Here is a 55,930-nt window from a genome sequence, read left to right on the forward strand (position 1 = left end):
GGGGAAACGCCCGGTCCCATTCCGAACCCGGAAGCTAAGCCCTCCAGCGCCGATGGTACTGCACTCGACAGGGTGTGGGAGAGTAGGACACCGCCGAACACAACATTCCGTAATGCCCCCGACCTCACGGTCGGGGGCATTACGCATTTCGAAACTATTACCCCCACAACGTATTCGAGTGTGATGCCCCATCCGATTCCCCGGGCGTCGAACACCCATGTCTCACGATTTTGTGCGATGTCCGAAGACTGCATATCGGAGCGAACAGATCGAGACTCCGCCGGCTAACCCAGCGAAGTAGTTCGGCAAACGCGCTCGCGTTCGTCAGGCGCGAGCGGAATCGCCGACGAATCCGTGAGCGTCTGACAAACGCGAGTGCATTCGCCAGACGCGTGCAGGTTCGCCACACCGATGAACGCCAATCCCGCGCATCTGACAAACGCGCACGCATTTGCCATCAATCCCGCGAATCTGGCAAACGCGTACGCATTTGCCATACGCCCCGCGCAGATCGACTGGTCCTTCCCGGCCGTTCCGTGTACCGCTGCACGCACGACAGACACTGTCGAGTCCGGGGACATATGAGGTACGCACTACAGACACCGCCTCGGTCCACACCGCTGACGACCTAGGGCTTCCGCACCTCACGAACGCGCGCGCACCCGCCAGTCGCACCTCGACCGCTCACCAATCCCCGCGGACCTGACACACACACGCACACGCAGCTGCGACGACCTGCACACGTTGGATCCGACGGTTGTGCCTTCGGCAGTGTCGGAATCTCCACTGCTCAGATCGCACGTCGGCAGCGTCGATCGTAAGGCTGAGCGCGGACGGACCTGTATGCCCACTCGAAATCATCTATCGTGCAATGACATTCGAGACAACTGCCCAGTCCCCGCTACCGGATGAATTAATTCGGTGGAGTTCGCGGCTCAGGCCGTGCATGATCATTACACAGGCACATCGTAGAGACCGTGGAGGTGGACAATGGCAGCAGAATCGAAGTACGCAAGCCGACGAGTCGTCTGCACTCGGTTTGCGATTATTGCCAATTACGCTCTCTGAGTAGAGCTTCGGTCCGAAGGTGATGTGACACCCTTCGAATTCCTCGCCGCGCAGAACATCTCTGTGTTCGGCATCCATACTTGTTGTAGGAGAACAGATGTACCACTACGAACAAATCTTGAACGAACATCGACAACGGGTCGAGCGTGGTGTCCGGAACTACGAGCGGCGTCGGGTCGCGGCGGAAAGGGCATCGGAACCGACTGCTAGCGAAGGGAACTCACGAGAAGCTGGGGTTGTCGACGAAGGGGCATCCAATGACGGCGATGTTCCGACTTCCGAGTCCCACCTTCGCGTCGGGACGTTCTCGTCCATGAGCTGAGGCTCAATGTTCGACCAGATCGGAATATCGATCGCCCGCCGCCTCGATGAAGTCGCGGACGAACCAGCACGCAGGGACCACCCGGAGTCCCTGCGTGCTGGTGTCGTCGAGTGCGTGCTCGGTGAGTGTGGCTGCGAGTCCTCGACCGCGAAAGCGAGGGAGCGTGACGGTGTGATGGAACGTTCTGACGCCGTCGGATTCGAGGTACTCCGAGTAGCCGGCCAGCTGAGAGTCGACATGGATCTCGAACCGGTTGTCGGCAGTGTCGTGGGTGATCGTCACCTGCATGGTGGTACCTCCTGGCCGAATTCGCTCTGCTCACCGTAACCGGCACTCGTCCGACGGGGTGTTCGGCGGTTACTCGAGCGTGGGTAGAAGCAGTAGGGTGAGGGAAACCGAGTCGTGCAAGCGCCACCCGTCGCAACACCGCTCTTCATAAGTACGGGGCGCTCTCGAGGCTGAAGGTGGCAATCCGTGGAAGACACATCCGACCGGGGAATCAAGGCATTCATTCGAACCGTCGCTCAGCGCGGTGGACGTGCGGAGCGGCTGACCACGTCTCGCCGTAACCCCGTGCAGGTCTGGTCTATGGACGGGAAGTCCTCGTGCATCGTTCGAGTGCGATCGAAGGTGACCGGGGACTGGAAGGCTCGCAGGCAAGACGAGTCGCTCGAGAGCGACGACACCGGATCGTCGTATTGGGTGTTCGTCGACCTTGCGAACGAAGAGCCGCGCTTCTACATGGTGTCCTCGGAAGAGATGGCGACCGATATTCGCGGAGAAGTCGATCTGTGGGTTCAGGATTCGCCTCTTCGAACCAGAACTGGGCATCACGCGATCGCGGTGGACCGGGTGGCGCATGGCAGTGAGCGGTGGGACCTGTTGGGGCTGAGCTCCACGTTGGACACCACGCTCGATGTCGGTCCCGAGCAGACGTGGGTTCGTACCCCTCGGGTGAAGGCACCCCGCAAATCGGCGAAAGCCGCCGTGGAGGAAGAAGTCGTCGACAACCGTGTGCGAGTCGTCGCCGATTGCGAGGGCTATCGACTGAGCGGCCGCTACGACCCCGAGACCCAGCGACTGGAGATCACTGCCGGGCCGATGGAGGGTCGACGATTCGACAATCCGTCCGTCGCGGCCAGTGCCGTCGCCACCCATATCAGCGGAGATGTCGAAGAGCGCGACGGCTGGCAGTTCTGGCAGTTGGACACTCCGGATCGCGCTCCGCTGGGATCGTTTCAGTAGAGAACGGCAGGCCGGACGGGCTTCGTTGTGATTCCTCACCAAATTGTTCCATCGGCCATAAACGGGCCAAGGGTCGGATTAATCTAGCGCTGGTAGGACGAGCTCCCTGTTTTAGCCACTGGGTCGAATCGACGTTCGAGAGTTCGTTCGTACATCGAAATCGGAGTATCAGCGAGCTCAACGGTCGACAGTGCGAGGGGTGCTGTCGACCGTGGGGAGAGGTATTCACCATGGAGCATTCCTACCGGTCAGGCACAGCCCACGCGTCGCGTTTCCTGTTCCTCATCGCGCAGTTCGTGGATCGAAGAATCCCAGCCGAGTTCTTCTCGGCCCAGTTTCGCGAGCTGCAGAACACTCAGTCCGCGTACCTCGACGCCGACGTGTCGTCGGTCATCGGAATGTTGTCGGTGGACGTCGGAGCGTACCTGGGTGACGTCGAGATCCGCGGAGTCGACTACATCGACTCCGAACAACTGTGGATGGCCGCCGGGCAGGCGTTTCGTGATCTGATGACCGTCCAGTCCGAGCACATCGAGCGTGAGGCCGGCTGATGGTCCACGACGATGTCACTTGAACCGATCGCGCTGCCGCAGAAGATCTTCGAGCCTGAATCGTCGATGGGTTCCGCGCATCTCGTTAGGTAGATCGCCCGCATCGGCCAACCGTCTGACATAGGTATCGGAGACCCCGAGTACTGCCGCGGCCTGCGAGGTCGTGAGTAACTCGTCCACCGTTCCGATTGCCACTGCTCGGCCGGTGGCCAGCTGGGTGAGGAGTTCGAGGACAGCACCGCGTGCCGCGTCGTCGAGTGGCACCGCCGAATCTCCGATTCTGACGTCGACGTCCGTACCCGTTCGCTTGTGTACGACGGCCGCGAGTTGTGTGGCCGAGCGCGAGGCGAGAGCAGGCATGACGAATCGGAAGTCCATTCGACCAGGATAGAAGCGGACAGTACGCATAGGCTCGAGGCACCCGACTCACAAGGAGTGTTTCAGTGCCGCAGTTGTTGCATCTCGATTCGTCCGCCGACCTGGTTCGTTCGATCAGCCGTCAGGTGACGTCCCGCTTCTCGGACAGCTGGCATTCGATCGGCACCGACCACTCCGTGATCCATCGAGACCTGCATCTGAATCCGCTGCCCCACCTACCCACTTCGGCGCTGCACTGGGCACCACACCTCCGCGCAGCCGACGAACTTGTGGAGGCATCCGCCGAGGCGCTGCAGATCGAACTGATCGAAGAACTGATCTCGGCGGACGTTGTGCTCATCGGCGCACCGATGTACAACTGGTCGATCCCGTCGACCTTGAAGGCGTGGATCGACTACGTACACGTTCCCGGCATCACCGTCCCGTTCGACGGCGATACGGCACCCCTCGTCGGCAAACCTGCTGTTGTGGTGACCAGCCGCGGTAACGACTACACCCCCGGTACCGACGGCGCGTCGGCAGATCACACCACGGCCCAGTTGCGGCAGGTCCTCGGGGTCGCGCTCGGGATGGACGTCCACTTCGTCCCGATCGATCTGACGCTTGCTGCACGAGTGCCGGCGCTGGCACCCCGGATTCCGCAGGCGCAAGCCAGTCTCGAGGCTGCGTTTGTCGCCGTCGAGGGACTCGCTCTGCAATTGGGCGGGGCTTTGCCCAGGTAGGACCCGAGTAGCCTGGCGAGGTGCTACCGAACGGCCCAGGCAACGACACCACCCGCGGCAACCGCGGATCGGGTCGGCATCGTATCCACACAGCGTCGCGTCATCGTGGTCTCGCGCTTCGGATCGGACGGGTCGTCGTTGCCACTGCTGCGGTCGCCTCGGTTGCGGTGAGTGGCATCGGGTTCGCGGTCTACCGCGAGGCGACCACCGGACTGACCACCTCCGACGCTCTCGACGGTATCGCGAACAACGATCCGGGCGGGAACGGCCAGGACACCAACATCCTGTTGATCGGCCTCGACAGTCGCAAGGACATGGACGGAAACGACCTGCCCGCCGAGTTCGTCACCGATGAACTGCACGCGGGAGACAGCGATGTCGGCGGTTACAACACCAATACTCTTCTGCTGGTTCATCTTCCGGCCGATGGCGGACGTGCGACCGCGTTGTCGATACCTCGTGACGACTACGTCGACGTCCCCGGGTACGGCAAGCGAAAGATCAAGGAGGCGTACGGCCTCGCCAAGGCCGACGCCGATACGGAGTTGCTCGACGAGGGCGTCACCGATCCGGCCGAGCGTGAACGGCGAGCGAGAGAGGCAGGTCGGCGATCGACGTTGACTGCGGTCCGCAACCTGCTCGACGTGCCGATCGACCATTTTGCCGAAGTGAACCTCCTGGGTTTCTACGACGTGGCGACGGCCGTCGGCCCCATCCAGGTGTGCTTGAACAATCCAGTCGACGACAGCTATTCGGGGGCGAACTTTCCAGCCGGCGCACAAGAGCTGGGCGCCTCGCAGGCGCTGTCCTTCGTACGGCAACGTCACGGCCTCGACAACGGCGATCTCGATCGAACCAGACGGCAGCAGGCTTTTGTTGCCGGGGTGATGGCCAAGCTCAGCTCCTCCGGTGTTCTCGCGAACATCGGCGAACTACGAGCGCTGGTGGCGGGAACCAAGAACGACATCGTCATCGACGCGTCGTTGGATCCGATGACGCTCGCCGGGCAAGCCGGTGCGGTCATGCAGGGCGACATCGACTTCTACACGCTGCCGATCAAGGGGTACGACACGATCAACGGTCAGGACGTCAATCTCGTCGACGTCGACTCCATCAGGGCCGAGGCTGCGCGGTTGATCGGCAACGCGCCGGTGCCCACACCGTCGATCACCGAGGCACCGGCCCCGACGACGGGACCTCCGCCACTCGCGATCGCCCCACCGGATACGACCGAGGATCTGCCCGGGGCACCAGACGAGGGCGTGCACAGCGACGGCGGCATTCCCTGCGTCGACTGAGCCCTGCGTCGACTGAGCCCTGCGTCGACTGAACGCGCGCCGGGCAGGTCAGGGTGCGCTCAGCAGAACATCCATCAGCTGCTTCTCCACCGCAGCGAACTGAGGTGTCGTCACGATCTCCAGTCCGCGTGGGCGGGGCAGGGGCACCTCGACCTGCCGTCGTACATGGGCCGGCCTGGGGGAGAGGACGACGACCCGATCGGAGAGGTACACCGCCTCACGGATGTCGTGCGTGATCATCAGCACCGTCCATCGAAAGTCCGACCAGACCTGCTGCAACCAGGACTGCATGTCGCTGCGGGTCAACGAGTCCAGCGCACCGAACGGCTCGTCGAGCAACAGCACCGACCGGCCCTGCACCACCGTCCGTAGTAGCGCAGCTCGCTGGCGCATGCCGCCGGAGAGCTCGGCCGGCCTGGCCGACTCGTATCCGTCGAGGCCGAACACCGGGAACAGTTCCCGCGCCCGCGCCCGCGCTTCCTTCTTGGCGACACCCTGCACTTCGAGTCCGAGAGTCGTGTTGTCCAACACGGATCGCCAGGGAAACAGAAGGTCCTTCTGCGGCATGTAGGCGCATGGTGGCGCATTCACCGTGCCGGAATCGGGTCGGTCGAGCTGGGCCAGCATGTTGAAGACCGTGCTCTTGCCGGATCCGCTCGGCCCGATGATCGAGACGAACTCGCCGGGCTTCGCATCGAACGAGACGCCGTCCAGCACACGCTTGTCGCCGAACGATTTGGTCAGATCGCGAACAACGATGCAGTTGTCGGAGGCGGGCGGTTCAGACATGCAGTCCCGCCGAACCGTGGCGTGCCCACGGAGCAACCAATCGCTCCACCACGAACGTGGAGACGAAGAGCACCACACTGATCACGGCTGTGACGGCCACCGCGGCAAGAACCAGATCGGTTCGGAACGAGTTCTTCTGTTGGCTCATGTAGATGCCCAGCCCTGCACTCGCTCCGGCGTATTCGGCGAAGATCGCCCCGACGACCGCGTAGGTGATACCGATGCGTAGTGCGGTGAAGAACCGGGGGAGAGCAGACGGTAGGCGTACGTACCGAAACTGTTGCCAGCGTGAGGCTCCCATGCTCACGAGGAGAGACCGCGCATCGCGATCGGCCGCCGCGAAGCCCTCGATCAGCCCGATGGCCATGGGGAAGAACGTGGCCAGAGCGATCACCAGAACCTTGGGGAGCAAACCGAAACCGAACCAGATGATCAGCAAGGGTGCGATGGCAATGATCGGCAGCGTCTGCGACACGACGAAGAGTGGTACGAATGCGCGCCGGAGCCACGGCGAGAAATCCACCGCAACGGCCAGTAGCCAGGCGAGGGCCAGGGAGACCGCAAAACCGACGAGCGTCACCTGCAGGGTCGCAGCCGCGTTTTCGGCGATCGCGTCACGCTGCGCCCAACCCTGCACGACGACGCGACCGGGCGACGGCAGCACCTGCGGGCGGATGCCGCTGACCTGGACGTAGACCTGCCAGGCAGCTATCAGCGCGGCGACAACGGTGACTGCGGGCCACGCCCAGCGGATGGAGGCGCGGATTCCACTGAACGAGAACGTGTCTCGCTCAGCGGTGACCGGCTTACCGATCGCCGAGGTAGTCATTGGTGAAGTACGTCGACCAGTCCGGCTCCGTCGTGAGAGGGGTGCCGTTCTGATCGGCCAGTACACCGCTCTCGTACAGGAATTTCGAGTACGCCGTCCACTTGTCGAGGCTCTGTCTGCCGACCTCGCCGGAGGCATCCTTCATGTACTTCGCTGCGAGCATCTCCTGGCTCTCGAAAACGAGCGACTCGTCGGTGAAGGTTCCGGGGTTGGCGTCGATCAGATCCTGGGCAGCTCTGTCCGGATCGTCGGCAGCGAGTTGGTAACCGCGTTGCAGGGCCTGTACGAACTTCTTCGCCTCGTCCGGGTGGGCAGCGAGCCAGGGTTCGTTGCCACTGATGGTGAGAGCGTAGGCGTCGGGAAATCCGTAGTCGGTGTAATCGAAGTACTTCATCGGGGTTCCGCTGTGTTCGGCTTCGATGCCCTCCCACGCGAAGTAGGAGACGGTGAAGTCCGCGGTGCCCGAATACACCGCCTCGTACGCCGAGGTTCCCAGGACGACGGTCTCGTATTCGCCTGTGCCACCGTCGTTCTTGATGACCTGCTGGAGTCCGGCCTGCTCCCCGGATTCGCCGAAGCCGGCATAGACCTTGCCGTCGAGGGCCTTGGGGCTCGGGATGTCGTCTCGATCTGCGCGGACTCCGATGCCGGTCGCCCAATGCTGTAGCGGTGCGAGAACAGAGACGGTCTGCGCGCCCGCCGAGGTGGCGAACACCCCCGAACTCTGGGTGCTGATGCCGAACTCGGCGTTACCGGCATCGACGAGCGTGTCCGCTGCAGTGTTGTTGTAGGGCAGAACCTCTACGTTCAACCCGGCGTCGGCGAAGTAGCCTTCTTGCAGGGCAACGTACAGGCCGGTGTGATTGGTGTTCGGGGTCCAGTCGAGGGCGAATCGAATGGTGTCGGAATCGGTCGATTCCGAGCAACCTGCCAGCCCGGTGGTTGCCACGACCGCCGCTGCAAGCGTGGCGAGGATTCGTGTGGTTCTCATGCGTACACCGCGCTCTCGGCCAGGGGCCACGCAGTGGGATGTAAAGCGCTGTCCCAGAACATTAATTCGTATCGCGACGCGACGACGAAGGCGTCGATCATCTGCTTGCGCTGATCGAGCGTCGCAGCCGCAGCGGCGTCGTCCACGAAATTCTTCGCAGCGTCGACGATGGCATGAAATTCGGGTGCGTCGTAGGCAGCCACCCATTGCGCATAGGGGTGTTGGGGATCGCGATCGAGAACCGTCTTCGCTGCCGCGGCGAGTGAGCGGCCGACCTCGGCGTAGATCCAGAAACACGGCAGCACCGCGGCGGCGGCCACGGCATACGGCTCGGTTGCTGCAGTGGCGATCAGGTAGGACGTGTAGCCCAGGCACTCCGGTGAAGCCTCTGGAGTCGACGTCGACGAGGGGAGCGACCCCCCGTTCAGCATGGCCTCGTGCGACGACGCCTCGTCCATGGCGCTCGCAGCGGCGCTCGCCCAGAACGCCCCGGCGAGCGGGTTCGGTGCATGTGCGGCCAGCAACGACAACGACTTCACGTACCCGCTCAGATAGAGCGAGTCCTGCTCGAGGTACCGACGGAACGCATCGAGCGGAAGTGTCCCGGCTCCGAGCAGTCGGAGGAATTCCAGGTCGTCGATCGCGTGCCGGATGTGCGCGGAGGCATCCCACAGGAGATCGGTGAAGCGGACCGGGTCCGCAGATACAACAGGCGTCATCGCCTTCGACATCCCTTCGTCAGCATTACCTGAATCAGGTTCGGCGGGTTTGATCTCAGCATCCGCATCGGCGGACACACCCCGTGTCAGAACGAAAGCGACAGTAACACCGGTCACCCGGTGTCGGTGCCGCCGCCCCTGTATCTGCGGCCCGGGCTCACCCCAGCATGTCTTCGAGTTCCATACCCTTGGTCTCGGTGATCTTGGCCTTGACGAACAAGAACGACAAGGCAGCGAACAGTGCGAAGCCGGCGTAGATGGCCCACAGGCCGACGGACGACGTGAGCGGCGGGAAGGCAAGCGTCACAGCGAAGTTGGCAATCCAGTTGGCTGCCGTGCCGATGCCGAGGGCCATGGCTCGCATGCGGTTGGGGAACATTTCGCCGAGCATGACCCACATGATCGGACCCCAGGTCGACGCGAAGAAGATGACGAACAGGTTGGCACCGATCAACGCAATGGCACCCCACGGAGCGGGGAGCGTGATGTCGTCGCCGCTACCGATCGACTGCGAGAAAGCTACCGATGCCATGACGAGTCCGACGAACATGCCGAGCGAACCCGCCAACAACAGCTTGCGCCGACCGATGCGGTCGACGAACAGGATCGCCACGAACGTCATGACCACGTTGATCACCGCGGTGATGACCGACGTGGTGAACGACTGGTCTTCGGTGAAGCCGACCGAGCGCCACAGCGTCGTCGAGTAGTAGAAGATCGCGTTGATGCCCACGAGCTGCTGCAGCACGGCCATCGTGATGCCCACCCACACGATCGGTTGCAGACCGAACTTCGGCCCGCGGATGTCGGCGAACGACGAACGTGATTCCTTGCGCAGCGTCAGCCTGATTTCGTGAACGCGCTCGTCGGGATGCAGTTCGCCGGTGATCTCGGCGAGCACTCGCGCTGCTTCTTCGTCGAGATGCTGACCCACCAGGTACCGCGGGGATTCTGGAATCAGCGTTGCCAGCAGTCCGTACACCAGTGCCGGCACGACGCCCACGAGGAACATCCAGCGCCATGCTTCGACGCCGAACCACAGGTCGTTCGACGCCCCGTCTGCAGCACCTGCGAGAAGTGCGTCGGACAGAAGGGCGGCGAAGATACCGATGGTGATGGCCAGCTGCTGAAGCGAGGCCAGGGAGCCGCGCCATTTGGCCGGTGCAATTTCGGCGATGTAGGCCGGTGCGATCACCGACGCGATGCCGATGCCGAGGCCGCCGAGCACTCGCCACAGCATGAGGTCGGGGACGCTGAACGCAAAGCCGGAGCCCACCGAGGAGATGATGAACAGCGCCGAGCCCAGCAGCATCACTCTCTTGCGTCCCCAGCGATCCGCGAGGCTACCAGCGAACCATGCGCCCACAGCGCAGCCGATCAGGGCGATCGCCACCACGAAGCCGGTGGTGAACGAGCCGAGGGAAAAGTGATCTTCGATCGAGTCGACGGCTCCGTTGATGACCGAGCTGTCGAAGCCGAACAGGAAGCCACCCACAGCTGCGGCGACGCTGACGCCGATGACCTTCGCTGTGTGGTGGTCCGAGGTCTGATTCATGAGTGACGCACCTTCTGGCCGCGCGCGGGGGCGTCGGCCGCTGGGGAGACCGTACGGCAGAGATTGTCGTACCGTACTCGGACATTACGCCTGGTCCTTTGCCGCGCAAACGACGCCGTCAGCGAAGGTCGAAATCCTCGGCCGAGACGGTGAAGCCATGGCCGACCTGGTCGGTGCAGGTGACGCCGGCTTGCTCGTCGACGCTGCATTGCAGGCCGTTGGTGGATCCGCTGCCGGGGACGGTGAGCACCTCGCCGTACGGCAGTGCCGCCGCGGGGCCGTCGAAACGATGGAACTTGGGATCGCCGAGGCTCTCGAACTTCGCCGGTGACCCAGCGATCAACTGCACGGCATTGGGTTCGACGACGGACTCCGAGGCTCCGCTTCCAGGAACCTTCGGTGCCGAATCGGGGAGCGAACCGTGGCAACCGGCGATCGAGGTGTTCAGCACGGCGATACCGCACTCGAATTTTCCACTGGGGCTCGAAAAGTAGTACCAGCCAGGTGCTTTGCCCGCGTAGTCCTTCGAATCGACCTGAGCCGCTGCCGAAGTCGTCGGCGTTGCCGTGGTGGTGGGTGGCGGCGTCGTGGACGCAGGTGAGGGTGAGAGCGTACTGCGGGGCGTGGTCGGAAGCGCGGTGATGGGGGTGGGGCGGTCGGTGATTACGGTGGCCATCGCCCCGTCGCCGCCACTGGAACCGCAGGCGGCCAGTAGCCCGACTGCCACGACTGCCGCTGCGGCACATCCGATTCTTCTCATCGTCGATTCCTTCGCTCGGGGGCGTCGACGCCGAAAGAAGCGTCGCCGAGCCCAGGGGTGATGTTGGTACGTTGGGCAGCGAACGAACAGGAGGCTCGATGGGCAACGCGTCCGACTCCACCGTGTGTGTGAGCACGCCGTACGGCGAAGTTCTCGGCTATCCGGTCGCCGTCGACGCATCGCCGATCGTGGCATGGAGGGGAATTCCCTACGCGGCGCCGCCGGTGGGGAAGCTCAGATTCCGATCGCCGCGTCCCCTGCAACCGTGGAACGGCGTGCTCGACGGTCTGCACTTCGGTGCGATGGCACCGCAGGGCCGCGACAGTCCGGTGCCGATCGATCCGTCGTTGTCCATCTCCGAGGATTGCCTGTCGCTCAACGTGTGGGCACCACGGCCCGACGGCGAACTGCGTCCGGTGCTGGTGTGGATCCACGGCGGCGCGTATTCGCTCGGTTCTTCTGCGCAACAGGTGTACGACGGGCGACATCTGAGCGAGAACGGCGACGTGGTCGTGGTCTCGATCAACTTCCGCCTCGGTGCCTTCGGGTTCCTCGACTTGTCGTCGTTCTCCACCGACGAGCACACGTTCGAGACCAATCTCGGACTGCGAGACCAGATCGCAGCCCTCGAATGGGTGCGCGAGTGCATCGCCGCGTTCGGTGGCGATCCCGATCGAGTCACCCTGTTCGGCGAATCCTCCGGGGGCGCATCGGTCACCACGTTGATGACGTCTCCGAAGGCCGAGGGCCTGTTTCAGCAAGCGATCGTGCAGAGTGCTCCTGCGACATCGGTGTACGGCCCCGATCGAGGTGCCGCGGTGGCGTCGAGATTTCTCGAATTGGTGGGTGTCGACCGGGACGACATCGGCGAATTGTTCGACATGCACTTCAGCAGGTTGGTCACCGCGGGGGACACGCTCTGCTACGAAGTTCCCACGAGAGTTCCTGGCACTTTGGGTCTTTCGCCGGTCGTGGACGGTGACATCGTTCCGCGTTACCCGGTGGCGGCGTTCCAGAAAGGGCTCTCGCACAAGATTCCACTGATCATCGGCACCAACCACGACGAGCCGTCGATCTTCCGATTCATGAAGTCCCCGTTGATGCCCATCACCTCCGACACCGTCTCGGAGATGTTCCGGGCCATTGCCCACGATCATGCCGATCTTCCCGCTCACCGCGTCGCCGAGATCATGGCGGCGTACCCGGACCGGAACAAACCGGCCGGCGCACAAGCCATGTCGCGTGACGCGGGATTCGTCATGCCGAGCATGTGGATCGCCGACGCGCACAGCAGGCACTCGCCGACCTGGATGTACCGATTCGATCACGCGACACCGATGCTCAAAGCGGCTCGTGTGGGTGCCGGACACGCAACCGAACTGCCGTACGTCTTCGGCAATTTCGGGACGTTGAACCGAGACCCGACGTTCTGGCTCGGTGGACGTAAACCGGCGATGGCGGTGGCGGCGCGGATCCAGAGGCGGTGGCTCGCTTTCGCGCGGTACGGCGTGCCCGCTGCGCTGGACGCGTCCAAGCACTGGGCTCCGTACACCGAGAAGACGCGATGGACGCTGGTGATCGACACATCCGACACCCTCGTCGAGGATCCCGACGGCGACATGCGCGCTGCCTGGGGCGACCGGGTTCTCGGATTCAGCTGACACGTCACCATGCGTCCTGTCGCATGGACGTTGCTGACATGAATCGAACGTAACAGCAAGAACACCGGTCGCTCGAGTCCCAGCGGTAACAATTGGATGTCAGCAGCCTGTCGGTAGGTGCAGTTATGTTCGTTGAGTGTTGATGTCCAGGATCGTCGAAGCCTCCCGTGCCGTGGCCGCGACGCGCTCGCGCAAGGTCAAGATCGAGCAGCTGAGCGCGGTGCTCGCCGAGGCGGAAGCCGGCGACATCGAATCCGCGGTGTCGTGGCTGTCGGGGGAATTGCGGCAGGGTCGAATAGGAGTCGGGTGGCGCACGCTGGCCGATCTCGACGTCACCTCCGCCGAGGTCTCGACGTTGACGGTCACCGAGGTCGACGATGCGATCTCCGCAGTCGCGTCGACGTCGGGTGCCGGGTCGGCTGCGCGGCGAGTAGCGCTGTTGACGGACCTCTTCTCGCGCTGCACCGCGGAGGAGCGGCAGTTTCTCATCAGGCTCGTCACCGGCGAACTCCGTCAGGGGGCGCTCGAGGGAATCATGGTCGACGCGGTCGCTGCCGCCACGAATCTTCCGCAGGCTCCGGTGCGTCGCGCGTTCATGCTCTCGGGCCGCCTGTCGGCCACTGCTGTTGCCGCGATCACCGGCGGCGTAGAGGCCCTGGACGCGTTCCGGCTCGAGGTGGGACGCCCGGTCCGCCCGATGTTGGCCTCGCCCGCAGAATCTCTGCACGCGGCGTGGGAGCAACTGGACGGCGACGTCACCGTCGAATACAAGCTCGACGGCGCTCGAATTCAGGTGCACCGCTTCGGAACCGACGTGAGCATCTACACGCGGACCTTGCGAGACATCACTGCGAGCGTGCCCGAGTTGGTGGAACTCGTACTCGCACTGCCGTGCGACTCGGTGGTCCTCGACGGGGAGACCCTTGCCCTCGACGACAGTGGGCGGCCCAGGCCGTTCCAGGAAACGATGAGCCGGTTCGGCGCGGAGAGCGCGCACGAACTTCTGCTGCAGCCCTACTTCTTCGATTGTCTGCACCTGGACGGCGACGATTTGCTCGATGTGCCCCTCGAAGAGCGGCTGGCTGCACTCGAACGAGTGGCACCGGGGCACCGAATTCCCAGTGCCGTTCGGCCCGATACGGACGGAGCAGCCGCCCATTTCGATGCTGCACTCGACGCCGGGCACGAGGGGGTCATGCTGAAGGCTCTCGGAGCGCCGTATGCCGCAGGCCGCCGCGGAAAGAGCTGGCAGAAGGTCAAACCCGAACACACCCTCGACCTCGTCGTCCTCGGAGCCGAGTGGGGATACGGACGTCGTACCGGTTACCTGTCCAATCTGCACCTCGGAGCTCGCGATCCCGATGGCGGTGACCCGATCATGGTCGGCAAGACGTTCAAAGGCCTGACCGACGTTCTGTTGCAATGGCAGACCGAGGAATTTCCCAAACACGAGAGAGAGCGCGACGAGCACACCGTGTATCTGCGTCCCGAACTGATCGTCGAGATCGAACTCGACGGCGTGCAGGTCAGCCCACGCTACCCGGGCGGCGTGGCGCTGCGATTCGCGCGAGTCCTGCGGTACCGACCCGACAAGAACCTCGCGACCGCCGACACCATCGACTCCGTGCGTGCACTGTTGCCGAAGTCCAACTGATCAGAATCCCACCTGTGCACACCGCGGACGATTAATACATACGAAACCGGACGAACGATCCCGTAACACGGCGCAAAATATTCTCGAGGGTGCAAGCCAGCGAGAGATGGAGTGCCAATGATGCCCACAGTTCGAGCTGCACTGGTCCAAAGCAAGTGGACCGGTGACAAAGAATCGATGATCGCGGCGCACGAGGGGTTTGCTCGGTCCGCCGCCGAGCAGGGCGCAAAAGTCGTTTGTTTCCAGGAACTTTTCTACGGTCCGTACTTCTGCCAATTGCAGGACGCAAAATTCTACGAATACGCCGAATCGGTACCCGGGCCCACCGTCGATCGTTTTGCCGCATTGGCGAAAGAGCTGGGCATCGTGATGATTCTGCCGGTGTACGAGCAGGAGCAGCCGGGCCTTCTCTACAACACCGCCGCCGTGGTCGACGCCGACGGCACCTATCTCGGCAAGTATCGAAAGCACCATATTCCCCATGTCAACGGATTCTGGGAGAAGTTCTACTTTCGACCCGGCAACCTGGGATGGCCGGTGTTCGACACCGCGGTCGGTCGAATCGGGGTGTACATCTGCTACGACCGGCACTTTCCCGAAGGTTGGCGTGCGTTGGGTCTTGCCGGCGCGGAGATCGTCTTCAACCCCTCGGCTACCTCGCGCGGCCTGTCGAACTACCTGTGGAAGCTCGAGCAACCCGCATCTGCCGTCGCGAACGAGTACTACGTGGGCGCGATCAACCGGGTCGGAATCGAATCCGAATACGGAGACGACGATTTCTACGGGACCAGCTACTTCGTGGACCCCGAGGGCAAATTCGTCGGCGAGGTGGCGTCGGATTCCGAGCCCGAGATCGTCGTTCGAGATCTGGACATGGACTTGATCAAGGTGGTCCGTGACCGATGGGCCTTCTATCGTGACCGCAGACCCGACGCCTACGGCCCGCTGGTGCAACCCTGATGGCCACCACCTTCGTGCACGGTGGAACCGTGGTATCCACCACCGGCGCACAGGAATTGGATGTGCTCATCGACGGTGAAACCATCGTCGCAGTATTAGCACCGGGCTCGGTGTCACTGGCCGCAGACTTGAAGACCTCGGCAGACGTCGTCATCGACGCCACCGGGAAGTACGTGATTCCGGGCGGCGTCGACGGACACACCCACATGGAGATGCCGTTCGGTGGCACTTTCGCCTCCGACACCTTCGAGACCGGAACGCGCGCGGCAGCCTGGGGCGGTACGACGACCATCGTGGACTTCGCGATTCAGACTCCCGGCCAGCGAGTACAGGACACATTGGCACAGTGGCACGAGAAAGCGGCAGGGAAGTGCGCCGTCGACTACGGGTTTCATCAGATCATCGGCGACGTCACCGACGATTCCCTGAAAGCCATGAGCGAGTTGGTCTCCGAGGGTGTCACCAGCTTCAAACTCTTCATGGCCTACCCGGGCGTCTTCTACTCCGACGACGGCAAGATTCTGCGCGCCATGCAGTCGGCGGCCGAAACAGGTGCGTTGCTGATGATGCACGCGGAGAACGGCATTGCCATCGACGTTCTCGTGGCGCAGTCGATCGCACGCGGAGACACGGCCCCGTACTTCCACGGGACGTCGCGTCCGTGGCAGCTCGAGGAGGAGGCGACGCACCGAGCCATCATGCTGGCCGACGTCACCGGCGCGCCGCTGTATGTGGTGCACGTATCCGCCAAGCAGGCGCTCGAGCAGATTGCGCAGGCTCGGGGCAACGGGCAGAACGTGTTTGCCGAAACGTGTCCGCAGTATCTCTATCTGTCGCTCGAAGAACAGCTCGGTGCGCCGGGTTTCGAGGGGGCCAAATGGGTGTGCTCGACGCCTCTGCGGTCGCGGGCCGAGGGGCATCAGGACGAACTGTGGCGTTACCTGCGCACCGGTGACGTCGCAACCGTCAGTACCGATCATTGCCCGTTCTGTATGAAGGACCAGAAGGAGATGGGTATCGGCGACTTCTCCAAGATTCCCAACGGAATCGGGTCGGTGGAGCATCGGATCGATTTGATGTTCCAAGGGGTGAAGAGCGGAAAGATCACCCTCGAGAAGTGGGTGGATGTCTGTTGCACCACCCCGGCCCGGATGTTCGGCATGTACCCGAAGAAGGGCGTCATCAGCCCCGGAGCCGATGCCGACATCGTGATCTACGATCCGAACGGGCACACCAGCATCGGAGTGGACAAGACCCATCACATGAACATGGACTACTCCGCGTACGAGGGTTTCGAGATCGACGGGCACGTCGACACCGTGATGTCTCGCGGGCGGGTGATCGTCGACGGCGGATCTTACTCCGGCACTGCAGGACACGGCAGCTTCGTCCGACGCGACCTGTCGCAGAATCTGATCTGAGCCATGGACATCGGGGTAGTGCTGCAGTGCAATCCGCCGGCGTCCCGTGTGATCGATCTGGCCAGACAGGCCGAGACACATGGCTTCTCGCACGTATGGACCTTCGATTCGCATCTGCTGTGGCAGGAGCCGTACGTCATCTACAGCCAGATTCTGGCCGCGACCAGGCGCGTGACGGTGGGTCCGATGGTCACCAATCCGGCTACCCGCGATTGGACGGTGACGGCATCGACATTCGCGACGCTCAACGACATGTTCGGCAATCGCACCGTCTGCGGCATCGGGCGTGGAGATTCCGCGGTCCGCGCTCTCGGTGGTAAGCCGACAACGCTTGCGGCGCTTCGTGAGTCGATCGAGGTGATCGGCAGTCTCGCGAACGGGCGTAGCGCCCGAGTCGGTGAGACGACAGTGCAGTTCCCGTGGGCAGAGCACTCGAAGCTCGAGGTGTGGGTCGCGGCGTACGGACCCAAAGCCCTCGAGCTCACCGGGCAGGTAGCGGACGGCTTCATCCTGCAGTTGGCCGATCCGGATATTGCTGCCTGGACGATCGGCCGAGTGCGTGCTGCGGCCGAGGAGGCGGGTCGCGATCCGGATTCGATCTCGATCTGTGTGGCCGCTCCCGCCTATGTCACCGACGGTACCGAGGCCGGCCTCGAACACGCACGGGACCAATGCCGTTGGTTCGGCGGGATGGTCGGCAACCACGTCGCAGATATCGTCGCGCGCTACGGCGGCGATGGCGGCGGGGTGCCGCAGGCACTCACCGACTACATCGCAACACGTACCGGGTACGACTACAACGAGCACGGCCGAGCAGGGAACTCGCACGCAGAATTCGTTCCGAACGAGGTGATCGACAGGTTCTGCATACTCGGCACACCGGCCGAGCACATCGCCAAACTGAAAGAGCTGGAGGCACTGGGCGTCGACCAGTTCTCTGTCTATCTCCAGCACGACGCCAAGGCCGCGACGCTGGAAGCGTACGGAGAGAGCATCATTCCGCAGATCCGCACGTCCGTCACGGCTACGTCGTGACCGGTGTTCTCGATCAGGCGGCGGTGGTAGCTCCTACTCCCGCCCGCTCGTCGCGAGGACTTCGTCGTCCGGTCATGGCGGTGGCTGCGGTCGTGTTGTTGCTGGTGTTGTGGGAGCTGGTGAAAGTGCTCGTCCCCGAAAACGGCGTGAGTGTCGGGAGTGTGCGGGTGTTGCCGCGCACCGACGACGGCGCTCTGCCGCATGTGTGGTCGGTGTTGGCTGCGTTGACCGAGCCGGAGGTGAACGTTGCCGGGGCACGCAGTGTCGGCGCGGCGATCGTCTCCAGTGGATTGTTCACGTTCGGGCTTGCGGTGCTCGGATTCGTTTTGGGCGCGTCGGTCGGACTGGTGCTGGCTGTCGCCATGCAACGATTCGTGTGGGTGGAGCGGTCGGTGTTGCCCTACGTGATCGTCTCGCAGACGGTGCCGCTCATTGCACTGGCACCGCTCATCGCCGGCTGGGGAGGAAAGATCGCCATCGCCGGGTACTCCTGGCAGCCGTGGATGAGCATCACCGTCATCGCGTCGTACCTCGCGTTCTTCCCGGTGGCAGTGGGGATGCTGCGCGGCCTACGTGCACCCGACCGGGCATCGCTGGATCTGATGCACAGCTACGCGGCCGGATGGTGGACCACACTTGTGCGGCTACGGCTCCCGGCCTCGGTGCCGCACCTGATCCCGTCGCTGCGGCTGGCTGCCGCAGCCGCTGTGATCGGTGCTGTCGTTGCCGAGATCTCGACCGGAACCACCGGCGGTATCGGTAGGCAGATCATCGTGTTCTCGCAACAGGCGACAGGCGACGCGTCTCGTCTGTACGCAGCCGTTCTCGGTGCCGCGGTACTCGGGCTCGTGGTGACCGGATTGGTGGCCCTGCTCGATATCGCTCTCGGCCGATATGCGGGCCGTACTCCTGCTCGAAGGGCGGATTCATGACCGTGCATGCTGTTCAGGTCGAGAGCGTCGGCAAGACGTTCGATGGGGGAGTGACCGCGCTGGACGATGTGTCGCTGTCGATCGCTCCCGGCGAATTCGTATCTCTGATCGGCCCTTCCGGCTGCGGCAAGTCGACGCTGCTTCGCATCATCGCAGATCTCGAGCAACCCACCTCCGGTGCGGTGTCGGTGTTCGGTCTGACGGCGCCGCAAGCTCGCGTCGAACAGAAGTACGGCATCGCATTTCAACAGGCAGGGCTACTCGATTGGCGAACGGTGCAGTCGAACGTTGCGTTGCCGCTCGAGCTGCACAAGGTGGCGAAACGAGAACGCGCGGAACGGGTACGTGAACTGCTCGAACTCGTGGGACTCACCGATTTTGCCGAGCGCTATCCCAGCCAGCTGTCCGGTGGTATGCAGCAACGAGTAGCGATCGCACGTGCTCTGGCCCGAACGCCGGGACTGTTGCTGATGGACGAACCGTTCGGCGCACTCGACGAGATGACGCGCGAAAAGATGCAGAACGACCTGTTGCGCATAGCCGAGGAGTCGAGCGCAGCAGTGGTCTTCGTGACCCACTCCATTCCCGAAGCGGTGTATCTGTCCGACCGAGTGGTCGTGATGTCGCCCCGGCCGGGGAGGATCGTGGACACGCTCACGATCGGCACGTTCGACTCCGTCGGGGACCCACGCGAGTCCACGGAATTCTTCTCCGCCATCACCTCGGTTCGGGATGCACTGCACGGGCGCGTCGTTCGCGGTGCGGATCTCCGATGAGAGTCTGGCTGCCGCCGGTGGTGTTCGGCATGGTCCTGCTCGGATTGTGGCAGCTGCTGACCGTCGTCGCCGGGGTACCGTCGTTCCTCCTTCCCTCACCGAGTGCGATTGCCGAACAGTTCGCTCGTAACGTCGGCAACATCGGATCGGCAAGTGTGGCAACCGGAACCAATGCATTGGTGGGGTTGATCGCGGGATCGGTCCTCGGTCTTCTCGCCGCGATGGTGGCCGTTCGCCTCAGGATCGTCGACGAGCTTCTCACCCCGCTGGCGGCGGGTGCCGCTGCGGTTCCCATCGTGGCCCTCGCTCCGGTGTTCAACTCGATGTTCTCCTCGACCACCGACCTACCGCGCCGCCTCGTCGTGACCATTGTCGTGTTCTTCCCGGTCTTCGTCAGTGCGGCAAAAGGACTCCGACAGGTGTCGCCGGTGCATCACGACCTGATGACCTCGTATGCGGTCGGCGGCTGGCAGTTCACGCGCATCGTTCGTCTTCCGTCCGCGGTGCCACACATCTTCACCGGGTTGCGGGTTGCGGCTCCGAATGCTGTCATTGCAGCCATCATCTGCGAGTACTTCGGTGGATTGCAGAACGGTTTGGGGTCGCGGATCACCTCCGCCGCGGCGAACACCGCCTACCCCCGGGCATGGGCCTACGTCGTGGGTGCCATCGCAGTCGGGTTGCTCTTCTTTCTGGTCGTTCTCTTGCTCGAGAAGCTCGTGTCCCGCCGTCGTACCTAGGAGAAGTCGAACGTGAAGATCACTCGAACCCCCCGACGCCTGCTGGCCGTCGTCATGGCACTGGCGGTAGTCGCCTCGGCCTGCAGCACCACCACGACCGAAACCGAGACCGGTGGCGACGGGAACACCCCGATCAAGTTGCAATTGCAGTGGTTCAAACAGGGCCAGTTCGCGGGCTATCTGGCGGCCGTCGACCAAGGCTTCTACACCGAGCAGGGACTGGACGTCGAAATATTGGACGGCGGAACGGATATCGTTCCGCAGACCGTGCTGGCGCAGGGACAGGCCGATTATGCCGTCGCGTGGGTGCCGAAAGCGCTCGCCTCCCGCGAGGCCGGGGCGGGCATCACCGACGTCGCTCAGATCTACCAGAAATCCGGAACATTGCAGGTCTCGTTCAAGGATCAGAACATTGCCTCACCCGCCGACCTTCGCGGCAAGACTGTCGGAAACTGGGGCTACGGCAACGAATTCGAGTTGTTCGCCGGCATGACTCGAGCAGGAGTGAGCCCATCCGACGTGACGTTGGTGCAGCAGCAGTTCGACATGAACGGGCTGCTGTCCGGCGATATCGCTGCCGCACAGGCCATGTCGTACAACGAGTACGCGCAGCTGCTCGAGACGGTGAACCCCGCGACCGGCGCCTTGTACACCGCGGACGACTTCAGCTCGCTGAACTGGAACGACGACGGTGTCGCCATGTTGCAGGACGCGATCTGGGCCAATACGGACAAGCTCTCCGACGAGGCGTACCAGGATCAGACCGTCAAATTCCTGGCGGCATCGCTGAAGGGCTGGATCTTCTGCCGAGACAACGTCGAGAAGTGCCGCGACATCACTGTCGCTGCCGGCTCCACACTCGGCGCGAGCCATCAGCTCTGGCAGGTCAACGAAGTCAACAAATTGATCTGGCCGTCGAGTGAGGGCATCGGGATGATCGACGAGGCCGCCTGGCAGCAAACCGTGGACATCGCGAAGACCACGAAGAACGCCGAGGGCTCGACCGTGCTCACCGCTGATCCCGATGCCGAGGCCTACACCAACGAGTATGTCGGCAAGGCATTGGATTTGTTGAAGGCCGACGGAGTGGACGTCACCGGAGAGTCGTACGCTCCGATGGAGGTCACACTGGAGGAAGGCGGCAAGTAGATGGATCACGTGTTCTACTCCTGGTCGGCGCAGGCCGAACTGAACCCGATCACCGTCGAGGGTGCCGAGGGGTCGTGGTTCTGGGACGACAAGGGCAACCGATACCTGGACTTCTCGTCACAGCTGGTCAACGTCAATCTCGGCCATCAACACCCCGACGTCGTGGCCGCCATCGTCGAGCAGGCGCAGGTGCTGACCACGATTTCCCCGACCGTGGCCAACAACAAGCGCAGTGAACTGGCCGCGTTGATCGCCGAGCGGGCCCCGGGTGATCTGAACCGAGTGTTCTTCACGACGGGTGGTGCCGAAGCCGTCGAGCATGCAGTGCGGCTGGCGCGTCAGCACACCGGACGCACGAAGATGCTGGCCGCGTACCGCTCGTACCACGGCGGAACCGGAGTTGCGATCGGTCTCACCGGCGAACCGAGGCGATGGGGCACCGAGCCGACCAACGTCGACGTCGTACGCTTCTTCGGGCCGTACCCTTACCGGTCACCCTGGGGCACAACGACTCCCGAGGACGAGACGGCCGCAGCACTGGCACATCTCGAACAGGTCATCGTGCTGGAAGGTGCGCAGAACATCGCCGGACTCATTCTCGAATCGGTCATCGGCACCAACGGTGTGCTGATCCCGCCGCCCGGATATCTGGCCGGCGTTCGGGCGCTGTGCGACAAGTACGGGATCGTCTACATCGCCGACGAAGTGATGGTCGGGTTCGGGCGAATCGGCGAATGGTTCGCATGCCAGGCCTGGGATGTGACACCGGATCTGATCACGTTCGCCAAGGGCGTCAACTCCGGATACGTACCCCTCGGCGGAGTCGTGATCTCGGAGAAGATCGCCTCGCAGTTCGACCACAAAGCCTATCCGGGCGGATTGACCTACTCCGGCCACGTCCTCGGGTGCGCCGCGGGCGTCGCGTCCATCGGGGTGTTCGAGCGCGACAAGATCCTTCCGCACGTGCGGCACGTCGGCGAGGACGTACTCGGAGCGGGCCTGTCCAAGCTGGCCGAATCGCATCCGAGTGTGGGCGAGGTGCGCGGCAAGGGATTCTTCTGGGCCGTCGAACTGGTCAAGGACGGCACGACCCGAGAGCCGCTGGTGCCCTTCGCCGCATCGGGCAAGGATGCGGCGGCAATGGGAACGGTGACCGCCGCAGCGAAGTCACGCGGACTGTGGCCCTTCGTCGCCGGAAATCGACTTCAGATCGCACCGCCGCTGACGACGTCCGAGGACGAGATTCGTCAGGGACTGGAAATCCTCGACGAGGTGCTGACGGTGGCGGACGGGTTCACCGTCGACGGATGATCACAACACAGCACCGGGGTTGAGGATGCCCGCCGGATCGAGAGCGGTCTTGATCCGTCGGGTCAGTTCCATGACGTCTTCTCCGACCTGATCGGGCAGCCAGGCCTTCTTGAGACGACCGACGCCGTGTTCTCCGGTGATGGTGCCGCCCAACGAGATTGCGAGATCCATGATCGCTCCGAACGCGACATTGGCTCGGCGGGTCATGTCGGCGTCCTCGGGGTCGAACACGATCAGCGGATGGGTGTTGCCGTCGCCGGCATGAGCGATGACGGCCACCAGAACGTCGTACTTCACGGACAGCTCGGCTATTCCGTCGACCAGTGCGGGGAGCGCGGGCAGTGGTACTCCGACGTCCTCGAGCAGCAGGCTGCCGAGTCGTTCGACCGCAGGAATCGCGAATCGCCGTGCGGCAGCAAATGCTTCGCCCTCGTCGGGGTCGTCGGTGGTGAAGACATCCGAGGCACCGGCCTCGGTGCACGCGGCCGCCATGATCTCGATCTCGCGCCCACGGTCGGCACCGGGGGAGTCGGACCGAGCAATGAGCATCGCTGCTGCCTCGCGGTCGAGTCCCATGTTCATGGCATCTTCGACGGCACCGATGGACGCGCGGTCCATGAACTCGAGCATCGACGGCCGCAAGGTTCGGGTGATGGCCAGAATCGCAGTCGTCGCATCGTGCACGGAGGCGAACGAGGCGACCACGGTGCTGGCCGGAGGTTGCGCAGGGATCAATCGAAGAGTGATCTCGGTGATGATGCCCAGCGTGCCCTCGGATCCGACGAAGAGCTTCGCAAGAGACAGTCCGGCAACATCTTTCAGACGTGGACCGCCGAGTCGGACGGCAGTCCCGTCGGCGAGGACGACCTCGAGCCCGAGAACGTAGTCGGTGGTGACGCCGTACTTCACGCAGCACAGTCCGCCGGCGTTGGTGGCCGCATTGCCGCCGATGGAACACATCTCGAACGACGAGGGATCCGGCGGGTACCACAGGCCGTGCTCGGCCACCGCCTTCTTGACCTCGACGTTGAGCAGTCCGGGTTGTACGACGGCGATACGGGTCACCGGATCGACGGTGATCTCGCGCATCAGTTCCGTGGTGAGCACGATTCCGCCGTCGACGGCAGTGGCACCGCCGGACAATCCCGACCCGGCGCCGCGGGGAACCACCGCCACGTTGTGTTCGGTGGCCCAGCGCATGACGGCACGAACGTCCTCGGTGGACTGTGCGCGAACCACCGCCAGCGGGGTGCCGGCGTCGGGATCCTTGGCCCAATCGCGTCGGTATCCCTCGGTGATGTCCGGGTCGGTGACCATGGCACCGGCAGGAAGTAGGGATTCGAGTTCGGTCAGGCGGGCATCTGCATCCGTCGTCACCGACATCCGGTTCTCCTCACGTCGAAATGTGACCGTCGCCACTCGAGTCTGCCACGACCGAGAGTGGGGCGCGGACGAGGGACGCCGTCGCGCCTGCCGAGTCACATAAGTAACACCAGCCTCAGGCGTTACCAGATCGATGCGTCGTCGACACGCAATCTTGTAGTTCGCCACGCTAGCGTCCACCACAGCGAATCTCGCGCCCCATGTGACGCGAGTCGACAAGGAGGCTGCACCATGATCGATCCCGGAAGTGACTCCTGGAACTACGTGGCGGCGATGTTCTCGTACGAATTCCTCGGTGGTGGTGTCGAATACGACACCATCGAGCGGATCCATCGAGGTGACATCGACGAGTGGGTGCAGGCCTTGGCGCACTCCGGGATGTTCGAGAAGGCCACCGTGTCGCACATCGCGGACTCGTGGCGAGCGGCACCGCGCCAGTTGTTCGACATGCTCGTCCTGGACGCGGACGAGATGACCGCTCGACGATGCTCACTGGCGTGGTCGTCGCTCGACCGGCTCGCTCCACTCGCCCGCCTGGGTTGATCGCCGTTCAACCACCCAGAATTCGAGGGCCCGAATCATCGACGACGATGGCCTGTTCGTCGGTCAAGCCGTGACAGCGAACGCCGTCACGGCGGAGGCGCTGCAGGGTAGCCCATCCCGAATCATTCTCGTCCAGAACGGAATTCAGGTGGGGCACGATCGAGAAGTCCACCAGATTCAGTCCGTCCCATACCGTCTCGATACCGGTAGTGGGTCGGACCTCGGCGGGATCGTCTGCATCCTCGACTCCGACCAACGACGGAGCCGCCACACACGCACCCGCGCTGTAACCGCCGTAGGCGATGGAGTTTCCTCGCACACGCTCGCTCAGAATTTCGTCGGCACCGGAGCGGGTGAGCTGGGCGCGCAGGACGAACGTGTTGCCGCCGCGAACCCATACAGCACCGAATCCGTCGAGGACTCGCTCGAACGCTGCCGGCTTACCGACGTAGTCGCGTAGATCCACCTCCGCCGGTCGATATCCGAGAGCGCGCAACGGACCGAACTCGCTGCGGAGCGAGGAATCGCGCGCCGCGGCGGGCCACGCGTCCGACGCGTTCGCGATGACGGCGAGATCGGAGGGCGGCCCGGTGAGTTGGACGAATTCGTCGGAGTGACCGCCGAATCGGTATGACGACAGGAAGAGTTTCACGTCGTCGGTTCTTCTCTCAGCCGAGTCAGCCCGACACGAACGGCGTCCGCGACACGATCGGGCTCACGTAGGCGACGAGCCACAAAACCGGCAGCGAACCGCAGCCGATCACGGTGCCATCGCGGTACGACGTGCAGATGCAGGTGAAATACCGTCTGAAAGGCAGCCTTGCCGTCGTTGATCACCAGATTGGCTCCGTCGGCGCGCAGGTCCGAGTGGCGCACCGCGCGCGCCAGGGTGTGTCCGACGCGAAACACCTCGGCGGCCGCATCTGGATGGCTCGAGTTCAGATCGGTGGTGTGCTCGCGCGGAACGACGAGGAGGTGTCCGCGACTGATCGGTCGAATGTCGAGAAAGGCGACGGTGTGGTCGTTCTCGAACACTCGGTGGGCGGGGGCGTCGCCGGCAACGATCGCACAGAAGATGCAAGATTCCACGGGTGTCACTGTAGGGTCCGATCATCAGCGATAGGCCTGTGTGGCGTGCAACACAAATGCGCGTCCCGTCGCCGGGAAATGTCGAACGGACTCGATTCAGAACGAATCGGACAGTGTTCCGGGTACCCGCGGTCTGTTTCCTCTGGCTACTATCAGGGACCTTGTGCCTTGTCGCATGGGTTCGTCCACTCGTCGCAAGTTCGGGGCCGTTGGCCGACATGTGGGCACCATTCAACGCAGGAAGACGGAGATTTGGATACATCGCAGAGCACGGAGAAGGGTTCGGGATCCACGACGGTCGTCGGTGTGGTTCGGGAATCGGGGGAGGGCGAGCGCCGTGTCGCTCTGGTGCCCAAGATCGTTGCGTCCCTGACGGGAAAGGGCGTCGAGATCGTCGTCGAATCGGGTGCCGGTCTCGGCGCTCTGATTCCGGACGAGCTGTACGTCGCCGCCGGTGCGACGATCGGTGATCCATGGTCGGCGGACGTCGTGGTCAAGGTCGCGCCGCCGTCCGATGCCGAGATCGCCAAGCTGACGTCGGGTTCGACGCTCATCGGATTCCTGGCACCGCGTAACGCGGAGAACAGCATCGGCGCATTGAAGGCTGCAGGAGTGCAGGCGTTCGCCGTCGAAGCTATTCCGCGTATCTCGCGCGCCCAGGTGATGGACGCACTGTCCTCGCAGGCCAACGTGGCCGGCTACAAGTCCGTGCTGCTGGCCGCCTCGGAATCGACCAGATTCTTCCCGATGTTGACCACCGCCGCGGGCACTGTGAAGCCCGCGACCGTGCTGGTTCTCGGAGTCGGGGTGGCGGGTCTGCAAGCGTTGGCCACCGCCAAGCGTCTCGGCGGTCGACCGACCGGATACGACGTGCGTCCCGAGGTTGCCGACCAGGTTCGATCCGTCGGCGCACAGTGGCTCGATCTGGGGATCGACGCAGCCGGTGAGGGTGGATACGCACGAGAGCTGACCGACGACGAGCGTGCTCAGCAACAGAAGGCCCTCGAAGAAGCCATCAAGGGCTTCGACGTGGTCATCACCACCGCACTGGTGCCCGGGCGCCCCGCGCCCCGGCTGGTCACCGCCGCGGCTGTCGAAGGGATGAAGCCCGGCAGTGTCGTGGTCGACCTTGCCGGCGAGACGGGCGGAAACTGTGAGCTCACCGAGCCCGGCCAGACCGTCGTCAAGCACGACGTCACCATCTGCTCCCCGTTGAACCTCCCGGCCTCGATGCCCGAGCACGCCAGCGAGCTGTACTCGAAGAACATCTCGGCATTGCTCGAACTCATGTTGGTCGACGGCACGCTCGCCCCCGATTTTTCGGACGAGGTCCTTGCCGGTGCCTGCGTGACACGTGAGAAGGAGAACTGATGTACACCCCGCTGCTCGCGAACATCGCGATCCTGGTGCTGTCCGGGTTCGTCGGCTTCGCGGTGATCTCCAAGGTGCCCAACACCTTGCACACCCCACTGATGTCGGGAACCAACGCCATCCACGGCATCGTCGTGCTCGGTGCGCTCGTCGTACTCGGAAAGGTCGAGGATCCCTCGATCGGCCTGCAGGTCATTCTGTTCGTCGCGCTGGTATTCGGAACGGTCAACGTCATCGGTGGCTTCGTGGTCACCGACCGCATGCTCGGCATGTTCAAGTCCAAGCCCGTCCCCGCCAAGATCGAGAAGGGGGCTGACTCCTGATGGATAATCTCGTCAACATTCTCTACATCGTCGCCTTCGGCATGTTCATCTACGGGTTGATGGGTCTGACCGGACCGAAGACAGCCGTGCGTGGCAACCAGATCGCCGCTGTCGGCATGTTCGTCGCCGTCGTGGCGACGCTGATCTCCATTCGTGACACCGAGAACTGGATCCTGATCATCGTCGGACTCGTCGTCGGCGTCGCGCTCGGAATCCCGCCGGCACGCAAGGTGAAGATGACCGCTATGCCGCAGCTGGTTGCGCTGTTCAACGGCGTCGGCGGCGGCACGGTCGCGTTGATCGCGTGGGCCGAATTCCTGGACACGTCCGGGTTCTCGAACTTCAACCACGGTGAGTCGCCGACCGTACATATCGTCATCGGTTCATTGTTCGCGGCGATCATCGGTTCGATCTCGTTCTGGGGCTCGCTCATCGCATTCCTCAAGCTGCAGGAGACTCTGCCCGGCTCGCCGATCACCATCGGCAAGTTGCAGCAGCCGCTCAATGCCCTGCTGCTCATCGGTGCCGTCGCCGCTGCGGTGGTCATCGGCATCAACGCGACCCCGGGCGGCGGAGTATCGCAGTGGTGGATCGTCGCAGTTCTGGTGCTGGCGGGCATCCTCGGTCTGACGGTGGTGCTGCCGATCGGCGGCGCAGACATGCCGGTGGTCATCTCGCTGCTCAACGCTCTGACGGGCTTGTCGGCAGCGGCCGCCGGTTTGGCGCTGAACAACACGGCGATGATCGTCGCGGGAATGATCGTCGGTGCGTCCGGCACGATCCTGACCAACCTCATGGCCAAGGCGATGAACCGTTCCATCCCGGCGATCGTCGCCGGTGGATTCGGCGGCGGCGATGCAGCTGCCGGGCCGGCCGGTGCCAGCGGCGGAACGGTCAAAGCAACGTCCGCGGCCGACGCGGCGATCCAGATGGCCTACGCCAACCAGGTCATCGTCGTGCCCGGATACGGTCTGGCTGTTGCGCAAGCGCAGCATGCGGTCAAGGACATGGCCAAGTTGCTCGAGTCGAAGGGCGTCGAGGTCAAGTACGCCATTCACCCCGTCGCCGGTCGTATGCCGGGGCACATGAACGTGTTGCTCGCCGAGGCCGACGTCGCGTACGACGCGATGAAGGAAATGGACGACATCAACGACGAGTTCTCGCGTACCGACGTCACGTTGGTCATCGGCGCGAACGACGTGACCAACCCTGCGGCGCGCAACGACCCGTCGAGCCCTATTCACGGGATGCCGATTTTGAACGTCGATCAGTCGAAGTCCGTCATTGTCCTCAAGCGATCGATGTCGTCGGGGTTCGCGGGCATCGAGAACCCTCTGTTCTTCGCCGAGGGCACGTCGATGTTGTTCGGTGACGCGAAGAAGTCGGTCTCCGAAGTGACCGAGGAGCTCAAGGCTCTCTAGTCACGACCTTCGCTCCCAGCGGGTGGGACGCTTCCGGCATCGATTCTCGATGTCAACGGAAGCGTCCCATTTTGCGTTGGACGGCCATGGCCGCCGTATCCAACGGGTTGCGCGCTTCGCGGGCAGCGGCATCGGGGGAGTAGAGCATGACGATCGAGCATGCGGGCCACCACATGAAGACGACCAGCAATGCGCTTGCGATCCCGACGATCGATGCGGAACCGGTGATCAGGGCTGCCGCTGCCACCGCAAGCGTCGCGGTGGTGCCCAGACCGAGGACCACGGGTCGCCACGCCGAGGACGCCACCATGGATGCGGCACCGAGCAATGCCGTCGTGGCGACGAGCTGGCCGTGAGGAAGCCCGGTAGGCGTTACGGACGATCCGGCGAATTCACGAGCGAGTTCGCCGGTCACCACCGACCCGATGGTGCAGGCGATCACCACCCCGATCCCGTACGGCAGTTTTCGTAGCACCGCTACCGCGGCGAGGACGGCGACGGCAATCAACACCGTCGTCACGTCGATGGCACCGAGCGCGGCGATGGCCAGTGCTGCGACGGGAGCGACGTCCGCAGACGCTGGGGATGCCATGTGCGGTGCAGAGATCAGCAGTGCCAGTAGCGCGCCTGCGGACAGGCCCGACACTGTCGCTCGCGTGACAATGGCTCGACGACGCCGATGTGCCGAAGTAACACCCCGTGCTGCGGTGCTTCCGGTTCGATGGGATCTGCGGATCGGTCCGCTCTTGAGGCTCGACGATGACATGACGGCCACAGTGCCCGATCAGCCTGAACGAAGCGTGTGAGGAACTCGAGAGCCCGCTGAATGGTGTCGGTAACGTTTCGGTCACAGTGACACGCTCCGACTTCCTTTCTGGGTCCCGGGCCAGCCGGAACCCGCCCGGTAGCAATGCAGATAGGTAAACGGGCCTCAATGCGGGTGGTGAGAATGTTTTATGGGGTTTCAGCAACCCTGGCGTCCGATACCGATTGTCATCACTTCGCTGGTCTTATGCCTGATTGTGGAAGGCCGCCGTCGGCAAAGGGTGTGGTCTCAGGCCGTCTACCTGGGAATTGTCGTGTTCGTTGTCCGCGATCACAGCATTTCGTAACGCGAACTATGACTTCGTTGCAAGACGTTGATCGGATGGGTCCGAGTATGTGACGATAGTCACATAGTCCGGCTCACCTGGAGCGAGACCGACCAAAAGGGCGTAGTTTCAGCCGCATCGGAAAACCGTGTTTCGTTGTTACACGCAAATCGGTAACGATCTGAACACGGTATCCGGTGCTAGTCGAAGGTGAACTTCGCCATGAATCGGACGCCGGAAACTCGAAGGAGAAGAACATGACCGCAATGTCTCAGGGACAGCTCGATATGGTCCGCGCGTTCTTTTGCAACGAGTTCCAAGCGGACTCTCTCGATCGGTCCGTCATGCCCGAGCCTACCGCCGAAGCCGTGACCGAGTGGATCCATGCGCTGGCCACCAGCGGACTCTTCGCCCCGGCCGAGGTGCACAACATTTCTTCGGTGTGGAATGCAGAGCCGGATGCGCTGGTTGCCTTGCTTGTCGGTGAAGTGGACGAGATTGCCGTCAAGCGTCACGGTGCGTCGGTGCCTGCGGCCGCGATTGCTACCCCGGCGCTGATCTCGGCCTTCGAACGCGCCAGCTGACTCCCTGCCCTCGAAGGGGCCTGCGCTTCGCTACGATCATCCGATTGGATGACAGCAGTCGACGATTCTTCGTCGCGCAGCGAAATGAGGGCACTGAATGGGCGCGGTGGGACTGGACGAAGATGCGGTGTCGACCTGGATCGAAGGATTGGGAATCGGCGCGACGTCCCCGCTGACCTACCGTCGAATCGGAAACGGGCAGTCCAATCTCACGTTCGAGGTCCGGGACGCAGCAGGATCCTCGTGGGTTCTTCGCCGACCCCCGCTCGGACACCTGCTGGCCTCCGCGCACGATGTGGTGCGTGAGCACCGAATTCTGTCGGCGTTGCAGAACACAGCGGTGCCGGTTCCGAAAATGATTGCAATGACCGAGGATTCGTCGATCTCCGATGTTCCTCTGGTGCTCATGAGTTTCGTGGACGGTGTTGTGGTCGATTCGGTTGCGGCGGCCGAGCAACTCGACATCGACCACCGTCGCCGAGTCGGGCTCGGTCTGACCGTAGCGCTCGCCGACATTCACCGCGTCGATCTCGAGTCGTCCGGCCTGAACGACCTGGCAAGCCACAAGCCCTACGCCGCTCGTCAGCTCGCCCGATGGACCAAGCAATGGGAGTCCTCGCGCACCAGGGACGTACCCGGGATCGATTCTCTCGCAGCCAGACTCGCGGCCGGCATTCCAGAGCAGTACGAAGTGGCCCTGGTACACGGAGATTTTCACCTCAGCAACGTCATCACCGCCCGCGACGACGGCCGAGTAGCTGCGGTCGTCGACTGGGAGCTGTGCACACTCGGGGATCCGCTGGCAGATCTCGGCGGACTGCTGGCCTACTGGCCACAAGCCGACGACGGGGTCGCGGGCCCGTTCATGGCGTCGACATTGCCCGGATTCCCCACCAGGTCCGAGCTCGTCGACTCGTACGCTCAGCACACGGGGCGCGATGTCTCCGACGTCGGATTCTGGCAGGTTTTGGCGTTGTGGAAGCTCGCGATCATCGCGGAAGGCGTCATGCGCCGCATGGAAGCGGACTCGAGAAACAGAGCGATCGCGGGCGGTCCCACCACGACGCTCATCGACGACATCGTCACCCGTGCGGTGAACACCGCCGACGACATCGGCCTGTAGACCGTCAGCTCGCCGAGGTTCCGATCACCAGAGTGCGTGCTGCGCTTTCGATCTCGGGAGGGATGGGGACAGGTCTGCGCGTGACGCCGTCGACGTAGACGTGCACGAAGCGACCCCGGGCTGCCAGTTCCAGCGCATCGTCGTCGGCTTCCCGGAACAGTGCGAGCGAGTACACGATGCTGCGGGTGCCCAACTTCTCGACGGCCAGGCCGACCTGAAGGCGATCCGGGAAACTCAACTCGGACAGGTAACGACACGAGGTTTCCGCCACCACGCCGATCGCCGGGAGTTGCCGGATGTCCACACCCGTCGTCTCCATCAACCAGCCGTTGACGGCAGTATCGAAATACGCGTAGTAGGTGACGTTGTTGACGTGGCCGTAGTGGTCGTTGTCGTCCCACCGGGTCGGCACGGGCCACAGAGCCGGGAAATCGGATGCATGCTCCAACTCGGCCGTGGCGTTCGCCTGATCCGTCATGAACGAGACACTAGCCAGTGTCCTCGGGGGTAGTGGGCACCGGGGACTGCCGACGTAGAACGGACCGCACCACGAGCCCGACGACCAATGCCCAGAACGCCGATCCGATACCGGCGAACGTCAGGCCGGACGCGGCGACGAGGAACGTCAGAACGGTCGCTTCCCTGTCCGACGGGTGTTCGAGTGCTCCGAACAACGACGCGGCGAGCGTTCCCAGCAAGGCCAGTCCGGCAACGGTTTCCACCACTCCGGCAGGTGCAGCGGCCACCAGAGTTGCCAGAGCCGTGGCCAACAGTGCGAGCACGAGATACGAGCAACCGGCGGAGAACGCCGCGATCCATCGCCGCTTCGGGTCCGGGTGTGCGCCGGGATTGGCCGACAGCGCGGCACTGATGGCGGCGAGGTTGATCGTGTGACCACCGGCGAATGCGCCCAGGACGGTACCGGTTCCGGTGACCGTCATCGATGCACGCCACGGGATTCGGAAACCGAACGATGCCATGACGGTTGCGCCAGGAATGTTCTGCGACGCCATCGTGACGATGTACAGCGGTACGGCGATCCCTATCGTGGCCTGCCATGTCCACTGCGGAACCGTCCAGTCGATTCCGGGAACGAGATCGGACGGCGCGATCGAGGTGTCGCTGCCGATCAAGTCTGCGGCGATGACCGCAGCCGCGGCAACGAACGCTGCCGGCACTGCCCATCGGCTGCTGAAACGGAGAACGACGAGCCACACGACTGCCACCGGCGCTATCAGCGCGGGGGAGTCGGCGAAGGCGGCCACCGGAGCCGAGCACAGGGGTAAGAGAACCCCCGCCAACATTGCCTGGGCAAGAGGGACCGGAATGCGCGAGACCAGCGCGCCCAGTCTGGGCCAGAGGCCGGTCAGGACGATCAGGACGCCGACCGTGACGAACGCTCCCACGGCGGCGGGCCACCCTCCGGCCACCACGCCGGTTCCGGCCAGCAGCGCCGCACCGGGCGTCGACCATGCCAAGGTGATGGGCTGTCGGTATCGGCGGGCCAGCCACATCATGCCCAGTGCCTGCGTCACGCACAGCGCCGACAATCCGGACGCCGCCTCTGCCGGGCTGGCACCGACCGCGCGCAACCCGGTCAGCACGACGGCGAACGAGCTCGTGAAACCTACCAACGCGGCGACGATTCCGGCGCTGATGGGAGTCGAGAGTGGAGTCGGTCCGTAGGCGGAATCGGCAGCGGTCACGAGTGTCGATCATGCACGGTCGGTCGCATCTTTCCCAGTGAACGAGTCCGCGATACTCCTCGGGTAGCGGAATACCGTCGAGGTGGTGCCGACGTCGCGTAGTCTTCGGTTGGACCGGACCAGTCCGTACCGCTGGTCCGGCGAGTGATCGAAAGGCCGGCGCAGTGGTGATGCCCGTACATCTGAGGGACAGTCAGGTCCCGAAACACGAACAGCTGCGCGCAATTCTGTTGCACCGCTGCACCAAGGAGCTCCAACCGGGCGATTTGATGCCGAGCGAGCGCAAGTTGATGGAAGACTACGGCGTCAGCCGTATCACCGTCAGGGAAGCGATCGGTCAACTGGTCAACGACGGGCATCTGGTGCGCGTCCGCGGCAAGGGCACGTTCGTGGCCAGCCGGACCGTGCAATCTCGTCTGCATCTGGCGTCGTTCTCGGAGGAAATGCGTGCACAAGGATTGACGCCGACGACCGTGGTGTTGTTCGCGCGGCTCGAAAAGCCATCCGCGGCAACGGTGCGCGCCCTCGGGCTGGCCGCCGGGGAGCAGACTTACCACATCAAGCGGCTGCGGCTTGCCGATGCCGAGCCGGTGAGCGTCGACGACGGTTGGTACCGGGCCGGACTGCTTCCGGACCTGATCGATCACGATCTGAGTCGATCGATCTACGAGGCTGTGCGCAATCACTACGGCCTGACGATCGACCGGGCCGAGCAGACCGTCAAAGCGACTGCAGCCGATAGTGATACGGCGACCCTGCTGGGGACCAAGCGCGGCGCACCGGTGTTGTACTTCGACCGCGTCTCCTTCAGCGGCGGCGAGCCGCTCGAGCACGCCGAGAGTTGGTATCGATGCGATCGATACCAACTGTCGATGGAGGTGGAAGGGCAGCGACGCACCACGCCGCGTCGGTGAGATCAGGGCAGCTCGAACAACGGATCACCCGTGGACACATCGGTGCCGACGTACGCGCTCGTGATCGAATCCGGTCTCGAATCCATCAGGACGACGGGCACGACATCGGAGTAACCCGCTGCTGCGATGGCGGCAGGGTCGTAGGTGACGACGAGATCGCCTGCCTGCACCGAATCGCCTTCGGCTGCAACGAGATCGAAGCCTGCACCCTTCATCTTCACGGTGTCTATACCGATGTGCACCAGTACACCCGCCTTGTCGTCGGTGAAGACCACGAACGCGTGCGGATGAAGCTTGAGAATTTTGCCTGCGACCGGAGAACGAACCTCGACGGGACCGTCGCTCGCGGCCGGTTGCAGTGCAACACCGGAACCCACCATCTGTGCGGAGAACACCGGATCGGGCACGTCGGCGAGCGAGATCACCTGGCCGGCAACGGGGCTGAGGACAAGGTTGGCGTCGTTCACAGAATGTCTTCGATGTCTTCTGCGAGCGTATCCGCTTCGGGGCCGACGATGACCTGAACGGCTGTGCCCTTGTGGAACACCCCGTGGGCGCCCGCCGCTTTGAGTGCAGCCTCGTCGACCAACGAGCCGTCTTTCACTTCGGTGCGAAGCCGAGTGATGCACGCTTCGATCTCGACGATGTTGTCGGCACCGCCGAGGCCCTTCACGATCGCGTCCGCCTTGGACATGGTGCGTTCCTACTTTCTTCTCGGCTGCGATCCTGTCGGTTGGATCACAAGTCTGGGTTGACACGAGCTTGCCACCTGGTCAAACTACAACTGGTAATGACCGGACAGTACCCCTGATGGCACTCGGTCACAACAGCGAAATCCACCCTCGAAGGATCAGCCTCGAAGAGAAGGTCGCCATGACCCCGAAGAACACGGACTCGGTCGATACCGAGCCGAAGAAGGACTCCCGATCGTTGGCCGGACTGCAGCGGTTCGGTCGCAGTCTCATGCTTCCCATTGCCGTTCTACCTGCTGCAGGAATCTTGCTCAGGCTCGGCCAAGACGACCTGCTGGGCAGATTCAGTGCGCTCGAGACCGCCGCCGCCGTCATCTCGGCCGCCGGTCAGGCTGTGTTCACCTGGCTTCCCCTGATCTTTGCCGTCGGTATTGCCATCGGCTGGGCCAAGAAGTCGGACGGCTCGACGGCGCTCGCTGCGGTCGTCGGATACATGGTGATGAACGGAGTCTTCACGGCGATGTCACCGGTGGTGCTCGACGGCAAGGTCGATGCCAACGGTGACCCGGCGGTGATCGACTACGGCGTTCTCGCGGGCATCGTCATCGGTCTGCTCTCGGCAATCCTCTGGCAGCGGTTCTACCGTCAGAAGTTGCCCGATTATCTCGGTTTCTTCAGCGGCCGCCGGCTGGTGCCGATCCTGACAGCGATCACCGGTCTCGTTGTCGCCGTCATCATGTCGTTCATCTACCCGCTCTTCTACAGTGCGCTCAACTGGGTCGGCAACACCGTCGCCGATCACAGCGTGGTGGGCAGCGGTATCTACGGATTCGCCAACCGCATGCTCATTCCGACCGGGCTGCACCACATTCTGAATTCTGTGGTCTGGTTCCTCGTCGGCGACTACCAGGATGCGAGCGGTCAGTTGGTGCGCGGCGACCTCAACCGGTTCTTCGCCGGCGACCCGTCCGCTGGAGTGTTCATGACCGGATTCTTCCCGATCATGATGTTCGCACTTCCCGCGGCAGCATTCGCGATCTACCGCAATGCCAAGCCTTCCCAGAAGAAGATCGTCGGTGGAATCATGTTGTCCACCGGCCTGACTGCTTTCGTCACCGGAATCACCGAGCCGCTCGAGTATTCGTTCATGTTCGTCGCCTGGCCGCTCTACATCATTCACGCGGTCCTGACCGGAACGTCGATGGCGCTGACCAATGCTCTCGGAATTCATGACGGATTCTTCTTCTCCGCGGGTGGCATCGATTACCTGCTCAACTACGGAATCGCCACCAAGGCATGGCTTCTGATCCCCATCGGTCTCGTGTTCGCGGCGATCTATTACGTGCTGTTCAGCTTCGTCATCAAGAAGTGGAACCTGCGTACCCCCGGTCGCGAGGACGACGTGGTGGCCGAACCGACCCAGGCATGACCGATTCGATCTCGACGACGCTACGAGGGCGTGTCGTCACCGGTGAGGAAGTCATCGAGGACGGCGTGCTTGCACTGACGGGAGATCGGATCTCGTGGGTGGGGCCTGCACAACTCTGGACGGGAGATGCAGTACCGCAGTCTGATTCGACAATCCTGCCGGGTTTGGTCGATGTGCACTGTCACGGCGGTGCGGGGGCATCGTTCCCCGATTCCGCAGCCGCCGATCTCATGACGGCGGTGCGGCATCACCGCTCCCGCGGCACCACGACGATGCTTGCCTCTCTGGTGTCGGCACCATCCGAACGGCTGATCGGGCAGACGTCGCTGTTGGCCGATCTGTACGAATCCGGTGATATCGCCGGGGTGCACGTCGAGGGTCCTTTTCTGTCGGTCATTCGCTGCGGCGCACAGGATCCGGGCTCGCTTCGCAGCGGTGACACCGGACTTCTGGCGGACATCATCGGCGCGGGCAGGGGAGCGGTGCGGTCGATGACTCTCGCACCGGAGGTCGACGGATTCGCCGCTGTTGCGCAGATGCTGAGAGAGAACGACATCGTGCCGAGCATCGGGCATACGGACGCCGACGCTCTGACCACCCGCCGCGGTATCGAGATGCTGGGGGGCGGCCCGATCACGGCGACGCACCTGTTCAACGGAATGCCGACCTGGCACCACCGAGCACCCGGGCCCGTGAGCGAATGTCTGGCCGCCGCGGCGCGCGAAGGCATGGTGCTCGAATTGATCGGAGACGGGGTACATCTCGCTGACGAGACGGTGCGCGCGGTATTCGATCTCGTCGGCGGTACGCAGATCGCGCTGGTGTCCGACGCGATGGCCGCCGCCGGTATGGTCGACGGCCGCTATCGACTCGGGCCTTTGGACGTGACCGTCCATCACTCGGTCGCACGACTCTCTCGTGACGCCGATCCGGAGACAGCACCGATCGCGGGTGGGACCGCGACGGTGATGGACCTGGTGCGCCGGGCGGTGCAGGACGCCGGTGTGCCGCTGGTCGAGGCAGTGCGGGCGGGGTCGTCGACACCGGCGACGACGATCGGTCTGGGTTCGGACATCGGTCGTCTACAGCAGGGAATGCGAGCCGACGTGCTGGTGGTCGACGGGACATTCGAGCCGGTGCAGGTCATCAGGGGCGGAATCGCGATAGAGGAGGACAGCTAGATGGAGATCGTGATCCTCGACGGGGTGGACGCGGTGGATCGAACAGCCGCCGACATCGTCGAGCGAACAGTCCGGACCACCCGCGAGCACACTCCTGTGCTGGGCCTGGCGACCGGATCCACGCCGGTGGGCACCTATCGCGAACTGGCGAGACGTCACCGAGACGAGGGGCTGTCTCTCTCGCACTGTCGAGCGTTTCTGCTCGACGAGTACATCGGTCTCGCGAGAAGTGCCGAGCAGTCGTACTTTTCGTTCATTCGGGAGAACTTCGTCGACCACGTCGATCTGGACGACGCCGCGGTGTTCTCACCCGACGGCGAAGCGCACGACATCGAGGCAGAGGCGCAGCGCTACGACGCGGCGATTGCGGAAGCGGGCGGCATCGATGTTCAGATCCTGGGAATCGGCACCGACGGACACATCGGCTTCAACGAGCCCGGATCGTCGCTGCGATCCAGGACCCGAGTGAAGACGCTTACCGAACAGACCCGTACCGACAATGCCCGCTTCTTCGACTCGCCCGATGCTGTTCCGCATCACGTACTGACGCAGGGCCTGGGCACCATCGACGAGGCGCGTCACCTGGTCTTGATTGCGACCGGCGAGTCGAAGGCAGAAGCGGTGGCTGCCGCTGTCGAGGGCCCACTGTCGGCTCACTGCCCGGCGTCGGTGATTCAGTGGCACCCGCACGTGAGCGTGCTGTTGGACAACGCTGCGGCGTCGTCGCTGGCTCTCGCCGACTACTACCGATACGCCTACGCCAACAAGCCTCGGTGGCAACACTTGTGAATCAGCTGCGGGCAAACTCCGATGCGCGGGTGATCTGTTCGTCCGACGGCCGGACGCCGGTGTAGAGGACGAATTGCTCGGCCGCTTGCAGGGCGATGACCTCGGCACCGGTGATCACAGGTTTGCTCGCCGCTCGGGCCGCTACGATCAGCGGTGTTTCCGATGGCATGGCGACCACGTCGAACACAGCCTGCGCCGCACCGATCTGTCCGTCGGTGAACGGCATGGAATCGGCTCCGGGACCTCCGGCCATGCCGAGCGGGGTGACGTTCACCAACAGGTCTGCGGACACTGCCTCGGCAGACCATTCGTAGCCGTAGGTCTCGGCCAGGGCGGGACCGGTGCGCGCGTTACGGGCGACGACGGTGCCGCGGGTGAAACCCGAATCTCGCAGTGCTGCAACAACAGCCTTCGCCATGCCGCCGCTGCCGGTGACGGCCACCGAGAAATCGGATGAGACGGAGTGCGTAGCCAGCAGATTCGCTACGGCCTGGTAGTCCGTGTTGTAGGCGTGCAGAACGCCGGCCTCGTTGACGATTGTGTTGACGGATTCGATGGCGCTCGCCGACTCGTGCATCACGTCGACCAGTTCGATGACGTCTTCCTTGAACGGCATGGAGACGGCGCAGCCTCGAATGCCCAGCGCGCGTACGCCTCCTACGGCGGCGGCAAGATCGGTGGTGGTGAATGCCTTGTAGACGAAGTTCAGGCCCAACTCGTCGTACAGGTAGTTGTGGAAGCGTGTTCCGAAGTTGCTCGGTCGGCCGGACAGAGACATGCAGAGCTGGGTCTCACGATTGAGGAAACTGCGCGACGGTGCCGTTGACATTGGGATCACCTTACGCCGCGCACGTTGTTGCAACCGATTGGAGAACGCCACGATCGGCCTCGGTGATCGGTAGTTCGTACTGCGCGGCCACCGTGAGGTACTTGCCCGCGTAGAAGCAGTGGTAGGCCGGGTTCGGTGGCAGCCAATCCGACGGTGTCTTATCGCTTTTCGATTGATTGTCGGGCCCGTTGACGGCCAGCAACTCGAACGAGACATCATTCGCGAACAGAACGCGTTTGTCCGGCGGCCACGCGTGCGCACCCATGTCCCATGCTGCGGCGAGCGGGTAAACATGATCGATCTGAACCGCGCTTCCGTCGGACTTGGTGAACTGCAACCGCTCACCGGAGTACGGGTCTGCGAGCGAACCCGACAGGACCACACAGTCTCGGGTGCCTGCCCGGAACTCGATCTCCGTCATCGACAGAGCCAGTACGTTGTCGCGAGTTCCGCACCCGTCGTGGCCGCCCGGCCCGTCGTAATCGTCCGTCCAGGCGGGTCCGAACACGCAGGCTTCGCCGCTCTTGCATCCACGCTCGTACCCGAGGGCGTCGGGCCGAGCGGCGACCACGCGAACCTGGTCCAGCAACTGCTCGATCTGTACCCGGGTGGGGCTGCCAGGTGCAGGCGCGGCAGGGGTGAAACCAGGGATGACGGATCGGTCGCACGATCCGAACGCCGCCATCACCACCGCAGCGATCACCAGCGCCGCCGCTACCCACAGTTTTCTCACACGCATCCCATCATCGATCGTCCGCCGTCGGCCCCCGCGGCAGCAGTATGTCGGTCCGTACCGACACGCTGCGGAATCCGGTTCTCAGGCGGGATTCAGCGAACTTCGACGACGACCTTGCCGAGGAGGTGCCCGTTCTCGACGAGGGCGAGGGCCTCACCTGCGCGGTCGAGCGGGAACACGTTGTCGATGCGCGGGTTCAGCACGCCCGACGCGGTCAGCTCTGCCAACCGTGCGAAGGCGGCGGTCGTGCGATCGCGAGCGACTCCTGAACCACCCCACTCGGATGCCAGCACCGGATCTGCGACGCTCACGATCGGTGTCCCGGACCGTGCGGCAGTCGCTGCCCCACGCAACGTCTCTCCGCCGACGAGATCGACGATGGCGTCCACCGGCTGGGTGACCGCGGCGGAGATATCACTGCCGGAGACGAAAAATCGGGCCCCGAGGCTCTCGATCCACTCCCGTTTGCCCGCGCTCGCCACTGCTACGACGCCGATACCGTCCGCCCGTGCGAGTTGCAGCACGGCCGAGCCGACACCGCCGCCCGCGCCGAGCACGAGAACGGTATCGCCCGAACTTCTGGCCAACTGGCGCAGCGCGTCGTACGCGGTTCCCGCCGCGACCGGCAAGGTGGCCGCCGCGGCCCAGGAGACCGTCTCGGGCTTGTGCGCGGTACTCGATGCGTTGAACACGGTGTACTGCGCGTAACTGCCGTGTCCCGACGCGGTTGCCCCGAATACGTGGTCGCCCACCGAAAAGTCGGTCACACCGGTGCCGATATCGACTACGGTGCCCGATGCTTCCCGCCCGAGCACGGCAGGCAGAGTGATCTGCACCGTGTCTTTGCGGGTGCCTTTCCGCACCTTCCAATCTGCGGGATTCACACCGGCCGCGTGTACCGCGACGAGAATCTGGCCCGGTCCGGGCTCGGCAACGGGGAACTCGAGAAGGGACTCGGTTTCGGGTCCGCCGTATTCGCTGAAGCCGTACGCGATCATGAGACCACTGTGCCTTATTTTCGAACCGATCGGCACCGTGCGGAGTGGCTTCGTCCGGCTGCCTCACCGAGGTGATGTCGGTGCGTCCTGGTTGGATGGACCGATGTTGCACGGTCTGTGGTCTCCCGGTGCCGGGCTGATGCTGTGGGACGACGAGATCACCACCGGTGACGAGCCCGACCTGCCCTCGGCTCATGCGCAGGTGCTCACAAGAACGTTTCGGCATCGTGCTGCGGTGTCGTTTCCGGCAGCCGGACCTGGTGCGACCGCCCAGGCCCCGGTGCAGATTCCGGCCATCGCGCTCGCGCCGCACGACGCGGCAGACCTGCTGTTGCGAACGCCGTCCGATCACGCGCTGATCTCCGGCGACCTACGTTTTCTGGCGCACGTCACGCGTGGAATCGAACGATGGGTCCGCGGTGGGCGGGTTGTTCCTGCGCTGAAGCTGATCGACGGGCAGTGGTGGCCACGGTGGCGTCTGGTCGGCGGCGAACGTCAGCGAGCCTGGCTCAGCGAACTTTCCGTGTCGATGCCGTCGGTGCAGCGAGCGAACGAGCGACCGAGAAAGATCCTCGACGACATGGTCGACGAGCTCACCGATCCGATCGTCAAATCGCTTCTCGGCAGGCCCGACTCGGAACATCCGCTGCTGTCCGCGTTGGTTCGTGACGACCCGTACAGCGATGGCACTCAGCAGATCTCGACCCTGTTGGACAAGTGGCGGGCAAGCCTCACCGTCGACGAGCCGTCTCTGGTGTTGCGTCTGCTCGAACCCGATGACGAGGCCGACGCCGAGACCGACGCCGACACCGACGAGTCGGCGGAGTCGTTCTGGACCTTGCAGGTGTGTTTGCGGGCAGACGGCGAAGCTCCGCGGCCGGTTCCGATGAGCCGCAAGGTCGATGCCACACTGCTGTCGATCGCCGTGCGCAAACTCGGCGAGGCAGTCGCCGCATACCCGAGGCTGCGTGATGTGCCGTCCCAGGAAGGCACCCTGGATCTGTTGCTCCCCACCTCGGTCGTCATCGATCTGGTCGAACACGGTGCGATGGCGCTACAGTCCACCGGCACAACGGTGTTGCTCCCGCGGGCCTGGACCAGGCTGGACCCATCGATGAGGTTGCGCGTCGAGTCACCTGCAGTGACCAAAGCGGCCGCGGATCGCGCGGTCGGCATGGACGAGCTGGTGTCCTACGACTGGCAGCTCCAACTGGGCGACATGGTGCTCACCGAAGCGGAGATGAACAGGCTCGCTGTCTCGAAGGGTGACCTGGTTCGGCTTCGTGGTCAGTGGGTGTTGGCCGACGGCGGTCAGCTCGCACGAGCAGCGAAGTACGTCGCAGAGCATCACGGCGACGGAACCGCGTTGAGCACGCTGATGCGGGAGATGACGCTGGCCGACCCGCCGCCTGCCCCGGTCCAGGACATCCGGGCCACCGGCTGGGCGGCCACGCTGCTCGAGCCCGGCGCAGTACCGGAGACGATCCCCGTGCCCCACGGCGTCGACGCAGTGCTCCGGCCCTATCAGCAGCGGGGACTCGACTGGCTCGCGTTCATGAGCCGGCTCGGTCTCGGGGCGGTGCTCGCCGACGACATGGGTCTGGGCAAAACACTGCAGGTGCTCACACTCCTTGCCCACGAACAACATCCGAAGCCGACGCTGCTGGTGGCACCGATGTCGGTGGTGGGCAACTGGCAACGCGAGGCCGCGAAGTTCACGCCTGCACTTCGGGTCCTCGTGCACCACGGCCCGGCTCGGTCGAAGGGCGACGATCTCGACCGAGAGATCGCCCAGCACGACCTGATCGTCACCACCTATGCACTGATGGCAAAGGACCGCGCGCAGCTGTCGGAACAGATGTGGCGACGAGTGGTACTCGACGAGGCGCAGCACATCAAGAACGCCGGCACAGTTCAAGCGAAGGCAGCGCTCGCCATCCCCGCGGAACACAAGCTGGCCCTCACCGGCACGCCCGTGGAGAACCGCCTCGACGAGCTCAGATCCATTCTCGATTTCGCCAATCCGGGAATGTTGGGAAGGCCGTCCGATTTCCGGAAGCGGTTCTCGGTGCCGATCGAGCGTGAGAACGACGAGAACGCCGTCTCACGTCTGCGGGCCATCACGTCGCCGTTCATTCTGCGACGGGTCAAGACCGATCCGACGGTCATCTCGGATCTGCCCGAGAAGAACGAGATGACGGTGCGCGCCAACCTCACCGCCGAGCAGGCTGCGCTGTACAAGGCTGTCGTCGACGAGATGATGGCGCAGATTGCCGATGCGAAGGGTATGAAACGCAAGGGTGCCGTCCTCTCCGCACTCACTCGACTCAAGCAGGTGTGCAACCACCCGGCCCATTTTCTGTCCGACGGATCGTCGGTGCTGAAGAGAGGTCAGCACCGGTCCGGCAAGATCGGGCTGGTCGAGGACATGCTCGATTCGATTCTGGGCGACAACGAAAAGGTGTTGTTGTTCACTCAGTTCAGAGAGTTCGGCGAGCTCGTGGCACCGTATTTCGCCGATCGTTTCGGAGCCGAGGTGCCGTTTCTGCACGGCGGAGTGAGCAAGACCAAGCGCGATGCGATGGTGGAGAGGTTCCAGGGCGACGACGGTCCACCGATCATGATGCTCTCGCTGAAGGCGGGTGGTACCGGGCTCAATCTCACTGCCGCGAATCACGTTGTGCACCTGGACCGGTGGTGGAACCCGGCGGTCGAGAACCAAGCGACGGACCGGGCCTTCCGCATCGGACAGCGTAAGAACGTCGAGGTACGCAAGCTGTTGTGTGTCGGGACGGTGGAGGAACGAATCGACTCGATGCTCGTCTCGAAACAGGGCCTGGCAGATCTGGCGGTGGGCACCGGGGAGAGCTGGGTGACCGAAATGGATACCGCGGAACTGCAGGAGCTGTTCCGGCTCAGCGAAGATGCGGTGGGTGAGTGATGGTCGACTTCTCGCAGTACGGAAAGCGCCGAAAAGCCAAGGGCGGCATCGAGTCCCGAAACAAGCGCGGAGCCTTCGGGCAGACGTGGTGGGGTAGGCACTTCGTTGCTGCGATGGAGGACCTTGCCGATCCTGGTCGTATCGCGCGGGGGAGAACGTATGCGCGTCAGGGGCAGGTTCTCACTCTCGGTGTCGAACGTGGGCAGATCTACGGCGAGGTTCAGGGCAGCCAGCTCGAGCCGTTCTCGGCCTCGGTCACCGTCGAACCGCTGACCTCGGGTGAAGTGGACGCGCTCGTCGCTCGGGTGAGATCGAATCCCGGGATGCTGGCCGAATTGGCGTCGAATGCCATTCCGCAGGCGTTGGCCTCGATGTTGCTGCCACACGACAAGGGCCAGCTCGATTTCGATTGCACGTGCCCCGACGACGGGTGGCCGTGCAAGCACGCAGCGGCGTTGATGTACATCGCAGCCGAACACATCGACGCGTCCGCGGCGACCATTCTGACCCTGCGCGGAGTGGACCTCGATCAGCTCATCGAGGGCGTGGGCGATGGAGGCGACGACGTCGATGCCGACGACTGGTTCGCCGATCGTGCGTCCTTCCCCGACCTTCCGCAGGTGACGTTCGCGCCCGCGATGGAGGACCTCGACCCGCTGATCCTGCGTCGGGTCTTCCGCGCCGACGGATCGCCCGAGGCGGAGGTCAGCCGAGCGTGCGCCGATCTGAGGCAGTTCTACGACCGGATGTGACCGGATCTGGACTTACATGGACATCCGACTATAGGATGGGCGTACTTCAATTTCCACGCTCCAGGACGGACTGATTCCATGGCTCGCGAACTCACACACTTCATCGGCGGTAAGCATGTCGCCGGCACGTCCGGAAAATTCGGGGACGTCTTCGATCCGAATACCGGCGAGGTACAGGCCCGTGTACCTCTCGCCGATGTGTCCGAGGTCGAGGCTGCCATCGCCGACGCCGAACAGGCGCAGCGCGAGTGGGCCAAGTGGAACCCGCAGCGTCGCGCGCGGGTGCTCATGAAGTTCCTCGCGCTCGTCACCCGCGACATGGAGGAACTGGCGCGTCTGCTCTCGTCGGAGCACGGCAAGACCATCGCCGACGCCAAGGGCGACATCCAGCGTGGCGTCGAGGTCGTCGAATTCGCTGTCGGCGTACCGCATCTGCTCAAGGGCGAGTACACCGAGGGTGCCGGCGGCGGCATCGACGTCTACTCGATGCGCCAGCCGCTGGGCGTCGTCGCCGGCATCACCCCGTTCAACTTCCCCGCGATGATTCCGCTGTGGAAGGCCGGCCCGGCGATCGCCTGCGGCAACGCGTTCATCCTCAAGCCCTCCGAACGCGACCCGTCCGTTCCGCTCAAGCTCGCCGAGCTGTTCCTGGAGGCAGGCCTGCCGCCGGGTGTGTTCAACGTCGTCAACGGCGGCAAGGATGCTGTCGACGTGCTGCTCACCGACGATCGGGTCAAGGCGATCGGTTTCGTCGGCTCGACGCCCATCGCCCAGTACATCTACGAGACGGCCGCTCAGCACGGCAAGCGCGCACAGTGCTTCGGTGGAGCGAAGAACCACGCATTGGTGATGCCCGATGCCGATCTCGACGAGGTCGCCGACGCGTTGCTCGGGGCCGCGTACGGTTCGGCCGGCGAGCGGTGCATGGCGATTTCCGTCGCGGTTCCCGTCGGTGAGGAGACCGCAGATGCGTTGGTCGCCAAACTGACCGAGCGAGTGGCGAAGCTGAAGATCGGTCGCAGCGACGACGAGGACGCGGACTTCGGACCGCTCGTGGGCAGCGATGCGCTCAAGCGCGTCAACGATTACACCCAGATCGGTGTGGACGAGGGTGCCGAGCTGGTCGTCGACGGGCGCGGTTTCAGCCTCGAGGGTCACGAGGGTGGATTCTTCGCGGGCGCAACACTGTTCGACAAGGTCACCACCGACATGCGGATCTACAAGGAAGAGATCTTCGGACCTGTTCTGATCGTCGTCCGCGCGAAGGATTACGAGGACGCTCTGCGTCTGCCCACCGAACACGAGTACGGCAACGGCGTCTCGATCTTCACCCGTGACGGCGACACCGCTCGCGACTTCTGCTCCCGCGTTCAGGTGGGCATGGTCGGGGTCAACGTGCCGATTCCGGTGCCGATCGCTTACCACACGTTCGGTGGTTGGAAGCGTTCAGGATTCGGTGATCTGAACCAGCACGGACCGGACTCGATCCGCTTCTACACCAAGACCAAGACCGTCACTCAGCGGTGGCCGTCGGGCACCAAGGAAGCAGCTGCACAGAATCACTTCGTCATCCCGAACATGGACTGATCGGTCATGTTCACATTGAACGAGGACGAGCGTGCCATCAACGACACCGCTCGCGAGTTCGCCGACGAACTTCTCGCACCGAACGCCGTCGAATGGGATCAGCAGAAGCATTTCCCGGTGGACGTGTTGCGCAAGGCCGCCGGTCTCGGGATGGGCGGCATCTACATTCGTGAGGACGTCGGTGGATCGGGCTTGACCCGAGTCGACGCCGTGCGCATCTTCGAGCAGCTCGCCACCGGGGATCCGTCCATCGCGGCGTACATCTCCATCCACAACATGGTCGCCTGGATGATCGACACGTACGGCGACGACGAGCAGCGGCAGCGTTGGCTTCCGGGCCTCTGCGCGATGGACCAGTTGGGGAGCTACTGCCTCACCGAACCCGGCGCTGGATCGGATGCGGCAAAGCTCGGAACCAAAGCCGTCCGCGACGGCGACGAATACGTGCTGGACGGCGTCAAGCAGTTCATCTCCGGCGCAGGCACATCCGAGGTGTACGTCGTCATGGCCCGCACCGGAGCTCCGGGTCCCCGCGGCATCTCGGCGTTCATCGTGCCGAAGGACACCGAAGGACTGTCGTTCGGCGCGAACGAGAAGAAGATGGGGTGGAACGCTCAACCCACCCGCCAGGTGATCCTCGAAGGTGCGCGCGTTCCGGCTGCCAACCTGCTGGGCAGCGAGGGCGACGGATTTCGTATTGCGATGAACGGCCTCAACGGCGGACGCATCAACATCGCCGCGTGCTCGATCGGCGGCGCACAGTCCGCTCTCGACAAGGCAGTTGCTTACCTCGCCGACCGCAATGCATTCGGTGCGCGCCTGCTCGATTCGCAGGCCCTGCAGTTTCGGTTGGCGGATTTCAAGACCGAGCTCGAAGCTGCCCGAACTCTGCTGTGGCGAGCAGCGGACGGGTTGCAGAACAATGCAGCCGACAAGGTCGAGCTGTGCGCGATGGCAAAGCGTTTCGGTACCGACACCGGATTCGAGGTCGCCAACGGTGCGCTGCAGCTGCTCGGCGGATACGGTTACCTCGCCGAGTACGGTGTCGAGAAGATCGTCCGTGACCTACGGGTCCACCAGATTCTGGAAGGTACCAACGAGATCATGCGCGTCGTCGTCGCTCGTTCGATCGTGGGTGCGGCGTGAGTGACGTCCTCCTGGAGGTGTCCGGAGGGATCGGTCGGATCACCCTCAACCGCCCCAAGGCCATCAACGCCCTCTCGCACTCGATGGTGCAGCAGATAGCTCCGACGTTGGCGCAGTGGGCAACCGACGACACCGTCGACGCCGTCCTGTTGACCGGTGCCGGTGAGCGGGGGCTGTGCGCCGGTGGGGACATCGTCTCGATCTATCACGACGCGAAAGACGGAGGCAGCGGCAGTAAGGACTTCTGGCGCGACGAGTACGTCCTCAATGCCGCGATCGCTCGGTTCCCCAAGCCCTTCGTTGCCATCATGGACGGCATCGTCATGGGCGGCGGCGTCGGTCTCTCGGCACATGCCAACACTCGCATCGTCACCGAGCGTTCCAAGATCGCGATGCCCGAGGTCGGCATCGGCTTCGTTCCGGATGTCGGTGGCACGTTCCTACTTTCGCGTGCACCGGGCGAGATCGGCACTCATTTCGCGCTCACCACGGCGCGGATGAATGCGGCCGACGCCATCGCGATCGGCTTCGCCGATCACTACATCCCGTCGGAGAAGCTCGAGGAGTTCTACACCGCCCTCGAGACGGTCAGTGTCGGAGAAGCCGTCGCGACGTTCAGCGAGTCGGCCCCGGAATCCGCCATTGCTGCTCAGCAGGAGTGGATCGACGAGTGCTATGCCGGTGATGACATCCAGGGCATCGTCGACGCTCTGGCCGCATCGTCGGTGCCGGAGGCACAGCAGGCCGCGAAGGACATCGTGTCCAAATCGCCGGTGTCGCTCGCGGTGACGCTGCGGTCGCTCCGGCGGGCGGCGACGCTGCCTTCCCTCGAGGCCGTGCTCGACGAGGAGTACCGAGTGTCGGTAGCCTCGCTGAGCAGTCATGATCTGGTCGAGGGGATTCGGGCGCAGGTAGTCGAGAAGGATCGCAATCCCCAGTGGCAACCGGCCACATCGGCGGACGTCACCACCGAGGATATCGACCGATACTTCGCGCCCTTGGGGGATTCCGAACTCGGTCTGTCGAAAGCACACACAGAAGGTGAGCAGTCATGAGCGAGAAGACGATCGGCTTCATCGGTCTCGGCCATATGGGCGGACCGATGGCCGCCAATCTGGCGGCGGCCGGCTACACGGTGCAGGGCTTCGATCTGGTGCCTGCGGCGCTCGAGCAGGCCACGAAGGACGGTGTCACCGTGGTGGAATCTGCAGTCGCGGCTGTGGCCGGAGCCGACATCGTGATCACCATGTTGCCGAACGGAAAACTGGTACTGGGGCTCTACGCCGACCTGCTTCCTGCTGCGGCACCGGGGACTCTGTTCATCGACTCGTCGACCATCGATGTCGCCGACGCGCACGCTGCGCACACATTGGTGCACGAGGCCGGACACCGCAGCCTCGACGCCCCGGTCTCGGGTGGTGTCGGGGGAGCGGCCGCAGGCACGCTCACGTTCATGGTCGGTGGTTCGGAGGACGATTTCGCCTCCGCCGCTGCCGTTCTCGACGTCATGGGCCGCAAGGTCGTGCACTGCGGACCGGCGGGCAACGGTCAGGCCGCCAAGATCTGCAACAACATGATTCTCGGCGTATCGATGATCGCCATCAGTGAGGCCTTCGTGCTGGGGGAAAAGCTGGGCCTGAGCAACCAGGCACTGTTCGACGTGGCGTCGACTGCGTCCGGTCAGTGCTGGGCGCTCACCACGAACTGCCCGGTGCCCGGTCCGGTTCCGACGAGCCCCGCCAACAACGAGTACAAGCCCGGATTTGCTGCGGCACTCATGGACAAGGACCTTGGTCTGGCGGCGAATGCGCTGCGCGACAACGGGGTCGAGGGAGTCCTCGGTCTGCGCGCAGCCGAACTCTACGCGCGGTTCAAGGAAACGTCCGGCGGGGGAACCGACGTGGACTTCTCCGGGATCATCAACGACATCCGCGAACGCTCGAACGGAGCAGCCCAGTGACCGACTACGAAACCATCCTGCTCGAACGCCGGGGACGCGTCGGCATCATCACGCTCAACCGCCCGAAGGCGTTGAACGCGCTCAACTCCCAGTTGATGCGCGAGGTCGTCGCGGTGGTCGAGGAGCTCGATGCCGACTCCGAGATCGGTGCCATCCTGATCACCGGGTCCGAGCGAGCCTTCGCGGCCGGTGCAGACATCAAAGAAATGCAGCCCAAGTCGTACATGGACGTGTACCTCGACGACTTCTTCGCGGCGTGGGATCGATTGGCATCGGCACGGACGCCGTTGATTGCGGCGGTGTCCGGCTATGCACTCGGCGGAGGGTGCGAACTGGCAATGCTGTGCGATGTGCTGATTGCCTCGGACACAGCGGTCTTCGGGCAACCCGAGATCAAGCTGGGCGTGATTCCCGGGATCGGCGGGTCGCAGCGGTTGACGCGGGCGGTGGGCAAGGCCAAGGCCATGGAGATGTGTCTGACCGGTCGCAACATGAAGGTCGACGAAGCCGAGCGCGCAGGGCTCGTCTCGCGCATCGTGCCGGCTGCGGACCTTCTCGAGGACGCCATCGCAACCGCGACCACCATTGCCGAGATGTCGCTCCCGATCACCATGATGGCAAAGCAAGCCGTGAACCGATCGTACGAGTCGAGTCTGAGCGAGGGCGTTCTGTTCGAGCGCCGCGTGTTCCATTCGACGTTTGCTACGGAGGATCAGAAGGAAGGCATGTCGGCTTTCATCGAGAAGCGCACGCCCAACTTCCAGCACCGCTAGCGCTGCACGCGTGCTTTCGGGTCGTTCCGCGGGCTCCACTCCCGGGGTTGTCCTACCTGTCGGGGGACAGGAGGGCAGCCCCGCGGGCCGAGACCAGCTCGGGCATCATCGGCACCAGCGTCGTCAGACCGGTCCGCAGCTCCAACGACCGCGCGATCGAGGTGATGTTCGCGCCGCCGCCGACCACCACGATGGACTGCGGTCTGGCTCCGGATAATTCGATGGTCTGATCGACGAGCATGCCCGCGTACCGCACGGGGCCGGCAATCAGATCGTCGAAGTCGCGCCGCGTCAGCACGTGGCGCGCGGTCCCGGACGGGTCCGCCGTACTGACGACGGAGTCGACGCTCAGTTGCTCTTTGATGGATCGGCTGGCGTCGATTCCGAGGCGAACCCCGTTGGCGGAGAGCAGTCTACGGACCGAGTGATCGAGATCGTCTCCGCAGAACGTGGATGTACGACGCGTCATCAGCGTCCGAGACGACGCGAGATCGATGACGGTGACCGTGGTTCCAGTGCTGCCGATATCGCACAATACGGTGACGCCGTGATTCGGTACCAGCCCGATGAACCGTAGGTAGCGCACTTGCGCAGCGGTTTCCGGCACGAGTGACGCCGTGCGGGCGGTGCCGCGGGTGGCGACCGAGCCGGGATCGGTGGCAACTCGGTACGCGATGGCCGAGAATTGCACCGGCAGCGACATCGTCGCAGCAATGGAGTGGATAGCGTCGACTCCGGTGGCGATCGTCGTGGCCAACGGCTGGCCGGGCGCGCGGCGGACCGTTCTCGACACGATCGGTGTGCGATGTGGACTGTCCAGATACGTCAGAATTGCACGTGCACCGTGTGCACCCGCTCCGACCCCCAACACCAGCACCCGCCCCGCCCTTCGACAGATCTGCCTCGCCTTGCGCGCAGTGCCATTTCACCACGAACGGTACGGGTGTTCCATTTACTTGTGACGAGTCACGATCATTATCGAAACGATGTGGTGATGTCATCACTGTCGAAATCGCCTGCATCCGAACGTAGTTCCGCAAGGATGCGAACCAGAGCCATCAGCTTGTCGCGCGCGAGCCCGGGCTTGGCGAATACCAGCGTGTTCAGGCGTTCGGTGGCTTCGACCGCCAACGTGCGCCCCTGCTCGGTGATTTCGACCAAGGTGGTCCGTCGATCGCTGGGATGGGGAATGCGACGCACGTAGCCGACGGATTCGAGTCGGTCCACCGCATTGGTCACACTGGTGGGGTGCACCTGCAGACGAGCACTGGCCTTCGCCATCGGTAACGCGCCGTTCTTGGTGAACGTCAACAACGTCAGCAGTTCGTACCGCGAAAAGGTCAGTCCCGTCGGCTTCAACGCTTCCTCGACTCGGGCCAGCATGATCTGCTGTGCGCGCATGAGCGAGGTGACAGCGGCCATACCGTCGGCGGCATCGGACCACCCGTGCTTGGTCCACTGACGGTGAGCCTCTGCAATGGGGTCGAGGGGAAGAGGCGACGGTGCTGGCATACAGACCATCCTCCCACGGTGTCCGGTTCGCGCGTCTACCGAATGACGGTGCGAACTACAGCGAGTGGCACTCGATCGGTGATCGCTGCTCGGGTCCGCGAAATCTGCTCGCGGGCATCGGCTGTGCGCGCAATGTCGGTCTCGTCAGCGGTCAGGGCTGCATCCAACAGACTCAGTTGAGCCAGCACGGAGTCGACATCGGCGGTGGAGCGCGCCGCACGACCGACCCTCTCGGCGAGGCGTATTCCGGCCTGGACCACCATGGGACTGCCGGTTCCGTAGATGCGCACTGCATCGAGCGCATGGTCGATCAGGACCGAGGCGGACACCCGCTGAACTATCAATCGCACCGGTCCGTCGGTTCCGCGCCGTCCGCGCAAGGGTGCCGGCCGTTGGACCAGAGACACGAGTCCGACGGAGAGATCGTCGATGGCGTTGCGTGCCGTGTATGGATCGTTGACTCCGGTGGACAGTGCCCGGACTGCCATTTCTGTCATCTGCTCGACTGCGAACGCGATGTCGTGGCGAGGCGTCCTGCTGGTGCCGATGTCGAAAGACCCACGGACGCGGTCGATCGATTCGGCGGAGATGTCGGCCGAACGTTCGGCAAGGATGTCGACGAGCGGCTCACCGGAGACGACGTGGTCGCCCGGTACCCGATGAGTCTCGATCAGCGTGCCGTTGTCGGTCGCGATGCCGAGCAGCGCGTCCTCGTCGATGTCGATGATCACCCCGGATGTCTCGGCCAGCACCGTCACGTAGACAGGTGGTTTCGAGATGTCGTCTATCGATGCGGCGTCGTCGGGACGATCGGTCGGATAGAGGGAGTCGACGGATTCCGACAACTCGTCGCGAACCCTCGCGGACAGGGTGGCCACCTGAATCGACTGCGCGATGTGATGGATGAAGTAGACGAGTACGCCCACGTCGACCACGGCAAGCGCCACGGCAACGTTGACGGCAATGTCGGGAACGAACACCGAGCCATCGGATTCGATCGATCGGATGGAGCGCAGGACCATCAGCGAGTAGAGGAACGTCGCCCCGAAGATGCCGAGCACCACCTGATTGCCGCGGTCGGCCATGAAGTTTCGCACCAGGCGAGGACCGTAGGACGAACTGGCCGTGGCGAGAACGGAGATGGTGATCGAGAACGACGTCGCGGCCACGCCCAACATCGAGCCGCCGATGGCACCCAGAATGTCCCGGCTGCCACTGGCGCCGACGTGATAGAGCAATGAACCCGTCAGGTCTATGCGGGTGTCGAGTACGTACCGGTCGAGGCTGACGAGTGCTTGCGCGAGCAGGAGCGCGAGAACTCCGAGGACAGCAGGAATGAACCAGAACGACTCCCGCAACTTCGCCATGTATTCCTTCACGTGGACAGTCTGCCCCAGCGTGTCCGAATCAACCCTCCGGCGTTCGAGTCGTCGATGTCGCGTCAGGCCAACAGTGCGGGTTTGCGAGCAACGGTGACAGCCCACTCCGCGTCGTCGCGCCAGGGCCGCAGATCCCACGTCGCGAAACGATGTTCGACGGCAAAACCGACCGCGGTCAAATCCGCGTCGAGTGCGGCGACGGTGTAGTCGCGATCGGTGGCGAATCCGGTGACGAACACTCCTCCGTCCGTGAGATGTGCCCAGATGCGTTCCAGCGCTTGCCGTTCGGTGCCCGGCTCCATGTAGACGAGAACGTTGCCTGCTGCGACTGCTGCGTCGAATGTCCGTCCGAGATTCAGCGTCGTCAGATCAGCGATGTGCACGTCTAGTTCTGGACGTGCTCGCGCGGCCTCGGCCAGAACCGGATCGAGATCCACTGCGGTCACTCGGTGTCCGCGGCGAGCCAGTTCGGCACCGAGTCGGCCGGTGCCGCATCCGGCATCGAGAATGCTCGACGCGGGGGAGACCAACGCATCGACCATGCGGGCCTCGCCGTGCAGATCCACGCCGCGTTCGGCCAGGCGGTCGAATCGCTCGATGTAGCGCTTGGAATCGTCGGCTGAGTTCTCGGTTTGCCAGCGTGTGGTCATGCCGCCAGGGTAAGTCAGTTCGATTCTTCGAGGGCTGCCCGGGCTTCGGCAACGCGTGCCTTGGCGGCCTCGAGTGCCTCCGCTGCCGACTCGGCCTGCTCGACGCTGGTTCTCTCCGCTGCCCGCGCCGCCTTCGCTCTGGCTCTGGCGGCGTCCAGCTCGGCTTCTATCCTCTCGACTTCTGCTGTGGCGCTGCGTCGTTCGGACGCGGCACGTTCTGTGTCGGAGTCAGCAGTGTCGGCCGCATCGCGTGCGGCATCGAATGCGGCTTCGGCAGCGTCGAGTTCGGCGACCAATCGATTCTGTTCGGCCTCGCGCAGCTGATCGGCCTCTGAGGGGTTCTTGGGATTGGACTCCGCTGCGGACTCGGGTACGTCATCGGCAGTGTCCGGTACATCGTCGGTCTCGGTCTCGTCGTCGGGTGGGTCGGGAACGAGTGAGAGCAGCGCCGGCCCGAAGCCGCTGTAGGTTTCGGCCGTGACGGTTCGGCCCGCCCGCACGCGGTCGCGAATCTCGGAATCGGCCATCGCCGCGTTCAAGGTGTTGGCGATCTCGCGCGCAGCATTGTCGCCGACGGTCACTCCGAGCTCGCGCCCCAGGGAGATTGCCTTGTCCGTCAGTGCGCGTATCGAAGTGCTTCGAGCAGTGGACAATTCGCGCAGACGGGAGCCGTCGCCGCGCTGCTGAGCTCGTTCGAGCTGCTCGCCGACCTCGAACAGTTCCGCCAGGGCAGATTCGTCTCGACGGGTAAGGCCGTTGACCAACCACGCAACGACCGTCGGCTTACGGAGGGCACCGATCCGTTTGCTGCCGGCTTTGTCGCCGGCCTTCTTGAACTGGGCGACGTACGCAGAGCGATGCGAGACGAAATCGGTGGGAGGGAGCGAATACAGGTCGTCGACAACCGTGTCGATGTGGGGGAGATCCTCGGACATCGAAGTCCACCGTCTCGCTCGAGCAGTCACATTTCTGCGGTGACCTGCGTGAAAGATGTGTGCCCCCGGCAGGATTCGAACCTGCGGCCTTTCGCTCCGGAGGCGAACGCTCTATCCCCTGAGCTACGGGGGCAAACCGGCTTCGGCCGGCGTGCCTGTTGGGCTGTACGAAAGACTAGCGCATACGTGACCGGAGCCGAAATCACCCCTCGGGCAGCGGCTGCGCTCCCTTCGCGGCAAGCATCTGCTTCATCAGCGTCGACTCGCTGGTCTGGGTGGCCACCATGGATTTCGCCAGGTTGACCACTGCAGGAGACTGCGCATGGGTCTGGGCGTATTCCATCATGGCCAGACCGCCCTCGTGGTGGCGCAACATGAGCTGTAGAAACATCACGTCGACGTCCGTGCCGGTCGCCTGCCGAAGCGCGGCGAGCTCCGCGGAACTGGCCATGCCCGGCATCGCCCTGGTGGGATCGGAGGAGCCCGGTTCCATCGACATTCCGCCCATCGAATGGCCGTGAGAGTCGTCCTCGGCCATCCAGGTCATGTAGCCGTCGGTCGATATCGGTGCGCGGTCCCACAGAGCCAGCCAGCCCTGCATCTGGCCGACCTGATTCTGCTGAGAGGTCAGCATGTCGAACGCCAGACTCTTCACGGCCTGATCGGGAGCGTTGGTCAGGGCCACCGCGGCCATCTCGATGGCCTGGTTGTGGTGCACGGTCATGTCCTGAGCGAAACCGACATCGACCGAGTCCGCGGCGGGCGAGTTGTCACCGTCGCCGAACGGACTCTGCACCAGGAAACCCAGTGCGAACCCGATGGCCAAGACGGCAATCAGAGCCAGGGCCACCAACGCTGTGCGCTGGCTCGGCTTGGTTTCGGACGGGTCGGTGGTCGAGTCGACTGTGGATTCGGTCATCAGCTCGCGGGAACCTGAAGATCGCTTGGTAGCTGCGCGCCACCGGGCAGGCCGCCCGGCAGTCCGCCGGCCCCGCTGGTCTCACTGGCGTCGGGGGTGATGCCGGCCCCGTCCATCGGAACGGCGTCCGCGCCGGGTGCGGAGGCGTCGAACAGCGGGGGATTGTCCGGATCGAAGGCGTTGTCACCTGCGCCCGGTACCGATGCGCAGCTGGCACCGACCTCCGGGTAGGCGAAGCGGTTCAGGCGCAAGGCGGAGATGAACTGGCCGATGCGCTCGTCGTCGACGCTGTCCAGTTTGAGCTGGTG

At 63.8% G+C, this 55,930-nt stretch carries 57 protein-coding genes, 1 tRNA gene, 1 rRNA gene and 1 riboswitch (1 of these 60 cut by a window edge); of the genes, 32 read left to right on the forward strand and 27 right to left on the reverse strand.

Annotation, left to right across the window (positions count from 1 at the left end; translation table 11 throughout):
- Window positions 1–99, forward strand: a 5S ribosomal RNA gene (gene rrf / locus CH305_RS16135); the annotation flags it as partial.
- A 1,294-nt stretch (window positions 100–1,393) separates the two neighbouring features.
- Here rrf and CH305_RS16145 read toward each other — a convergent pair.
- Window positions 1,394–1,678: a GNAT family N-acetyltransferase gene (locus CH305_RS16145; protein ID WP_037154620.1), complete on the reverse strand. Its 285-nt coding sequence runs from the start codon at window positions 1,676–1,678 to the stop codon at window positions 1,394–1,396.
- 186 nt (window positions 1,679–1,864) lie between these two features.
- Here CH305_RS16145 and CH305_RS16150 point away from each other — a divergent pair, with 186 nt between their 5' ends.
- Window positions 1,865–2,635, forward strand: coding sequence for a hypothetical protein (locus CH305_RS16150; protein ID WP_032402911.1), 771 nt, complete (start codon window positions 1,865–1,867; stop codon window positions 2,633–2,635).
- 230 nt (window positions 2,636–2,865) lie between these two features.
- Window positions 2,866–3,186, forward strand: a complete 321-nt coding sequence (locus CH305_RS16155; protein WP_032379500.1) for a hypothetical protein — start codon at window positions 2,866–2,868, stop codon at window positions 3,184–3,186.
- Window positions 3,187–3,201: 15 nt separating this feature from the next.
- On the opposite strand, the gene CH305_RS16160 is transcribed toward CH305_RS16155, so the two are convergent.
- The gene (locus CH305_RS16160; protein ID WP_094704240.1) at window positions 3,202–3,564 is read right to left on the reverse strand and encodes a helix-turn-helix domain-containing protein; all 363 of its coding nucleotides are present in this window, start codon (window positions 3,562–3,564) and stop codon (window positions 3,202–3,204) included.
- A 65-nt stretch (window positions 3,565–3,629) separates the two neighbouring features.
- On the opposite strand from CH305_RS16160, the gene CH305_RS16165 reads away from it, so the two are divergent.
- Complete coding sequence (locus CH305_RS16165; protein ID WP_052058750.1) at window positions 3,630–4,286, forward strand: FMN-dependent NADH-azoreductase; 657 nt, start codon at window positions 3,630–3,632, stop codon at window positions 4,284–4,286.
- A 20-nt stretch (window positions 4,287–4,306) separates the two neighbouring features.
- The gene (locus CH305_RS16170; protein ID WP_094704241.1) at window positions 4,307–5,584 is read left to right on the forward strand and encodes an LCP family protein; all 1,278 of its coding nucleotides are present in this window, start codon (window positions 4,307–4,309) and stop codon (window positions 5,582–5,584) included.
- Window positions 5,585–5,632: 48 nt separating this feature from the next.
- Here CH305_RS16170 and CH305_RS16175 read toward each other — a convergent pair whose 3' ends face one another.
- The 6 genes from CH305_RS16175 to CH305_RS29480 form a co-directional block, all read right to left on the reverse strand.
- On the reverse strand, window positions 5,633–6,373 hold the full coding sequence (locus tag CH305_RS16175; RefSeq protein WP_094704242.1) for an ABC transporter ATP-binding protein: 741 nt from the start codon (window positions 6,371–6,373) through the stop codon (window positions 5,633–5,635).
- Window positions 6,366–7,202 (reverse strand): ABC transporter permease, encoded by an 837-nt coding sequence (locus CH305_RS16180; RefSeq protein ID WP_057477817.1) that lies wholly within the window; start codon window positions 7,200–7,202, stop codon window positions 6,366–6,368. The genes CH305_RS16175 and CH305_RS16180 overlap by 8 nt, the downstream gene beginning before the upstream one ends.
- Window positions 7,180–8,193, reverse strand: coding sequence for an ABC transporter substrate-binding protein (locus tag CH305_RS16185; protein WP_057477818.1), 1,014 nt, complete (start codon window positions 8,191–8,193; stop codon window positions 7,180–7,182). Before CH305_RS16185 ends, CH305_RS16180 begins: the two co-directional genes overlap by 23 nt.
- The gene (locus CH305_RS16190) at window positions 8,190–8,912 is read right to left on the reverse strand and encodes a TenA family protein (RefSeq protein WP_094704277.1); all 723 of its coding nucleotides are present in this window, start codon (window positions 8,910–8,912) and stop codon (window positions 8,190–8,192) included. Before CH305_RS16190 ends, CH305_RS16185 begins: the two co-directional genes overlap by 4 nt.
- Window positions 8,907–9,006: riboswitch (TPP riboswitch) on the reverse strand. (Overlaps the previous gene by 6 nt.)
- 63 nt (window positions 9,007–9,069) lie before the next feature.
- On the reverse strand, window positions 9,070–10,467 hold the full coding sequence (locus CH305_RS16195; protein ID WP_057477819.1) for a sugar porter family MFS transporter: 1,398 nt from the start codon (window positions 10,465–10,467) through the stop codon (window positions 9,070–9,072).
- A 118-nt stretch (window positions 10,468–10,585) separates the two neighbouring features.
- Entirely contained in the window at window positions 10,586–11,227 is a 642-nt protein-coding gene (locus tag CH305_RS29480; protein WP_256983802.1) for a hypothetical protein, read from the reverse strand.
- 98 nt (window positions 11,228–11,325) lie between these two features.
- On the opposite strand from CH305_RS29480, the gene CH305_RS16205 reads away from it, so the two are divergent.
- The 10 genes from CH305_RS16205 to CH305_RS16250 all read left to right on the forward strand — a co-directional run bounded on the left by CH305_RS16205 (window position 11,326) and on the right by CH305_RS16250 (window position 22,866).
- A complete protein-coding gene (locus CH305_RS16205; RefSeq protein ID WP_057477820.1) occupies window positions 11,326–12,888 on the forward strand; it encodes a carboxylesterase/lipase family protein in 1,563 nt (520 codons plus the stop codon).
- A 136-nt stretch (window positions 12,889–13,024) separates the two neighbouring features.
- Window positions 13,025–14,542, forward strand: a complete 1,518-nt coding sequence (locus tag CH305_RS16210) for an ATP-dependent DNA ligase (protein WP_094704243.1) — start codon at window positions 13,025–13,027, stop codon at window positions 14,540–14,542.
- 120 nt (window positions 14,543–14,662) lie between these two features.
- Window positions 14,663–15,502 (forward strand): nitrilase-related carbon-nitrogen hydrolase, encoded by an 840-nt coding sequence (locus CH305_RS16215; protein WP_218828596.1) that lies wholly within the window; start codon window positions 14,663–14,665, stop codon window positions 15,500–15,502.
- Window positions 15,502–16,923 (forward strand): dihydropyrimidinase, encoded by a 1,422-nt coding sequence (gene hydA / locus CH305_RS16220; protein ID WP_057477823.1) that lies wholly within the window; start codon window positions 15,502–15,504, stop codon window positions 16,921–16,923. Before CH305_RS16215 ends, hydA begins: the two co-directional genes overlap by 1 nt.
- Window positions 16,924–16,926: 3 nt before the next feature.
- On the forward strand, window positions 16,927–17,958 hold the full coding sequence (locus CH305_RS16225) for a TIGR03842 family LLM class F420-dependent oxidoreductase (RefSeq protein ID WP_094704245.1): 1,032 nt from the start codon (window positions 16,927–16,929) through the stop codon (window positions 17,956–17,958).
- Window positions 17,955–18,890 carry an ABC transporter permease gene (locus tag CH305_RS16230; RefSeq protein ID WP_094704246.1) on the forward strand — a complete coding sequence of 312 codons (936 nt, stop codon included), beginning with the start codon at window positions 17,955–17,957 and terminating at the stop codon, window positions 18,888–18,890. The genes CH305_RS16225 and CH305_RS16230 overlap by 4 nt, the downstream gene beginning before the upstream one ends.
- Entirely contained in the window at window positions 18,887–19,666 is a 780-nt protein-coding gene (locus CH305_RS16235; protein ID WP_094704247.1) for an ABC transporter ATP-binding protein, read from the forward strand. The genes CH305_RS16230 and CH305_RS16235 overlap by 4 nt, the downstream gene beginning before the upstream one ends.
- On the forward strand, window positions 19,663–20,406 hold the full coding sequence (locus CH305_RS16240) for an ABC transporter permease (RefSeq protein WP_094704248.1): 744 nt from the start codon (window positions 19,663–19,665) through the stop codon (window positions 20,404–20,406). Before CH305_RS16235 ends, CH305_RS16240 begins: the two co-directional genes overlap by 4 nt.
- A gap of 12 nt (window positions 20,407–20,418) precedes the next feature.
- Window positions 20,419–21,555 carry an ABC transporter substrate-binding protein gene (locus CH305_RS16245; protein WP_218828595.1) on the forward strand — a complete coding sequence of 379 codons (1,137 nt, stop codon included), beginning with the start codon at window positions 20,419–20,421 and terminating at the stop codon, window positions 21,553–21,555.
- Window positions 21,556–22,866: an aspartate aminotransferase family protein gene (locus CH305_RS16250; protein WP_094704249.1), complete on the forward strand. Its 1,311-nt coding sequence runs from the start codon at window positions 21,556–21,558 to the stop codon at window positions 22,864–22,866. It abuts the gene before it with no gap.
- Here CH305_RS16250 and CH305_RS16255 read toward each other — a convergent pair whose 3' ends face one another.
- On the reverse strand, window positions 22,867–24,249 hold the full coding sequence (locus tag CH305_RS16255; RefSeq protein WP_057477829.1) for an FAD-binding oxidoreductase: 1,383 nt from the start codon (window positions 24,247–24,249) through the stop codon (window positions 22,867–22,869).
- A gap of 231 nt (window positions 24,250–24,480) precedes the next feature.
- Here CH305_RS16255 and CH305_RS16260 point away from each other — a divergent pair, with 231 nt between their 5' ends.
- A complete protein-coding gene (locus CH305_RS16260) occupies window positions 24,481–24,792 on the forward strand; it encodes a hypothetical protein (protein WP_057477830.1) in 312 nt (103 codons plus the stop codon).
- Window positions 24,793–24,799: 7 nt separating this feature from the next.
- Here CH305_RS16260 and CH305_RS16265 read toward each other — a convergent pair whose 3' ends face one another.
- Together CH305_RS16265 and CH305_RS16270 are read right to left on the reverse strand one after the other, a co-directional pair.
- The gene (locus CH305_RS16265) at window positions 24,800–25,444 is read right to left on the reverse strand and encodes a Type 1 glutamine amidotransferase-like domain-containing protein (RefSeq protein WP_094704250.1); all 645 of its coding nucleotides are present in this window, start codon (window positions 25,442–25,444) and stop codon (window positions 24,800–24,802) included.
- A complete protein-coding gene (locus CH305_RS16270; protein ID WP_094704251.1) occupies window positions 25,441–25,881 on the reverse strand; it encodes an HIT family protein in 441 nt (146 codons plus the stop codon). The genes CH305_RS16265 and CH305_RS16270 overlap by 4 nt, the downstream gene beginning before the upstream one ends.
- A gap of 252 nt (window positions 25,882–26,133) precedes the next feature.
- On the opposite strand from CH305_RS16270, the gene CH305_RS16275 reads away from it, so the two are divergent.
- Genes CH305_RS16275 through CH305_RS16285 form a run of 3 tightly spaced genes read left to right on the forward strand, consistent with a single transcriptional unit; the run spans window position 26,134 to window position 28,996 of the window.
- Complete coding sequence (locus CH305_RS16275; protein ID WP_057477833.1) at window positions 26,134–27,252, forward strand: Re/Si-specific NAD(P)(+) transhydrogenase subunit alpha; 1,119 nt, start codon at window positions 26,134–26,136, stop codon at window positions 27,250–27,252.
- A complete protein-coding gene (locus CH305_RS16280) occupies window positions 27,252–27,575 on the forward strand; it encodes an NAD(P) transhydrogenase subunit alpha (RefSeq protein ID WP_057477834.1) in 324 nt (107 codons plus the stop codon). Before CH305_RS16275 ends, CH305_RS16280 begins: the two co-directional genes overlap by 1 nt.
- A complete protein-coding gene (locus CH305_RS16285) occupies window positions 27,575–28,996 on the forward strand; it encodes an NAD(P)(+) transhydrogenase (Re/Si-specific) subunit beta (protein ID WP_094704252.1) in 1,422 nt (473 codons plus the stop codon). The genes CH305_RS16280 and CH305_RS16285 overlap by 1 nt, the downstream gene beginning before the upstream one ends.
- 52 nt (window positions 28,997–29,048) lie before the next feature.
- On the opposite strand, the gene CH305_RS16290 is transcribed toward CH305_RS16285, so the two are convergent.
- Window positions 29,049–29,762 (reverse strand): hypothetical protein, encoded by a 714-nt coding sequence (locus CH305_RS16290; protein ID WP_143545288.1) that lies wholly within the window; start codon window positions 29,760–29,762, stop codon window positions 29,049–29,051.
- A 582-nt stretch (window positions 29,763–30,344) separates the two neighbouring features.
- Between CH305_RS16290 and CH305_RS16295 the strand changes: the two genes are divergently transcribed.
- Both CH305_RS16295 and CH305_RS16300 read left to right on the forward strand, forming a co-directional pair.
- Window positions 30,345–30,671, forward strand: a complete 327-nt coding sequence (locus tag CH305_RS16295; RefSeq protein WP_057477837.1) for a hypothetical protein — start codon at window positions 30,345–30,347, stop codon at window positions 30,669–30,671.
- A 97-nt stretch (window positions 30,672–30,768) separates the two neighbouring features.
- Window positions 30,769–31,794: a phosphotransferase family protein gene (locus tag CH305_RS16300; protein WP_094704255.1), complete on the forward strand. Its 1,026-nt coding sequence runs from the start codon at window positions 30,769–30,771 to the stop codon at window positions 31,792–31,794.
- Between the two features lie 4 nt (window positions 31,795–31,798).
- Here CH305_RS16300 and CH305_RS16305 read toward each other — a convergent pair whose 3' ends face one another.
- Both CH305_RS16305 and CH305_RS16310 read right to left on the reverse strand, forming a co-directional pair.
- Window positions 31,799–32,272: a thioesterase family protein gene (locus CH305_RS16305; RefSeq protein ID WP_057477839.1), complete on the reverse strand. Its 474-nt coding sequence runs from the start codon at window positions 32,270–32,272 to the stop codon at window positions 31,799–31,801.
- Between the two features lie 10 nt (window positions 32,273–32,282).
- Window positions 32,283–33,500 (reverse strand): benzoate/H(+) symporter BenE family transporter, encoded by a 1,218-nt coding sequence (locus CH305_RS16310; RefSeq protein ID WP_094704256.1) that lies wholly within the window; start codon window positions 33,498–33,500, stop codon window positions 32,283–32,285.
- Window positions 33,501–33,670: 170 nt separating this feature from the next.
- Between CH305_RS16310 and CH305_RS16315 the strand changes: the two genes are divergently transcribed.
- The gene (locus CH305_RS16315) at window positions 33,671–34,414 is read left to right on the forward strand and encodes a GntR family transcriptional regulator (protein ID WP_179278311.1); all 744 of its coding nucleotides are present in this window, start codon (window positions 33,671–33,673) and stop codon (window positions 34,412–34,414) included.
- Between the two features lie 2 nt (window positions 34,415–34,416).
- Here CH305_RS16315 and CH305_RS16320 read toward each other — a convergent pair whose 3' ends face one another.
- A complete protein-coding gene (locus CH305_RS16320) occupies window positions 34,417–34,881 on the reverse strand; it encodes a PTS glucose transporter subunit IIA (protein ID WP_057477841.1) in 465 nt (154 codons plus the stop codon).
- Window positions 34,878–35,108: a glucose PTS transporter subunit EIIB gene (locus CH305_RS16325; RefSeq protein WP_032378914.1), complete on the reverse strand. Its 231-nt coding sequence runs from the start codon at window positions 35,106–35,108 to the stop codon at window positions 34,878–34,880. The genes CH305_RS16320 and CH305_RS16325 overlap by 4 nt, the downstream gene beginning before the upstream one ends.
- A gap of 179 nt (window positions 35,109–35,287) precedes the next feature.
- Here CH305_RS16325 and CH305_RS16330 point away from each other — a divergent pair, with 179 nt between their 5' ends.
- The 3 genes from CH305_RS16330 to nagB are packed head-to-tail and all read left to right on the forward strand — an operon-like array spanning window position 35,288 to window position 38,505.
- Window positions 35,288–36,535, forward strand: coding sequence for a PTS transporter subunit EIIC (locus tag CH305_RS16330; protein WP_094704280.1), 1,248 nt, complete (start codon window positions 35,288–35,290; stop codon window positions 36,533–36,535).
- A complete protein-coding gene (locus tag CH305_RS16335; RefSeq protein WP_094704257.1) occupies window positions 36,532–37,716 on the forward strand; it encodes an N-acetylglucosamine-6-phosphate deacetylase in 1,185 nt (394 codons plus the stop codon). Before CH305_RS16330 ends, CH305_RS16335 begins: the two co-directional genes overlap by 4 nt.
- A complete protein-coding gene (gene nagB / locus CH305_RS16340; RefSeq protein ID WP_094704258.1) occupies window positions 37,717–38,505 on the forward strand; it encodes a glucosamine-6-phosphate deaminase in 789 nt (262 codons plus the stop codon).
- Window position 38,506: 1 nt separating this feature from the next.
- Here nagB and CH305_RS16345 read toward each other — a convergent pair whose 3' ends face one another.
- The 3 genes from CH305_RS16345 to CH305_RS16355 form a co-directional block, all read right to left on the reverse strand.
- Window positions 38,507–39,334 carry a shikimate 5-dehydrogenase gene (locus tag CH305_RS16345; protein WP_094704259.1) on the reverse strand — a complete coding sequence of 276 codons (828 nt, stop codon included), beginning with the start codon at window positions 39,332–39,334 and terminating at the stop codon, window positions 38,507–38,509.
- A 10-nt stretch (window positions 39,335–39,344) separates the two neighbouring features.
- Window positions 39,345–40,073: an HNH endonuclease family protein gene (locus CH305_RS16350; RefSeq protein ID WP_179278312.1), complete on the reverse strand. Its 729-nt coding sequence runs from the start codon at window positions 40,071–40,073 to the stop codon at window positions 39,345–39,347.
- Window positions 40,074–40,162: 89 nt separating this feature from the next.
- Window positions 40,163–41,068: an NADP-dependent oxidoreductase gene (locus CH305_RS16355; RefSeq protein WP_094704260.1), complete on the reverse strand. Its 906-nt coding sequence runs from the start codon at window positions 41,066–41,068 to the stop codon at window positions 40,163–40,165.
- Window positions 41,069–41,171: 103 nt separating this feature from the next.
- Here CH305_RS16355 and CH305_RS16360 point away from each other — a divergent pair, with 103 nt between their 5' ends.
- From CH305_RS16360 to CH305_RS16390, 7 genes are all read left to right on the forward strand, one after another.
- Entirely contained in the window at window positions 41,172–44,009 is a 2,838-nt protein-coding gene (locus CH305_RS16360) for a DEAD/DEAH box helicase (protein WP_094704282.1), read from the forward strand.
- Window positions 44,009–44,761 (forward strand): SWIM zinc finger family protein, encoded by a 753-nt coding sequence (locus CH305_RS16365; RefSeq protein ID WP_057477846.1) that lies wholly within the window; start codon window positions 44,009–44,011, stop codon window positions 44,759–44,761. Before CH305_RS16360 ends, CH305_RS16365 begins: the two co-directional genes overlap by 1 nt.
- 78 nt (window positions 44,762–44,839) lie before the next feature.
- A complete protein-coding gene (locus tag CH305_RS16370; RefSeq protein WP_057477847.1) occupies window positions 44,840–46,348 on the forward strand; it encodes a CoA-acylating methylmalonate-semialdehyde dehydrogenase in 1,509 nt (502 codons plus the stop codon).
- Window positions 46,349–46,354: 6 nt separating this feature from the next.
- Window positions 46,355–47,494: an isobutyryl-CoA dehydrogenase gene (locus tag CH305_RS16375; RefSeq protein ID WP_094704261.1), complete on the forward strand. Its 1,140-nt coding sequence runs from the start codon at window positions 46,355–46,357 to the stop codon at window positions 47,492–47,494.
- Window positions 47,491–48,549 (forward strand): enoyl-CoA hydratase/isomerase family protein, encoded by a 1,059-nt coding sequence (locus tag CH305_RS16380; RefSeq protein ID WP_094704262.1) that lies wholly within the window; start codon window positions 47,491–47,493, stop codon window positions 48,547–48,549. The genes CH305_RS16375 and CH305_RS16380 overlap by 4 nt, the downstream gene beginning before the upstream one ends.
- The gene (gene mmsB / locus CH305_RS16385; RefSeq protein WP_057477850.1) at window positions 48,546–49,454 is read left to right on the forward strand and encodes a 3-hydroxyisobutyrate dehydrogenase; all 909 of its coding nucleotides are present in this window, start codon (window positions 48,546–48,548) and stop codon (window positions 49,452–49,454) included. The genes CH305_RS16380 and mmsB overlap by 4 nt, the downstream gene beginning before the upstream one ends.
- Entirely contained in the window at window positions 49,451–50,227 is a 777-nt protein-coding gene (locus CH305_RS16390; RefSeq protein WP_094704263.1) for an enoyl-CoA hydratase, read from the forward strand. The genes mmsB and CH305_RS16390 overlap by 4 nt, the downstream gene beginning before the upstream one ends.
- 52 nt (window positions 50,228–50,279) lie before the next feature.
- On the opposite strand, the gene CH305_RS16395 is transcribed toward CH305_RS16390, so the two are convergent.
- The 8 genes from CH305_RS16395 to CH305_RS16430 form a co-directional block, all read right to left on the reverse strand.
- A complete protein-coding gene (locus CH305_RS16395) occupies window positions 50,280–51,104 on the reverse strand; it encodes a hypothetical protein (protein ID WP_094704264.1) in 825 nt (274 codons plus the stop codon).
- 98 nt (window positions 51,105–51,202) lie between these two features.
- Complete coding sequence (locus CH305_RS16400) at window positions 51,203–51,739, reverse strand: MarR family winged helix-turn-helix transcriptional regulator (protein WP_032402876.1); 537 nt, start codon at window positions 51,737–51,739, stop codon at window positions 51,203–51,205.
- 35 nt (window positions 51,740–51,774) lie between these two features.
- Entirely contained in the window at window positions 51,775–53,118 is a 1,344-nt protein-coding gene (locus CH305_RS16405; RefSeq protein ID WP_094704265.1) for a DUF2254 domain-containing protein, read from the reverse strand.
- Between the two features lie 62 nt (window positions 53,119–53,180).
- Window positions 53,181–53,768 (reverse strand): class I SAM-dependent methyltransferase, encoded by a 588-nt coding sequence (locus tag CH305_RS16410; protein ID WP_094704266.1) that lies wholly within the window; start codon window positions 53,766–53,768, stop codon window positions 53,181–53,183.
- Between the two features lie 14 nt (window positions 53,769–53,782).
- Window positions 53,783–54,703, reverse strand: coding sequence for a hypothetical protein (locus CH305_RS16415; protein ID WP_094704267.1), 921 nt, complete (start codon window positions 54,701–54,703; stop codon window positions 53,783–53,785).
- A 60-nt stretch (window positions 54,704–54,763) separates the two neighbouring features.
- Window positions 54,764–54,836 (reverse strand) — tRNA-Arg (locus CH305_RS16420).
- Window positions 54,837–54,905: 69 nt separating this feature from the next.
- Entirely contained in the window at window positions 54,906–55,622 is a 717-nt protein-coding gene (locus CH305_RS16425) for a DUF305 domain-containing protein (protein WP_057477856.1), read from the reverse strand.
- Window positions 55,622–55,930: the 3' end of a DUF3105 domain-containing protein gene (locus CH305_RS16430; RefSeq protein WP_094704268.1), read on the reverse strand. It continues 597 nt past the right edge of the window; the window shows 309 of its 906 coding nt (coding positions 598–906); its start codon lies off the right edge, out of view; it ends in the stop codon at window positions 55,622–55,624. Before CH305_RS16430 ends, CH305_RS16425 begins: the two co-directional genes overlap by 1 nt.

The sequence above is a fragment of the Rhodococcus sp. 15-649-2-2 genome (assembly GCF_002258645.1).
Classification (GTDB): Bacteria; Actinomycetota; Actinomycetes; order Mycobacteriales; family Mycobacteriaceae; genus Rhodococcoides.

What these genes read in the sequence shown, in the direction of transcription:
- CH305_RS16375 (WP_094704261.1), top strand. Translation starts at nt 46,355, where the DNA reads ATGTTCACATTGAACGAGGACGAGCGTGCCATCAACGACACCGCTCGC.
- CH305_RS16335 (WP_094704257.1), top strand. Translation starts at nt 36,532, where the DNA reads ATGACCGATTCGATCTCGACGACGCTACGAGGGCGTGTCGTCACCGGT.
- mmsB (WP_057477850.1), top strand. Translation starts at nt 48,546, where the DNA reads ATGAGCGAGAAGACGATCGGCTTCATCGGTCTCGGCCATATGGGCGGA.
- CH305_RS16205 (WP_057477820.1), top strand. Translation starts at nt 11,326, where the DNA reads ATGGGCAACGCGTCCGACTCCACCGTGTGTGTGAGCACGCCGTACGGC.
- CH305_RS16235 (WP_094704247.1), top strand. Translation starts at nt 18,887, where the DNA reads ATGACCGTGCATGCTGTTCAGGTCGAGAGCGTCGGCAAGACGTTCGAT.
- CH305_RS16290 (WP_143545288.1), bottom strand. Translation starts at nt 29,762, where the DNA reads ATGTCATCGTCGAGCCTCAAGAGCGGACCGATCCGCAGATCCCATCGA.
- CH305_RS16300 (WP_094704255.1), top strand. Translation starts at nt 30,769, where the DNA reads ATGGGCGCGGTGGGACTGGACGAAGATGCGGTGTCGACCTGGATCGAA.
- CH305_RS16175 (WP_094704242.1), bottom strand. Translation starts at nt 6,373, where the DNA reads ATGTCTGAACCGCCCGCCTCCGACAACTGCATCGTTGTTCGCGATCTG.
- hydA (WP_057477823.1), top strand. Translation starts at nt 15,502, where the DNA reads ATGGCCACCACCTTCGTGCACGGTGGAACCGTGGTATCCACCACCGGC.
- CH305_RS16260 (WP_057477830.1), top strand. Translation starts at nt 24,481, where the DNA reads ATGATCGATCCCGGAAGTGACTCCTGGAACTACGTGGCGGCGATGTTC.
- CH305_RS16315 (WP_179278311.1), top strand. Translation starts at nt 33,671, where the DNA reads ATGCCCGTACATCTGAGGGACAGTCAGGTCCCGAAACACGAACAGCTG.
- CH305_RS16410 (WP_094704266.1), bottom strand. Translation starts at nt 53,768, where the DNA reads ATGACCACACGCTGGCAAACCGAGAACTCAGCCGACGATTCCAAGCGC.
- CH305_RS16145 (WP_037154620.1), bottom strand. Translation starts at nt 1,678, where the DNA reads ATGCAGGTGACGATCACCCACGACACTGCCGACAACCGGTTCGAGATC.
- CH305_RS16355 (WP_094704260.1), bottom strand. Translation starts at nt 41,068, where the DNA reads ATGATCGCGTACGGCTTCAGCGAATACGGCGGACCCGAAACCGAGTCC.
- CH305_RS16370 (WP_057477847.1), top strand. Translation starts at nt 44,840, where the DNA reads ATGGCTCGCGAACTCACACACTTCATCGGCGGTAAGCATGTCGCCGGC.
- CH305_RS16305 (WP_057477839.1), bottom strand. Translation starts at nt 32,272, where the DNA reads ATGACGGATCAGGCGAACGCCACGGCCGAGTTGGAGCATGCATCCGAT.
- CH305_RS16400 (WP_032402876.1), bottom strand. Translation starts at nt 51,739, where the DNA reads ATGCCAGCACCGTCGCCTCTTCCCCTCGACCCCATTGCAGAGGCTCAC.
- CH305_RS16160 (WP_094704240.1), bottom strand. Translation starts at nt 3,564, where the DNA reads ATGGACTTCCGATTCGTCATGCCTGCTCTCGCCTCGCGCTCGGCCACA.
- CH305_RS16360 (WP_094704282.1), top strand. Translation starts at nt 41,172, where the DNA reads ATGTTGCACGGTCTGTGGTCTCCCGGTGCCGGGCTGATGCTGTGGGAC.
- CH305_RS16240 (WP_094704248.1), top strand. Translation starts at nt 19,663, where the DNA reads ATGAGAGTCTGGCTGCCGCCGGTGGTGTTCGGCATGGTCCTGCTCGGA.
- CH305_RS16295 (WP_057477837.1), top strand. Translation starts at nt 30,345, where the DNA reads ATGACCGCAATGTCTCAGGGACAGCTCGATATGGTCCGCGCGTTCTTT.
- CH305_RS16195 (WP_057477819.1), bottom strand. Translation starts at nt 10,467, where the DNA reads ATGAATCAGACCTCGGACCACCACACAGCGAAGGTCATCGGCGTCAGC.
- CH305_RS16365 (WP_057477846.1), top strand. Translation starts at nt 44,009, where the DNA reads ATGGTCGACTTCTCGCAGTACGGAAAGCGCCGAAAAGCCAAGGGCGGC.
- nagB (WP_094704258.1), top strand. Translation starts at nt 37,717, where the DNA reads ATGGAGATCGTGATCCTCGACGGGGTGGACGCGGTGGATCGAACAGCC.
- CH305_RS16155 (WP_032379500.1), top strand. Translation starts at nt 2,866, where the DNA reads ATGGAGCATTCCTACCGGTCAGGCACAGCCCACGCGTCGCGTTTCCTG.
- CH305_RS16215 (WP_218828596.1), top strand. Translation starts at nt 14,663, where the DNA reads ATGCCCACAGTTCGAGCTGCACTGGTCCAAAGCAAGTGGACCGGTGAC.
- CH305_RS16350 (WP_179278312.1), bottom strand. Translation starts at nt 40,073, where the DNA reads ATGCGTGTGAGAAAACTGTGGGTAGCGGCGGCGCTGGTGATCGCTGCG.
- CH305_RS16280 (WP_057477834.1), top strand. Translation starts at nt 27,252, where the DNA reads ATGTACACCCCGCTGCTCGCGAACATCGCGATCCTGGTGCTGTCCGGG.
- CH305_RS16250 (WP_094704249.1), top strand. Translation starts at nt 21,556, where the DNA reads ATGGATCACGTGTTCTACTCCTGGTCGGCGCAGGCCGAACTGAACCCG.
- CH305_RS16425 (WP_057477856.1), bottom strand. Translation starts at nt 55,622, where the DNA reads ATGACCGAATCCACAGTCGACTCGACCACCGACCCGTCCGAAACCAAG.
- CH305_RS16325 (WP_032378914.1), bottom strand. Translation starts at nt 35,108, where the DNA reads ATGTCCAAGGCGGACGCGATCGTGAAGGGCCTCGGCGGTGCCGACAAC.
- CH305_RS16190 (WP_094704277.1), bottom strand. Translation starts at nt 8,912, where the DNA reads ATGACGCCTGTTGTATCTGCGGACCCGGTCCGCTTCACCGATCTCCTG.
- CH305_RS29480 (WP_256983802.1), bottom strand. Translation starts at nt 11,227, where the DNA reads ATGAGAAGAATCGGATGTGCCGCAGCGGCAGTCGTGGCAGTCGGGCTA.
- CH305_RS16255 (WP_057477829.1), bottom strand. Translation starts at nt 24,249, where the DNA reads ATGTCGGTGACGACGGATGCAGATGCCCGCCTGACCGAACTCGAATCC.
- CH305_RS16415 (WP_094704267.1), bottom strand. Translation starts at nt 54,703, where the DNA reads ATGTCCGAGGATCTCCCCCACATCGACACGGTTGTCGACGACCTGTAT.
- CH305_RS16185 (WP_057477818.1), bottom strand. Translation starts at nt 8,193, where the DNA reads ATGAGAACCACACGAATCCTCGCCACGCTTGCAGCGGCGGTCGTGGCA.
- CH305_RS16345 (WP_094704259.1), bottom strand. Translation starts at nt 39,334, where the DNA reads ATGTCAACGGCACCGTCGCGCAGTTTCCTCAATCGTGAGACCCAGCTC.
- CH305_RS16180 (WP_057477817.1), bottom strand. Translation starts at nt 7,202, where the DNA reads ATGACTACCTCGGCGATCGGTAAGCCGGTCACCGCTGAGCGAGACACG.
- CH305_RS16225 (WP_094704245.1), top strand. Translation starts at nt 16,927, where the DNA reads ATGGACATCGGGGTAGTGCTGCAGTGCAATCCGCCGGCGTCCCGTGTG.
- CH305_RS16330 (WP_094704280.1), top strand. Translation starts at nt 35,288, where the DNA reads ATGACCCCGAAGAACACGGACTCGGTCGATACCGAGCCGAAGAAGGAC.
- CH305_RS16285 (WP_094704252.1), top strand. Translation starts at nt 27,575, where the DNA reads ATGGATAATCTCGTCAACATTCTCTACATCGTCGCCTTCGGCATGTTC.